General features: G+C 41.2%; 47 protein-coding genes, 4 pseudogenes and 1 other annotated feature (1 of these 52 running past the window's edge). Of the genes and pseudogenes, 5 read left to right on the top strand and 46 right to left on the bottom strand.

Annotation, left to right across the window (positions count from 1 at the left end):
• Window positions 1–400: 400 nt before the first annotated feature.
• A complete protein-coding gene (locus M313_RS0113725; RefSeq protein ID WP_010196308.1) occupies window positions 401–1,300 on the bottom strand; it encodes a deoxyribonuclease IV in 900 nt (299 codons plus the stop codon).
• A gap of 72 nt (window positions 1,301–1,372) precedes the next feature.
• The gene (locus M313_RS0113720; protein WP_010196307.1) at window positions 1,373–2,680 is read right to left on the bottom strand and encodes a DEAD/DEAH box helicase; all 1,308 of its coding nucleotides are present in this window, start codon (window positions 2,678–2,680) and stop codon (window positions 1,373–1,375) included.
• 730 nt (window positions 2,681–3,410) lie between these two features.
• Between M313_RS0113720 and vrrA the strand changes: the two genes are divergently transcribed.
• Both vrrA and M313_RS0113700 read left to right on the top strand, forming a co-directional pair.
• Window positions 3,411–3,512: a VrrA/YqfQ family protein gene (vrrA, locus tag M313_RS27010; protein WP_083800936.1), complete on the top strand. Its 102-nt coding sequence runs from the start codon at window positions 3,411–3,413 to the stop codon at window positions 3,510–3,512.
• A 298-nt stretch (window positions 3,513–3,810) separates the two neighbouring features.
• On the top strand, window positions 3,811–4,761 hold the full coding sequence (locus M313_RS0113700) for a 4-hydroxy-3-methylbut-2-enyl diphosphate reductase (RefSeq protein WP_010196302.1): 951 nt from the start codon (window positions 3,811–3,813) through the stop codon (window positions 4,759–4,761).
• 669 nt (window positions 4,762–5,430) lie between these two features.
• On the opposite strand, the gene M313_RS0113690 is transcribed toward M313_RS0113700, so the two are convergent.
• The 29 genes and pseudogenes from M313_RS0113690 to M313_RS0113550 form a co-directional block, all read right to left on the bottom strand.
• Window positions 5,431–6,549: a Nif3-like dinuclear metal center hexameric protein gene (locus M313_RS0113690; RefSeq protein ID WP_010196298.1), complete on the bottom strand. Its 1,119-nt coding sequence runs from the start codon at window positions 6,547–6,549 to the stop codon at window positions 5,431–5,433.
• A pseudogene (locus M313_RS23625) lies at window positions 6,536–7,256 on the bottom strand (tRNA (adenine(22)-N(1))-methyltransferase). The gene M313_RS0113690 and the pseudogene M313_RS23625 overlap by 14 nt, the downstream one beginning before the upstream one ends.
• Before the next feature lie 115 nt (window positions 7,257–7,371).
• Window positions 7,372–7,743 (bottom strand): cytochrome c550, encoded by a 372-nt coding sequence (cccA, locus tag M313_RS0113680; RefSeq protein ID WP_010196297.1) that lies wholly within the window; start codon window positions 7,741–7,743, stop codon window positions 7,372–7,374.
• A gap of 384 nt (window positions 7,744–8,127) precedes the next feature.
• On the bottom strand, window positions 8,128–9,267 hold the full coding sequence (locus M313_RS0113670) for an acyl-CoA dehydrogenase family protein (protein ID WP_010196292.1): 1,140 nt from the start codon (window positions 9,265–9,267) through the stop codon (window positions 8,128–8,130).
• A 148-nt stretch (window positions 9,268–9,415) separates the two neighbouring features.
• Window positions 9,416–9,940: a hypothetical protein gene (locus M313_RS0113665; protein ID WP_010196289.1), complete on the bottom strand. Its 525-nt coding sequence runs from the start codon at window positions 9,938–9,940 to the stop codon at window positions 9,416–9,418.
• Between the two features lie 126 nt (window positions 9,941–10,066).
• Window positions 10,067–11,191: an RNA polymerase sigma factor RpoD gene (rpoD, locus tag M313_RS0113660; RefSeq protein WP_010196287.1), complete on the bottom strand. Its 1,125-nt coding sequence runs from the start codon at window positions 11,189–11,191 to the stop codon at window positions 10,067–10,069.
• Between the two features lie 45 nt (window positions 11,192–11,236).
• Window positions 11,237–13,051: a DNA primase gene (gene dnaG / locus M313_RS0113655; RefSeq protein ID WP_010196283.1), complete on the bottom strand. Its 1,815-nt coding sequence runs from the start codon at window positions 13,049–13,051 to the stop codon at window positions 11,237–11,239.
• A 31-nt stretch (window positions 13,052–13,082) separates the two neighbouring features.
• Window positions 13,083–13,553 carry a YaiI/YqxD family protein gene (locus M313_RS0113650; RefSeq protein WP_010196275.1) on the bottom strand — a complete coding sequence of 157 codons (471 nt, stop codon included), beginning with the start codon at window positions 13,551–13,553 and terminating at the stop codon, window positions 13,083–13,085.
• Window positions 13,554–14,232: 679 nt separating this feature from the next.
• Complete coding sequence (locus M313_RS0113645; RefSeq protein ID WP_010196257.1) at window positions 14,233–15,042, bottom strand: pyruvate, water dikinase regulatory protein; 810 nt, start codon at window positions 15,040–15,042, stop codon at window positions 14,233–14,235.
• Between the two features lie 14 nt (window positions 15,043–15,056).
• Window positions 15,057–15,686 (bottom strand): transcriptional regulator CcpN, encoded by a 630-nt coding sequence (gene ccpN, locus M313_RS0113640; RefSeq protein WP_029326506.1) that lies wholly within the window; start codon window positions 15,684–15,686, stop codon window positions 15,057–15,059.
• Between the two features lie 220 nt (window positions 15,687–15,906).
• Window positions 15,907–17,988, bottom strand: coding sequence for a glycine--tRNA ligase subunit beta (gene glyS / locus M313_RS0113635; RefSeq protein WP_010196254.1), 2,082 nt, complete (start codon window positions 17,986–17,988; stop codon window positions 15,907–15,909).
• Window positions 17,981–18,868, bottom strand: a complete 888-nt coding sequence (glyQ, locus tag M313_RS0113630; RefSeq protein WP_010196253.1) for a glycine--tRNA ligase subunit alpha — start codon at window positions 18,866–18,868, stop codon at window positions 17,981–17,983. The genes glyS and glyQ overlap by 8 nt, the downstream gene beginning before the upstream one ends.
• Before the next feature lie 282 nt (window positions 18,869–19,150).
• Window positions 19,151–19,328: a binding site (T-box leader), on the bottom strand.
• 40 nt (window positions 19,329–19,368) lie between these two features.
• A complete protein-coding gene (recO, locus tag M313_RS0113625) occupies window positions 19,369–20,145 on the bottom strand; it encodes a DNA repair protein RecO (RefSeq protein ID WP_010196252.1) in 777 nt (258 codons plus the stop codon).
• Window positions 20,146–20,257: 112 nt separating this feature from the next.
• Window positions 20,258–20,398: a YqzL family protein gene (locus M313_RS25305; protein ID WP_010196251.1), complete on the bottom strand. Its 141-nt coding sequence runs from the start codon at window positions 20,396–20,398 to the stop codon at window positions 20,258–20,260.
• A 145-nt stretch (window positions 20,399–20,543) separates the two neighbouring features.
• A complete protein-coding gene (era, locus tag M313_RS0113615) occupies window positions 20,544–21,461 on the bottom strand; it encodes a GTPase Era (RefSeq protein ID WP_010196249.1) in 918 nt (305 codons plus the stop codon).
• Window positions 21,454–21,853: pseudogene (locus tag M313_RS23620) on the bottom strand (cytidine deaminase). Before M313_RS23620 ends, era begins: the two are co-directional and overlap by 8 nt.
• Before the next feature lie 303 nt (window positions 21,854–22,156).
• Complete coding sequence (locus tag M313_RS0113605; protein ID WP_010196246.1) at window positions 22,157–22,555, bottom strand: diacylglycerol kinase family protein; 399 nt, start codon at window positions 22,553–22,555, stop codon at window positions 22,157–22,159.
• Entirely contained in the window at window positions 22,530–23,003 is a 474-nt protein-coding gene (gene ybeY, locus M313_RS0113600) for an rRNA maturation RNase YbeY (protein ID WP_010196245.1), read from the bottom strand. The genes M313_RS0113605 and ybeY overlap by 26 nt, the downstream gene beginning before the upstream one ends.
• Window positions 23,000–25,210 carry an HD family phosphohydrolase gene (locus tag M313_RS0113595; RefSeq protein WP_010196244.1) on the bottom strand — a complete coding sequence of 737 codons (2,211 nt, stop codon included), beginning with the start codon at window positions 25,208–25,210 and terminating at the stop codon, window positions 23,000–23,002. Before M313_RS0113595 ends, ybeY begins: the two co-directional genes overlap by 4 nt.
• Window positions 25,211–25,288: 78 nt before the next feature.
• Entirely contained in the window at window positions 25,289–26,254 is a 966-nt protein-coding gene (locus M313_RS0113590; RefSeq protein WP_010196242.1) for a PhoH family protein, read from the bottom strand.
• Window positions 26,255–26,257: 3 nt separating this feature from the next.
• Entirely contained in the window at window positions 26,258–27,049 is a 792-nt protein-coding gene (locus tag M313_RS23615; protein WP_326929607.1) for a sporulation protein YqfD, read from the bottom strand.
• Window positions 26,970–27,446, bottom strand: a complete 477-nt coding sequence (locus M313_RS26795) for a sporulation protein YqfD (RefSeq protein ID WP_010196239.1) — start codon at window positions 27,444–27,446, stop codon at window positions 26,970–26,972. Before M313_RS26795 ends, M313_RS23615 begins: the two co-directional genes overlap by 80 nt.
• 15 nt (window positions 27,447–27,461) lie before the next feature.
• Complete coding sequence (gene yqfC, locus M313_RS0113580) at window positions 27,462–27,746, bottom strand: sporulation protein YqfC (protein WP_010196237.1); 285 nt, start codon at window positions 27,744–27,746, stop codon at window positions 27,462–27,464.
• A 566-nt stretch (window positions 27,747–28,312) separates the two neighbouring features.
• On the bottom strand, window positions 28,313–28,915 hold the full coding sequence (locus M313_RS0113575; RefSeq protein WP_010196235.1) for a YqfB family membrane protein: 603 nt from the start codon (window positions 28,913–28,915) through the stop codon (window positions 28,313–28,315).
• A gap of 76 nt (window positions 28,916–28,991) precedes the next feature.
• Window positions 28,992–29,981 (bottom strand): flotillin-like protein FloA, encoded by a 990-nt coding sequence (gene floA / locus M313_RS0113570; RefSeq protein WP_010196232.1) that lies wholly within the window; start codon window positions 29,979–29,981, stop codon window positions 28,992–28,994.
• Between the two features lie 20 nt (window positions 29,982–30,001).
• On the bottom strand, window positions 30,002–31,339 hold the full coding sequence (locus M313_RS0113565) for an NfeD family protein (RefSeq protein ID WP_029326503.1): 1,338 nt from the start codon (window positions 31,337–31,339) through the stop codon (window positions 30,002–30,004).
• A gap of 222 nt (window positions 31,340–31,561) precedes the next feature.
• Entirely contained in the window at window positions 31,562–32,005 is a 444-nt protein-coding gene (locus tag M313_RS0113560; protein ID WP_010196220.1) for a GatB/YqeY domain-containing protein, read from the bottom strand.
• Window positions 32,006–32,020: 15 nt separating this feature from the next.
• Window positions 32,021–32,194, bottom strand: a complete 174-nt coding sequence (gene rpsU / locus M313_RS0113555; RefSeq protein WP_010196218.1) for a 30S ribosomal protein S21 — start codon at window positions 32,192–32,194, stop codon at window positions 32,021–32,023.
• 156 nt (window positions 32,195–32,350) lie between these two features.
• Window positions 32,351–32,914, bottom strand: coding sequence for a flavin reductase family protein (locus M313_RS0113550; protein ID WP_010196217.1), 564 nt, complete (start codon window positions 32,912–32,914; stop codon window positions 32,351–32,353).
• 75 nt (window positions 32,915–32,989) lie between these two features.
• Here M313_RS0113550 and M313_RS0113545 point away from each other — a divergent pair, with 75 nt between their 5' ends.
• Complete coding sequence (locus tag M313_RS0113545; protein ID WP_010196215.1) at window positions 32,990–33,916, top strand: Na/Pi symporter; 927 nt, start codon at window positions 32,990–32,992, stop codon at window positions 33,914–33,916.
• 685 nt (window positions 33,917–34,601) lie between these two features.
• On the opposite strand, the gene deoC is transcribed toward M313_RS0113545, so the two are convergent.
• From deoC to gpr, 13 genes and pseudogenes are all read right to left on the bottom strand, one after another.
• Window positions 34,602–35,273, bottom strand: coding sequence for a deoxyribose-phosphate aldolase (gene deoC, locus M313_RS0113540; protein WP_010196211.1), 672 nt, complete (start codon window positions 35,271–35,273; stop codon window positions 34,602–34,604).
• A 150-nt stretch (window positions 35,274–35,423) separates the two neighbouring features.
• Window positions 35,424–36,788, bottom strand: coding sequence for a tRNA (N(6)-L-threonylcarbamoyladenosine(37)-C(2))-methylthiotransferase MtaB (gene mtaB / locus M313_RS0113535; RefSeq protein ID WP_010196209.1), 1,365 nt, complete (start codon window positions 36,786–36,788; stop codon window positions 35,424–35,426).
• Window positions 36,789–36,798: 10 nt separating this feature from the next.
• Window positions 36,799–37,551 carry a 16S rRNA (uracil(1498)-N(3))-methyltransferase gene (locus M313_RS0113530; RefSeq protein WP_029326502.1) on the bottom strand — a complete coding sequence of 251 codons (753 nt, stop codon included), beginning with the start codon at window positions 37,549–37,551 and terminating at the stop codon, window positions 36,799–36,801.
• A gap of 15 nt (window positions 37,552–37,566) precedes the next feature.
• A complete protein-coding gene (gene prmA / locus M313_RS0113525) occupies window positions 37,567–38,508 on the bottom strand; it encodes a 50S ribosomal protein L11 methyltransferase (protein WP_010196205.1) in 942 nt (313 codons plus the stop codon).
• 45 nt (window positions 38,509–38,553) lie between these two features.
• A pseudogene (dnaJ, locus tag M313_RS23610) lies at window positions 38,554–39,690 on the bottom strand (molecular chaperone DnaJ).
• A gap of 330 nt (window positions 39,691–40,020) precedes the next feature.
• Window positions 40,021–41,855: pseudogene (gene dnaK, locus M313_RS23605) on the bottom strand (molecular chaperone DnaK).
• Between the two features lie 192 nt (window positions 41,856–42,047).
• The gene (gene grpE / locus M313_RS0113510; RefSeq protein WP_148979872.1) at window positions 42,048–42,614 is read right to left on the bottom strand and encodes a nucleotide exchange factor GrpE; all 567 of its coding nucleotides are present in this window, start codon (window positions 42,612–42,614) and stop codon (window positions 42,048–42,050) included.
• Between the two features lie 85 nt (window positions 42,615–42,699).
• Entirely contained in the window at window positions 42,700–43,731 is a 1,032-nt protein-coding gene (gene hrcA / locus M313_RS0113505; protein ID WP_010196195.1) for a heat-inducible transcriptional repressor HrcA, read from the bottom strand.
• A gap of 81 nt (window positions 43,732–43,812) precedes the next feature.
• A complete protein-coding gene (gene hemW, locus M313_RS0113500) occupies window positions 43,813–44,952 on the bottom strand; it encodes a radical SAM family heme chaperone HemW (protein ID WP_010196191.1) in 1,140 nt (379 codons plus the stop codon).
• A 108-nt stretch (window positions 44,953–45,060) separates the two neighbouring features.
• The gene (gene lepA / locus M313_RS0113495) at window positions 45,061–46,896 is read right to left on the bottom strand and encodes a translation elongation factor 4 (protein WP_010196188.1); all 1,836 of its coding nucleotides are present in this window, start codon (window positions 46,894–46,896) and stop codon (window positions 45,061–45,063) included.
• 166 nt (window positions 46,897–47,062) lie between these two features.
• A complete protein-coding gene (locus tag M313_RS0113490) occupies window positions 47,063–47,413 on the bottom strand; it encodes a DUF3679 domain-containing protein (RefSeq protein ID WP_010196186.1) in 351 nt (116 codons plus the stop codon).
• A gap of 25 nt (window positions 47,414–47,438) precedes the next feature.
• Window positions 47,439–48,629, bottom strand: coding sequence for a stage II sporulation protein P (gene spoIIP, locus M313_RS0113485; RefSeq protein ID WP_010196185.1), 1,191 nt, complete (start codon window positions 48,627–48,629; stop codon window positions 47,439–47,441).
• 69 nt (window positions 48,630–48,698) lie between these two features.
• Window positions 48,699–49,934, bottom strand: coding sequence for a GPR endopeptidase (gene gpr, locus M313_RS0113480; protein WP_010196183.1), 1,236 nt, complete (start codon window positions 49,932–49,934; stop codon window positions 48,699–48,701).
• A 219-nt stretch (window positions 49,935–50,153) separates the two neighbouring features.
• On the opposite strand from gpr, the gene rpsT reads away from it, so the two are divergent.
• Complete coding sequence (gene rpsT / locus M313_RS0113475; RefSeq protein WP_010196181.1) at window positions 50,154–50,420, top strand: 30S ribosomal protein S20; 267 nt, start codon at window positions 50,154–50,156, stop codon at window positions 50,418–50,420.
• 492 nt (window positions 50,421–50,912) lie between these two features.
• Here rpsT and holA read toward each other — a convergent pair whose 3' ends face one another.
• Window positions 50,913–51,914: a DNA polymerase III subunit delta gene (gene holA, locus M313_RS0113470; RefSeq protein WP_029326501.1), complete on the bottom strand. Its 1,002-nt coding sequence runs from the start codon at window positions 51,912–51,914 to the stop codon at window positions 50,913–50,915.
• 347 nt (window positions 51,915–52,261) lie between these two features.
• Here holA and M313_RS25295 point away from each other — a divergent pair, with 347 nt between their 5' ends.
• A complete protein-coding gene (locus M313_RS25295; protein ID WP_010196171.1) occupies window positions 52,262–52,396 on the top strand; it encodes a YqzM family protein in 135 nt (44 codons plus the stop codon).
• 139 nt (window positions 52,397–52,535) lie between these two features.
• On the opposite strand, the gene M313_RS0113460 is transcribed toward M313_RS25295, so the two are convergent.
• A protein-coding gene (locus M313_RS0113460; RefSeq protein ID WP_029326500.1) for a DNA internalization-related competence protein ComEC/Rec2 crosses the window boundary here: on the bottom strand, window positions 52,536–53,545 show its final stretch. Its footprint extends 1,291 nt past the window's final position; 1,010 of the gene's 2,301 nt are visible here — the last part of the coding sequence; the start codon falls outside the window, past its right edge; the stop codon is at window positions 52,536–52,538.

Raw genomic sequence — 53,545 nt, 5'->3', positions numbered from 1 at the left:
TTTTTCATTCAAAAATAATTATAGTTTTTCAGTGGCCTCGCTTTGCCTGCGGGGTCTCAACCTACCGTTACTCTCCCGCTGGAGTCTAAGCCATTTGCTCCAATTCACAGCTGAAAATTACGTAAAAGGTACGTTCATGCATATTCAGTTAACACGGGTAAGTACTTTTCATATACCCTTCGTTGAATGAAGTCATCTTGTTGATTGCAGTGGAAGGCGCGCAGACGCCCGCGGGAGGAAGGGACAGGTGAGACCCCGGAGGCGCACGCCGAGGAGGCTCACGGACCGCCCGCAGGCAAGCGAAGCGCCTGGAACGGAAATCAACTGTAATTTGCACTTTCATTTTTTTAAAAAAGAAGCAAGGGCACTTTTTTTATGTCCCTTGCTTCTTTCTTATTAATCAATCATTCACAATTTTTGTTAAAAGCTCTTCATCAAACTGCTTGTTTTTTAACATGGCAATTTCATGTTTATATGGCGGCTTACGGTCTTTCTTATCTTCGCCGACATATGGTGTCTCCAAAATTTTAGGAATATGTTTCAATTGATCATGATGAACAATATAATTGATTGCATCAAACCCAATGTGTCCAAACCCGATGTTTTCATGGCGGTCTTTACTAGCACCACATGTATTTTTACTGTCATTTATATGAAGGACTTTCAGACGGTCTAAACCAATGATATCGTCAAACTGCTTCAATACTCCATCAAAGTCATTTACAATATCGTATCCTGCATCATGTACGTGACAAGTATCCAGGCAAATAGAAAGCTTTTCATTCAAATGGACTCCATCAATGATGGCAGCAAGTTCTTCAAAAGTTCGCCCACACTCAGAGCCCTTCCCTGCCATGGTCTCCAATGCAATTTGAACATTTTGCTCTTTTGTCAGCGCCTCATTCAACCCTTTAATAATCTGGCTGATACCCACTTCCCTCCCTGCACCAACATGCGCACCTGGGTGGAGGACAATCTGTTTTGCCCCGATTGCATCCGTTCTTCTTACTTCTTCAGCGAGAAAATTCACTCCGAGTTCGTAAGTTTCCGGCTTCTGGGAGTTACCAATATTGATGATATAAGGAGCATGTACAATGATTTCCTTTAATCCATGCTCTTTCATATGTGCAAGACCCGCTTCTATGTTAAGGTCTTCTATTTTTTTTCTTCGCGTATTTTGAGGAGCACCTGTATAGATCATAAATACGTTCGATCCGTAGGATGCAGCCTCTTCACTTGCTGCCAATAGCATCTTTTTCCCACTCATGGATACATGAGAGCCAATTAGTAAGTTTTCCACAACATCACCTCTTTTAAAATCAGTCTTTATTTTAACATAAGGATGCCGTGAAAGGTTATCCAGTTGCTCTTATTATCTCTTTTTCAAGCGACGTTGTCTTTTCTTGAATTGCTCTACTTCATATTTGTGTTTCTTTTTATAGCCTGGTTTAACTTTCGTTGATTTCTTTACGGATGTTTTTGCCGCTACATCGATTTCATTAATTTGTTTTTTACGGTTTTGTCGTTTGTTACGGGGGCCGATTTCTACCAATTCACCATTTTTGAAATCAATTTGGGTAAACTCTATCCCCATCTTTTCAATCTGAGCAAGCGCATTCTCATCTGTTGGTTCGTAAAGTGTAATGGCATTACCGGAATAGTCTGCACGTGCAGTACGTCCAACACGGTGAACATAGAAGTCAAGATCTGACGGAAGCTCATAGTTGATGACATGACTGACACCTGCAATATCAATTCCTCTTGCCGCAAGGTCTGTTGCCACCACATATTGATATTCCAATTCATTGATTTGCTTCATCATTTTTTTGCGTTCACGAGGGTTGAGATCACCATGGATTCTACCAACTTTTAACCCTTGTTCTAGCAATGCATCTGCCACTTCATCTGCTTTTTTCTTCGTGTTGGTAAAAACAATTGCCAAATATGGGTTATATTCCACAAGTAAATCATGCAATAATTTCGTTTTACTTTTCGATTTCACCGGCATAAGCAGATGCTTGATTTTAGCTGCCGTTACTTGTTTTGGAGCAACATGTGTATACTTTGGATTTTCCATGTATTTACGTAAGAAAGGTTTTAGCTTTTCAGGGATTGTAGCTGAGAATACCATGATTTGAAGGTTTTTTGGCATTGCTGCAGCAACCTTATCGATATCTTCAATGAATCCCATATCAAGCATAAGGTCGGCTTCATCTACCACAATTGTTCTCGCCGTATGGACTAACAGCGCATTTTCCACCATTAAGTCTTTAATACGTCCAGGTGTTCCAACTACTATATGCGGTTGCTGTTTAAGACGGTCAATTGTACGTTGTTTATCCGTACCGCCGATATAACAACGTGCAGTTATCATATCTTCTCCAGAACAAAACTTCGTGATTTTTAATACTTCTTGGTAAATTTGGTTAGCTAGCTCTCTTGTTGGAGCTGTGATAACTGCTTGTACTTCTTGTAAGGATGGATCAATTTTACTCAAGATCGGAATCAGGTAAGCATGTGTCTTTCCTGTTCCAGTTTGAGATTGTCCAATGGCACTTTCTCCATTTAATAAGGAAGGAATCATTCTTTCTTGGACTTCTGTCGGTTTTTGAAATCTAAGTTCTTTTACCGCTTCTAAAATGAACGGCTTTACATTAAACTTTTCAAACGTTGTATTCATTTATTTACCTCCACTTTTAAAATCATGCATGGAATATGTATCTATGTCATTATTTTAAAGTTTCTATTTTCATTCATGAGTTATTCGCGTTCCGTTACGTTCTGTTTAACCCCAAACAACTATTATAAAGCAGTTTTGTTTTTTTTGGCTACACTACGGTTGTGCCCAATCTTTCCAGACTATAAACATGCCAAGCACCATCCGCATAAATTATAGGAGACCAGAAAAGCTTGTTAAATTCCGGCAATTGAATAAAATGATTACTTTTCAAGAAAGAAAGGAGGATTACCATGTTTTTTGGACCAAATCGATCGATGCCACCTATGCAGCAACCAATGAGGCCTTCCCAGTTCCGCATGGGTCCAGGTCCCTCTCCATTTATGCAACAACCACAGAATAACATGTTTAATATGTTTAATATGCCCAATTCACCAATGTCCAATATGCCTAATCAGATGTTAAGAAACCCTTCCCCTTTTATGGGTGGAGCTGGGCGAGGAATGGGCTTAGGCGGAAATAGCGGTGGTGGTGGAGGTGGCGGACTGCTTGCCAAACTCTTCGGAAGAACAGGAGCCAGAAGCATCGGGAACATGGGCGGACTCGGTCAACTGGCCAATACAGGGCGCAGGTGGAGGGCTCGGTCAACTCGCGAACGCTGGAACTCTTCAACAACTCATCAATCCGAACAACCTGACAGGCATGCTTGGAAATGTTCAAAAAGCGTTAAAAAATGGCAGAGGGTGTCATGCCGATGGTTCAGCAATATGGACCTCTTGTAAGAAATGTGCCAGCTATGCTCAAGCTTTACAATGAACTGAAAAAATGTGGATGATGACGATGATACTGATACAGAGTCAACGGAGGAAGCAAAAACAAGAAGAGGTTGAAAGTGATAGTGCAGCGGAAAACAAACACCAAGAAAAAAGTAAAAAAAGCAAAACCAAAAGCCTACAGCCACTGACACTGAGCCAGAGGAAAAAACCTGCAGGCGGTTCCGCTCCTAAGCTTTATATCTGAAGTTCCTAATATCTTCTTTTGTACTAAACCTTCTTATTTATACTATAATAGACTGTAAGTAGTGAGAGAGTGTTTATCACTCTCTTATTTGATGTAAGGAGGGTTATCCCTATATGGAACTAATTAAAATCGCCCCTCGTGGCTTCTGCTATGGTGTAGTGGATGCTATGGTGATTGCAAGAAATGCAGCATTAGATAAAACATTACCACGACCAATCTACATCTTAGGTATGATTGTTCATAATAAACATGTTACAGACGCATTTGAAGAAGAAGGGATCATCACATTGGACGGTGCGAACCGCCTGGAGATCCTTGATCAGATTAACGAAGGTACCGTTATTTTCACTGCCCACGGTGTCTCACCGGAAGTGAAAGTCCGCGCAAAGGAAAAAGGTTTAACCACCATTGACGCAACATGCCCGGATGTTACACGAACTCATGACCTGATCCGCATGAAAGAGGCACAAGGGTACGAAGTTATTTACATCGGGAAAAAAGGACATCCAGAGCCAGAAGGTGCAGTAGGAGTTGCTCCTTCCATCGTGCATTTAGTGGAGACGCTTGATGACGTGGAAGCATTGGCGATTGATAGTGAGAAAATTATCGTAACTAACCAAACTACCATGAGTCAGTGGGATGTAGCCGACATCATGGTTAAGGTCCAAGAAAAATATCCACATGTCGAGCAGCACAAAGAAATTTGCCTTGCTACTCAAGTTAGACAAGAAGCCGTGGCAGAACAAGCGGGACAAGCCGATGTAACGATCGTTGTTGGGGATCCAAAAAGTAATAACTCTAACAGATTGGCTCAAGTTTCCCAAGAAATCGCGGGCACTCCTGCTTATCGTATTTCCGATATCAGCGAGTTGAATGTAGAGTGGTTAATGAATGCTGGCACAGTTGCCGTTACAGCAGGTGCTTCGACACCAACTCCAATTACAAAGGAAGTCATTCAATTTGTGGAACAGTTCGACCCGTTCAATAAAGATACATGGAACACAACGAAAAATGTACCTTTGCAAAAGATTTTGCCTAAAGTGAAAAAGGCGAAAACTTCGTAAGGTTAATTGATTGCACCCTCTTTTTGGAGGGTGTTTTTTGTTATGCTTAGAGGCTTAAGATTCCACAATGCAAATTGGAACTATACTGCTTCTATGTTACCTTTGATGCTTTTGTGGACGAGCTTCGGGCGTATAGAACCGGTCTATATTACCTTCCCTGCTATTGCAGACGAGCTTCGGGCATATAGAACCGGTCTATATTACCTTCCCTGCTATTGCAGACGAGCTTCGGGCATATAGAACCGGTCTATATTACCTTTCCTGCTATTGCAGACGAGCTTCGGGCGTATAGAGCCGGTCTATATTACCTTTGACGCCTTTGCCGAAGGGTTTCGAGCTTTAATTTAAGGCATTTCTCTCTGACCTTTTCCCCTTTCCTTGAAGTCTTTCGGGCACAGAGACGCCTTCTCTCTTACCGTTTTCCTTTTTCCCGAAGCCTTTCGGGCACAGAGACGCCTTCTCTCTTACCGTTTTCCTTTTTCCCGAAGTCTTTCGGGCACAGAGACGCCTTCTCTCTTACCGTTTTCCCTTTCCCCATAGTTTTCCGGGCACAGAGACGCCTTCTCTCTTACCGTTTTCCTTTTTCCCGAAGCTTATCGGGCACAGAGACACCCCCTCTTCCTAATAAAAAAGAAACGACCCAAAATGGATCGCCTCTCCAAACAAACATCACATAAATCTAAACGGATCTGTATTCGTCTCAGAAACTAAAACTTCAAGCTCCCAACTCTTCTCCTCCACGACCTTTTCCAATCGCTGAGCCACGCCTTTTTTCATAATCTTTTCAGCGTAATGCCCAGGATCGACCACGTTCAAACCAATTGCCATGGCATCATGTGCGGTATGGAAATAAAGATCCCCTGTCACATACACGTCTGCTCCGGAGAACTTTGCAGCATGGATATATTTATTTCCGTCTCCGCCTAAAACCGCTACTTTCTTAATCTCACTGTTCAAATCTCCGACCACACGGACATTTTCCACTTCAAGTCCTTTTTTTACATGAGAGGCAAAATCAGCGAGCGACATTCCTGACTTTAATTTTCCAACGCGCCCTAAGCCAAGTGCGTTCATATCGTTTTCAAGCTTGAAGACATCATAAGCAACTTCTTCATATGGATGTGCTTTGAACAGAGCCTTCATGACACGTTTCTCTATAGAAAGGGGATATACCGTTTCCACCTTCATCTCTTCCACTTTTTCAAGCTGACCTTTTTTCCCAATAAAAGGGTCTGTCCCATCTAAAGGAAGGAATCGTCCCTCCCCTTCCGTCGTGAAAGAACAGTGACTATAGTTTCCAATATGCCCTGCCCCTGCTTCTCCTAAAGCATTTAAAAGAGCTTCTGCATGAGACACCGGAACAAATACGCTCAGTTTCCGAAGTTCCTCTTGAAAAGTCGGCACTAACACTTTTACATCCTCTAACTCGAGAGCATCAGCAAGCAGGTCATTGACGCCCCCCTGTGCCACATCAAGATTCGTATGCGCCACATATACGCTGATATCATGCTTGATGCATTTAGTGACGATTTTGCCTGCAGCTGAATTATCCGTAACAGTTGGAAGCGCTCGGAAGATTGGCGGATGATGGGCTATAATCAAATCAACATTCTGATCTATTGCCTCGTCTACCACCTTTTCAAGCACATCAAGCGTTACCATTACCTTATGAATCGGCTTATTCAAAGTACCTATCTGAAGTCCAATTTTATCTCCTTCGACTGCATACTTTTTAGGGGAAAACTGTTCGAACCACTCAATAACCTGCAAGCCGTTAACTGTTTTCAATACCCAGTTCCTCCTCTACCAGTCTGATTTTTTCTGTAAGTTCTTTTCTTTTTTGTTCATTCGCTTCTGTGTGTCCCGCAGCATCGAGCTGCGCCACTATTTTTTTCCAATGTGCCAGCTCATGTGTCCACTTTTGGACAAAAACATCATTTCGCTCCTCCGCAAGAAACGGCCCCACAAGCAGATACGCATCTTTTTTTACAGCGTAAGGTTTTTCGCTTTCGCCACGTTCCGCTACCAGAATCTCATAGATCCTGCCATCATCCAGCAAAATTTGTTCAGCAACAAGTTCCCATCCATTTTCAAGCAGCCAGTCCCTGATTTTTTTTGTCACCAATATTCGGTTGAAGAATAAGCGTCTGAACTCCTGCCAGTTTATCCTTCCCCTTTTCAAGAATGGATTGTATCAGGGTTCCACCCATACCGGCAATGGTGATACAAGTAACTTCATTAGGAGAAATTACTTCCAATCCATCCCCTTTTCTGACTTCAATAACATTTTCTAATTCCGTTTTTCGAACCTGCTGAATAGCAGATTGAAAGGGGCCTTCTACTACTTCTCCGGCAATTCCTCTTTCAATCATTCCCTGCAAATAGGCATAACAAGGCAGATAAGCATGGTCTGAGCCGATGTCTGCCAATACACTGCCTTTTGGAATAAAAGAAGCGACTGCTTCTAAACGTTTTGAGAGTTTTAATTCATTCATGTCTGTTTCCTCTTTACTTATGTATTTGAATTCCTATGTAACAAGTATAAAAAAAAACCCTTTACAAATGCAAAGGATCTTTTATATGTGTAACATTTTGCTAAAAAAACAAATCTTACTCTTCGCCCTCTTCACTTTGAGCGCCATTTGCAAGCCACTCAGCAAGAACTTCAGCTTCTTTAGGTGTAGCCAGGTTAGCAGGCATAGAGCCTTGTCCATTAACAATAACGTTTTGGATCTCTTCTTGGGATAGACGGTCACCAACATCTGTCAATGCAGGTGCAGCACCTGCGCCTTCCAAGTTACCGCCGTGACAGCCGATACAAGAGTTTTGTTGGTAAAGTTCTTCTGCAGACAGTTCTACAGTTTCATCCTCACCGGATGCAATTTTTTCAGCCTGATCAAGTCCAACGAAAGATAATAGGAACATTAGTCCAAGACCTAAAACCGCGATAAATGCAAAAGGAATAAGCGGATTACGATTCATGCTATTCAAACCTCCTTATGTACATGTACGTGTGTCTTATCTTATACAAGCACTCTCTATTTTACTTTATATTTTACTATAGGAAAAGACTTAATTGCCAACTTCTCTCGTAAATTCACAGTTTAGACAAAAACCTTCATCACATAGATGAAGGTTTTTATATTTGTTGATTATATTGTACCTCAAAATAGGAAAAGTGATGTGTTTGTGGGAAAATAATTTTGATTGCATAGACACCGTTGTTGATTTCCGCAAAAGGCTTCGCTTTCCGCGGGGCGACCTTGAGCCTCCTCACTTCGTTGCGGGTCTCAACATTGTCGCTACTTCCCCCGCAGGAGTCTTCGCCTTTTGCTCCAATCAACAACTAGAATGTCTCAGCTTCAATTAAACTCCCAAAGATCTCGCAATTACCATTCTTTGTACTTCGGAGGTTCCTTCGCCGATTTCTAGGAGTTTTCCGTCGCGCATGAAGCGTTCTACGTGGTATTCTTTCATGTACCCGTAGCCGCCATGGAGTTGAACAGCTTGGTCTGCTATTTCCATGCACACTTCAGAAGCATATAGTTTACACATGGATGCTTCTTTGGAGAATGGTCGTCCTTGATCTTTTAGCCAGGCAGCTTTGTAAACCATGGTTCTTGCAAGTTCAAGTTTCATGGCCATGTCTGCCAGTTTGAATTGGTTAATCTGAAAACTCGATAAGGATCTTCCAAATTGTTTTCTTTCTTGAGAGTAAGCGAGCGCTCGCTCAAAAGCTGCCTGTGCAATTCCTACCGCCATGGCACCAATTCCTATTCGTCCTCCATCAAGAGTGATTAAGAACTGCCTGAAGCCCTCTCCACGTTTACCTAAAAGGTTTTCCTGTGGCACACGTACATCTTCAAGCACTAGCTCTGTTGTATTAGAAGCGTTAAGTCCCATTTTTTCATAGTTATCAATCACTTGAAACCCTTTGGCATCTGTTGGAACGATGACAGCAGAGATTTCTTTTTCATTCCCCTTTTTATCTGTGATAGCCGTTAACGCCAAATGCTTGGCATAGGATGCATTCGTAATGAAACATTTGTTACCGTTAATGATGTAATCTTCCCCATCTTCTACGGCAGTTGTTTGAGTACCACCTGCATCTGAACCGGCATTTGGTTCGGTCAATCCGAATGCACCGAGTGATTCGCCTGTACAAATAGGGACGAGGTAATTGCGCTTTTGTTCTTCTGTACCGAATAGGTTAAGCGGTGCCCCACCTAACGAAACGTGAGCGGAATAAGTAATACCTGTCGAGCCACAAGCTCTGCTCAATTCTTCTACGACAATCGCAAAGCTGACTGTATCAGCGCCCGCTCCTTCATATTCTTCAGGAAAAGGTAGTCCCATCATGCCTAATTGTGATAACTGTTGAAACACTTCAACAGGGAATTTTTTGTCCCGATCTCGTTGGAGAGCTCCTGGTGCAACTACTTCATCTGAAAACTCTCTAATTGTTTTCTTAATCATCGCTTGTTCTGACGTTAAATCAAAGTTCACAATCTTTCCCCCCTTGTTGTTTGGAAAACATTAGCAAGAGCTAGTATTTTTCTTCCATCCTACAATCTATTGAATACGCTTTCATTTGTATTATAATAGATAAAAGGGAATTTTCACAACTTTTAAAAATACCTAAATTATCAATTAGTTACATCAGTATAATGTTTGCAACAAGTAGGATCATTGTTATAATGGCTGAAATGTTTAAATAGTACCATTTCTTTATGTAGCCGATAAAAAACCACACCAGCGTCTGAAAGGTAATGATAATAAAGGTTAACGGTAGTTGGAAAGACAGAAGCTCCAGTAACTTTATGGAAAAAATCAGTGTGAGCAAGGCAATGACAAAGACTGGTATATGTATGTATAATTGTTCTTTTCGAAAAACAAAGTATCCGAATATAGAAAGTAAAACAAAAAAAGTTACCAGGAGCATTTGCAAATGAACTGGCATTTCAGTAAAATAAATGACAAGAAATGTTATTGGAACGAAGAGAGAAATTAGACATGCAAAAAAGGTGGAGTAAAGTTTCCCTCTTCCAATCGCTGGTTCCACTCCTTCACCTCCTGTATATAAAGCCAGTAAATAATCGCAATATTGGTCTGGTAGGAGACGATTTCTTTTCCAATACTTTATTTCTTGAATGATGGTTTCTTTTCGCTGTTTATTCACTTTGTTGACACTCCAATTACAAGTTTAAAAATTAATAACTGAATATTATAAAAGTATTGAATTGCAAAAAAAGAGAAATAGCTTACTCTTTTCAAGAAAAAGCAAACTATTTCCATAAGCCTGATTCTATTCAAGAAAATCTTTCAGACGTTTGCTGCGGCTAGGATGTCTTAGCTTACGAAGTGCTTTAGCTTCGATTTGTCGGATACGCTCTCTTGTTACTCCAAAGACTTTTCCTACTTCTTCTAGAGTACGAGTACGTCCGTCATCTAAGCCAAATCGTAGTCTTAATACATTTTCTTCACGGTCTGTGAGTGTATCCAGTACATCTTCAAGTTGTTCTTTCAACAATTCATATGCCGCATGATCGGAAGGCGAAGTTGCGTCTTGGTCTTCAATAAAGTCTCCAAGATGAGAATCATCCTCTTCACCGATTGGGGTTTCAAGTGAAACAGGCTCTTGGGCTATCTTGAGGATTTCACGCACTTTATCCGGTGTAAGATCCATGTCTTCTGCGATTTCTTCCGGAGATGGTTCACGCCCAAGGTCTTGTAACAATTGACGTTGAACACGGATAAGTTTGTTGATGGTTTCTACCATATGCACAGGGATACGAATCGTTCTTGCCTGGTCAGCAATTGCACGTGTTATGGCTTGGCGAATCCACCAAGTTGCATATGTAGAAAACTTGAACCCTTTACGATAATCAAATTTTTCTACCGCTTTTATCAGACCCATATTACCTTCTTGAATTAAATCAAGGAACAACATTCCGCGGCCTACATAACGCTTGGCTATACTTACAACTAGACGAAGGTTGGCTTCTGCAAGTCGACGTTTCGCCTCTTCGTCACCTTCTTCGATTCGGTTTGCAAGACTGATTTCTTCCTCAGCGGATAAAAGGTCCACACGTCCGATTTCCTTTAGATACATTCTAACCGGGTCATTGATCTTTACACCAGGTGGTACAGTTAAATCATTCAGGTCAAACTCTTCTTCCTTAGCTAGTTGCTGTGTGTTCGGATCATCATCAGATCCTGCTTCTCCGATGATTTCCACACCCTGTTCACCAAGGTATTCGTAGTATTCATCCATCTGATCGGACTCTATTTCAAAGCCAGCCATCTTCTCGGCTATCTCCTCATAGGTTAGGACACCACGCTTTTTACCTACTTCGGTTAGTTGTTCTTTTACTTGTTCGATGGTCAATTCTGTTTCCATCTCTTTTGATTGTGCTGATTTTTCAGCCATCAACTGTCCCCTCCTTCCAACATTGAACGCGATAAAGAGGTATATTTATTGTTTTAACTCTTTTTTCATTTGGATTATTTCCATCGCGATTTGTGCAGCACCAAGATAATCATTTTGTGCTTCTGCTTGTTTCTTATCTTGCTCTTTTTCTTTTATTGTTAACAATTTTGGATAATTAAACACCTGTTTCATATAATCATGTAGCACTGCATCACTTAATTCTTCCTCAAGTGTAAGCATCCCCAGTTCAGAAATGATTTTCTTGAGCGATTGCTCAGGGATACGCTCCATGAATATACTGATATTCGGCTCATAGCCTTCTTCGTAGAAAGCATACAGATAGGTTGCAATTGCACGATGCTCTTCGATGATAAAGGAGCCTTCAATCGAAGCTTGCACCTTCTCGGATACTGTCCTATCTTTGAGCATATGTGCTAGCAAATAGCGTTCTGCATTCAAATAAGCCGGTTTTAACGCTTGCGTGAAGATTTTAGGCTTGTTAGGTATATTTATTCTATTCTGCTCGTTATAATCCTTTTTTTGCATTAAAGATTTATACACTTGAAACTGCTGCTGCTTTAAAGCGTCCAACGAGATGGAAAATTCATCAGCTAATTGACGAAGGTAATGATCCCGTTCAACCGCTTTGGTCAGCATGCTAATCTCTTTCAGGACATCCTCCACATACCGCATCCGTTCGCCTTCATCTTTCATGTTCCTACCTTTACGTAAGTACCTGAGCTTAAATGCCATGAACGTTAAACTTGCCCCTATTACATCCTGCTTAAACGAGTCTGATCCTTTACTACGGATATAGTCATCAGGGTCCATTTTATCTGGCATCATGGCAATTCTTACGTAACATCCTTGTTGAATAAGGATGTTCGCTGCCCTGTAAGCCGCTTCTATTCCCGCATTATCTCCGTCATAACAGATAGTGACATTTTCAACATGCCTCCTAATAATGCGGGCTTGATCTTCTGTTAAAGAAGTTCCCATCGTTGCAATTCCATTAGGTAACCCCGCTCCATCCGCAGCGATGACATCGGCAAATCCTTCAAAGAGGATAACCTGTTCCTGCTTTCTTATATGAGGACGGGCCTGATGGAAATTGTAAAGAATTTTACTTTTATTAAAAAGTGGGGTCTCTGGTGAATTCAAGTACTTTGGTTCGCCTTCTCCAAGCACTCTGCCAGAAAAGGCAATAACATTTCCTTTATGGTCATGAATAGGAAACATGATTCGATTTCTGAAACGGTCAAAATATTCAGCTGTATGCTCCTTCTCAATTAGAAGGCCGGCCTTCTCCAGCAACTGCTGGTTGTAGCCCCTTTTCGTAAGGAATTTCAAAGCGAAGTCCCAACTGTTCAGTGCATAACCAACACCGAATTTCTTTAACGTTTCGTCAGTGAAGCCTCTACCAGTCACATAATCATATGCTTCCTGGCCTTCTTTTGTATTTAATAGTAAATGATGGTAAAATTTATGCAAAAGTAAATGTGCATCCATCATCCATTTCGTTTCTTTCGACTGGCCTGTTTGTTCTGTTGCGGTATACTCCGGTACTTCCACTTCTACATTGGAGGACTTGGCAAGTTTTTGAGCTGCTTCCACAAAACTGACGCCCTCGATCTCCATGATGAAATTGAAAGCACTTCCCCCGGCACCACAACCGAAACAGTGATAGATTTGTTTTTCTTGGGAAACAGAGAAAGAAGGAGTACTTTCACCATGGAAAGGGCAAAGTCCGAAATAATTCCTGCCTTGCTTCTTCAATTGCACATATTCACTTATTACATCAACAATGTCGGTAGACTGTCTGATTTGATCAATTGTTTGTTCAGGAATTCGATAATTCATAACAACACTCCGTGACTTACTATTTCTATCTCTATTCTGGAATTCCTGCAATTTTCGACAAAGTTTTTTTAAGTGATTGAACAAATCTTTCTCTGTCTTTCATCGAGAAAGCTTTCGGGCCCTTAGAATAGTTCCCTTTTCTCCGTTCTTTCGCAGATAGAAATCTCATATGCAAGCTCAGTTCCATTTCGCTCTCTTCATACTGTTTTCCACGAGGAGTGAGAACATAAACGTTTTTGGACACCAGCATGCTTGCTAGACCAATATCTTGAGTGACTACTACATCATCTTTCTTTGCATGATTCAAAATATAAAGATCTGCAGATTCTTTTTCATCATCCACATAGACCCAATTTCCTTCAGTTTTATTGGTCATGACATGGGAGTAGGAAGCTACGTAGCACACATCAACTTTGTATGTATGACTTATTCTACTTATTTCTTCTTTAACGGGACACGCATCTGCATCCACCAAAATAATAGGTTTGCGATTATTTTGCATGTTAAATGGTTTCTACATCCCTTCCCAAAAACCTTCTTTTTTCGATATGTTTTTTTGTAGTTGTCGAACGAAACTGTTATATTGCCCTTGACTTATAGCTATTTTTAGTTTATTCGATAATCCATCACTCTAAACCCTATCGAGGAATTTTTTTATCACAATTTTTTATTATAATATAAACTTTTCAAATTGACTACTGTTTCACATCGAATAATGGGTAATCTAAAGTCATAAAAAAAACTGGGCAAAAACTGCCCGGTCCTATAGTCGATTGTTTAATCGTCACTGTTGATTTCCGCAAACGGCTTCGCTTTCCTAGGGGCGACCTTGAGCCTCCTCGGGCTACGCCCTGCGGGGTCTCAACATTGTCGCTACTCCCCCGTAGGAGTCTCCGCCTATTGCTCCAATCAACAGCTATAAATTACAAGAACATAAAATTAATGCTTTCTCAGTTACCTGGTTAAATGCCTTTCATAAACCCCAGGTGAATGAAATAACTTTGTTGATTGAAGTGGAAGGCGCGTAGACGCCCGCGGGAGGAAGGGACAGGTGAGACCCCACAGGCTGAAAGCCGAGGAGGCTCACGGACCGCCCGCAGGCAAGCGAAGCGCCTGGAACGGAAATCAACGGGATTTATGCTTTCTTCCCTTTAAAAAAAGAGCACTCCTAAAAGCGCTCTTTACTTCAAACGGTTATTATAAATGTTAGAGATAAGGTTAGCTGTTTCTTCTACCGCCTTATTCGTAACATCTATCACGTCACAACCTATTTTATTTACGACTGTTTCAAAAAATGCCAACTCTTCTTTTATTCTTTCAAGATTTGCATATGCAGCTTTATCATTGAGCCCCAACGCTTTCAATCTTTCTTTTCGAATATCGTTCAGCTTTTCTGGCGAAATCTTTAGACCGAAGCATTTTTCAGGATTCACTTTAAAAAGTTCCTCTGGTGGATCTACCTCAGGAACAATCGGTACATTTGCTACCTTCAGGCGTTTATGTGCCAAATATTGGGATAAAGGCGTTTTGGACGTTCTAGAAACCCCCACCAACACGATATCCGCTTTTATGATTCCCCTTGGATCTCTGCCATCATCATACTTCACTGCAAATTCCACTGCTTCGATTTTTTTGAAATAATCATCATCCAATTGTCTTACCAAGCCAGGCTGATACTTTGGTTTAACACCATATTCCTGCTCCATTAAGTCCACAAGCGGGCCAATGATGTCATAGACCTGGACGCCTTCTTTCATAGCCAATTCTAAAAGATGCTTCCTCATTTCAGGAACAACTAGGGTAAAAGCGATGAGACCCTGATTAAGTTTTGCAATCGAGACTACTTCTGAAAGTGTTGCGATGTCTTCTACGTAAGGTATTCTTTTAAGATGGAAGTTCGCGCCATTGAATTGGCTGATTGCCGCTTTTACTGCCAGCTCTGCAGTTTCTCCGACTGAATCAGATACGATATATACGGTACGTTTCTCCATGATTCTCCTCCAATCTAGATAATTTCATCGAGTGCCAGGGCAACCAGCACTTTTGTAATATTCGTTTTTGTTATTCTACCGACTACTTCATAGCCTTTATCCGTTTGCTTAACGACTGGAAGAGCATCTATTTGTTTTTCAATCAGTTTTTTTGCTACATCAATAATCAAGTCTTCTTTAAAGCAGTACGTTACATTAGGCATTCGAGTCATAATTATATTTACTGGTATGGAAGTCAGTTCCTGTTTTCCGATACTGGCCCTTAATAGGTCCTTTCTCGAGAGCACTCCCACAATAATAGAGAAGTTGTCCACTACGAAAAGGGTTCCCACGTCTTCTAGGAACATGGTGCAAATTGCATCATAAACAGAAACACTCTCATGAACAACAACCGGTATGGACTGGTGATCATTCACCTGAATCTTATTTATCTTATCTGATAACAATTGCGATCCTGTTTTTCCAGTATAGAAATAGCCAACACGCGGGCGGGCATCTAAATAGCCTGCCATGGTCAAAATAGCTAAATCGGGACGAAGGGTTGCCCGAGTCAAGTTTAGTTGGTCGGCTATCGCTTCTCCGGTAATCGGTCCTTGTTCTTTGACTATTTGCAGTATAGTTTCTTGCCGCTTATTCAGTTCGATTTTCGTTCACCACCTATTGGGTTATAAGGTGCACTTCGCTGAACGGGTGCCCTACGATCTCTAATTGTGACATACTGTATATGTAAATAATATATACTAATTATACTGATAAACAGAAGAATTGGAAAGAGGCTGACTAAATATTGTGAGGATTGCATTAGTCAGCCTCTTTCGTATGTTTAACTATTCTATCATAGGGTTATAGGTTTGTCTTTTTTAATCACTTAACGATGATTCCATTGACGTTTCCGAAAATGGCTATAACTTTAGCCATATCATCCATAAGGGCGAGGCGATTTGCTTTTATTGCTTCATCTTCCGTCATGACCATGATGTTGTCAAAGAATGCATCAATGGCAGGTTTCAAGGAAGCAAGTTCTTCATATGCTAAGGAGAAATCCTGATCTTCTGCCGCACGGAGCACAAGATCTTTTTTGCTGTTAAATTGTTTATACAGCTCTTGTTCTTGCTCTTGGTTTAGCAAGTTCTCTTGAACTTCGGTAGAGAGAGTTGCCTTCTTGGCAATGTTGCATACACGACTTAATGATTCCATCGTTTCTTTAAAGTCTGCTTCATTTTTCTTTGTTTCAAGCGTTTCTGCTTTCTTCACAGTGGAGCAAACATTCTCGAGTGGCAGCTCTAAAAGTGCCTCCACAATGTCATATCGAACTCCACGCTCGGAAAGATTGTTTTTAAGTCGTAATTTAAAGAACACTAAGATATCTTCCATGATTTCATTTGTATCTTTCTTAGCGATTCCTTTTTCTACATAACGCTCCACTAATGAGTGCATAAACGTTTCCAATGAGAAGGTCCAATCTTTGTTCAAGATCGTCTGAATGATTCCAGATGCCTGACGTCTTAAGGCATAAGGGTCCTGTGAACCAGTAGGGATAACTCCAATAGCAAAGAACCCAACAATGGTATCCATCTTTTCTGAGATACTTAGGATGGCACCTACATCAGAGGAAGCGGTTTGGTCTTCTGCAGAACGAGGCATATAATGCTCATTGATTGCTTTTGCAACGACAGGGCTCTCACCCTTTGCCACCGCATATTTTTCGCCCATGATTCCTTGTAGTTCCGGAAATTCATAAACCATATGAGATACTAAGTCAAATTTGTAAATGGAAGCTGCACGCTCTACATGCTTTTGCGTTTCATTGTCCACATTTACAACTTTAGCAAGGTCTGTTGCTATGGTTTGTACACGTCTCACTTTATCGCCGGTTGTACCGATTTCTTCATGGAATACGATCTTATCCAGCTTTTTAATTGCTTCATCAATTACAAGCTTCTCGTCTTCCTTGGAGAAAAATGCCGCATCAGAAAGCCTAGCACGCAATACTTTTTCATTTCCTCTTGCAACATTATCTAAATTCTCATGGTTCCCGTTTCGTACAGTCACAAAATAAGGCAAAAGAGTTCCCTCATCACTTTTAACAGGGAAATAACGCTGATGCTCTTTCATGGATGTAATCAGTACTTCTTCAGGCAAGGTTAGATATTCAGATTCGAACGTTCCGAACAATGCTGTTGGATATTCCACCAGGTTGTTTACTTCTTCTAGCAGGGCTTCATCCACAGGAATGTTCCAACCATTTTCTTCCCCAATAATCGACAGTTGTTTTCTGATTGCTTCTTTTCGTTCCGTTGCATTAACAATGACATAGTTAGATAGAAGTTCTTCCACATAGCTGCCAGCGTCTTTAAGTTCCACTTGACCTCCAAGGAAACGATGGCCAGTAGATACTCGGTCTGATTTTACCTTTGCTATCTCAACTGGTATAACCTCTTCACCGAATAGAGCAATCAACCATTTGATTGGTCGAACATATCTTAAGTCTTCATCAGCCCAGCGCATGTTTTTTGGAAAATGCAGGCTTGTAGCAACAGAAGCAATGCCACTAAGAATTTCTTTCGTTTCTTTTCCTTCTACATGCTTCTTTACATGCACATATTCCACACCGTTGATCTCTTTAAAATAAATATCTTCAACAGTCAGCCCTTGACCTCTTGTAAAGCCTTGGGCAGCCTTTGACCAGTCACCGTCCGCTGTCAGGGCAACTTTTTTTGCAGGTCCTTTTGCTTCTAAAGTAACATCTTCTTGGCGTTCTACAAGGCCTTCAATTAATATTGCAAGCCTTCTTGGAGTAGAGTAAGCGTGAATATCTTCATAGGCCAACTGGTTTGTTTCAAGCCAAGCTTTCACTTTTTCCTGAAGCTGATTCATGGAATCCGTTACAAAGCGGGCCGGCATCTCTTCTAGACCGATTTCAAATAAAAAGTCTCTCTTACTCATTGTTGCTCTCCTCCTTTTTCAAAATTGGGAAACCTAGCTTTTCTCTTTCCTCATAGAAGGTTCTTGCCACTTTACGGGCTAGATTTCTGACACGGCCGATATAACCTGTTCGTTCGGTAACACTTATAGCGCCACGTGCGTCCAATTGGTTGAATGTATGAGAGCATTTCAATACATAGTCGTAGGCAGGATGCACAAGACCATGGTCCATCTGGCGGTGTGCTTCTTTTTCATAGATATCAAATAGTGAGAACAGCATATCCGGATCGGATGTTTCAAATGTATATTTAGAGTGTTCATATTCCGGTTGAAGGAAAATATCACGAACGGTGAATCCTTCTGTCCATTCTAGATCAAAAACATTTTCTTTATCTTGGATGTAGGAGGCAAGTCGCTCAATACCATAGGTGATTTCTACAGAAACCGGTTTGCATTCAATTCCCCCGACCTGTTGGAAGTAGGTGAATTGGGTGATTTCCATTCCGTCCAGCCAAACTTCCCAGCCAAGTCCTGCTGCCCCAAGTGTTGGTGCTTCCCAGTTGTCTTCTACAAAGCGGATATCATGTTTTAGTGGGTCGATTCCAAGTTTCTTGAGTGACTCCAGGTATAGTTCTTGAATGTTGTCTGGGGATGGTTTCATGATTACTTGGAATTGGTGATGTTGGTACAGGCGGTTTGGGTTTTCGCCGTAGCGCCCGTCTACCGGTCTTCTGGATGGTTCGACGTATGCTACGTTCCATGGCTCTGGCCCGATGCTTCTTAGGAATGTATAGGGGCTCATTGTTCCGGCACCTTTTTCTACGTCGTAGGCTTGCATGAGGATACAGCCTTGTTCTGACCAGTGGTTTTGCAGGGTCAGGATCATGTTTTGGATGTTCATTTTGACACCTTCCTTTATTTTATTTGGGTACTATTGAACGCCGCTGTTGATTTGCGCGCCAGGCTTCGCTTTCCGTCGGGACGGTGTTTGAGCCTCCTCACTTCGTTGCGGGGTCTCAATCTACCGTTACTTCCCCGCTGGAGTCTTCGCCTTTCGCTCCAATCAACAGCTTAGAGACTACACTGAATTATGGTAGTCATTCTACTAAGGTCTTGACTCAATTTGTTGGCTGTAGGACAAAAAGGGAGAACCTCTTGTCTCTATGCCAACTGTTGTTGTCAGCATAGGGACGAGAGGTTCTCCCGCGGTTCCACCCTATTTGTAAAAAGGGATAGCCTTTTTACCACTTTATCCGTATTGCTCCAGAACGCCTTCCTTATCTCTTAATTCCCTAGCTCACACCGTCCTAGGTTCGCTTTAATCATATCTGATAAGTACTACTTTCTTTCAACGCAATCTTTATAGATGTACTTGGATAATAAATGATTTTTTTTGCAAAGTCAATCAGGTTTGTCTTTTTTTTCAGGAAGATTCGCTTTCAGAGAGCCTATTTGCTTTAAGAAGCGTTTGGATTTTAACATTATCCCAGAATAGGCTTCATAATATTCGTCGATAATGAATCGCAGCTCTTTTCTTGTTTCTTCTTTTAACGAAAGGTTGCCTATTCTATTCAAATCGTAGTAGTAAAAGGTCCGTAAGAGCCTAAGCGTAGCAGGGGAGACTTTAATTAAATAGGGGTCTTTATGAAAACATCTGTTACAAAGGAAGCCGCCCTCCTTTATAGAAAAGGCAAAACTCCCCTCTGTTGCACCACATGAAGCACAGCGATTTAGTTCCGGTGTAATGCCGATAACATCGCACATTTTCATTTCAAAAATGAATGTTAATATTTCTGCATCAAAACCATCGTTGATATAATGCAACACTTGATAAAGTAGGTCGTATAGTGCCGGATTACGTTTTCCTTCATCTGTAGTCCTGTCCATTAACTCCACAATGAAAGAAGCATAGGCTGTTAGGAAGATATCCTCTCTGATGGATCTCATGGAGTCCATGATTTCACCTTGTTGGAGGCTTCCTAGTCCTGTACTCCTTTGGAAAACAAAGGTAGCGTGGGAAAACAGCTGGGAGACAGCAGTAAACCGGCTACTGGGCTTATTGGCACCTCTCGCCATCACCCCTACTTTCCCCAGCTCCTTCGAGTAGATGGTAACAATCTTATTATTTTCACCATAGGCATTTGTTCGAATGACAATGCCTTCACATTTATGTAGCAAATCGTACACCGTCCATTTTTCTGGCTTTTATTAATTGTACGGTTTACAAAATAAAAAGGCAATCTACAACACTTGCGTGTGTATACTGCCTTAATTATTGATCATCTATCATTTATGAAATTGGTAAGTCACTATTCGCTAGTTCTTCTGTCTGTTCGGGTAAATCGCCATTTTCTTTTTCAAGCTCTTTAAAGAGAAGATAGGTATCAATATTACCTGTTTCTTTAAAGACCTTCCAGGTAAAATCCAACATTGTAAACTCCACCCTTTCTGTAGTAAAGACCAGCATGCCTATTCCAATTCCTATATGACTATGATGACCGTAGAAGGGTCAAAACATGTTAGATAAATTTTGTAAATTAAATGCTACGAATTGACTATTTCGCTCGTCTTCCCGATTAGTATTCGTTTTCATTAAAACCAAAATCTCTAAGTTGTGACTGCTTGTTACGCCAATCCTTTTGTACTTTTACCCACAATTCCAAAAACACTTTGGATCCCAGTAATGCTTCAATGTCCACTCTGGCTTTTTGCCCCACTTCTTTTAAGACTTTTCCTTGTTTCCCGATGACTATCCCTTTTTGAGAATCACGTTCCACTACGACGGTGGCCTGAATATCGACCATATCTTTGTTTTCACGTTTCTTCATGGAATCAATTGCTACAGCAATGGAGTGTGGAACTTCCTCTCGCGTTAAGTGAAGGACTTTCTCCCTGATCAGCTCTGCCACAATAAAACGTTCCGGATGGTCGGTCACTTGGTCTGCCGGATAATACTGGGGACCTTCTGGAAGGAATTTCTTAATTTGATCCAATAAAACTTCTACATTGTTACCTTGTAAAGCAGATATCGGAACTATTTCTTTGAATGGATACAACGCTTTGTATGTTTCCATCAAGGGTAGCAGGTCATCTGGATGTACTTCGTCGATTTTATTTATTACCAAATATACTGGAGTTGACGTTTCCTTCAGCTTTTCGATAATGAATTCATCGCCTTTTCCTAAACCTTCTTTTGCATTAATCATAAATAGAACCAGGTCAACTTCTTTTAACGTATTTTGCGCCACCTTCATCATAAAATCTCCAAGCTTATGCTTTGGTTTATGGATGCCCGGTGTGTCGATGAAAACAATTTGTGCGTCGTCTTGCGTAAATACACCTTGAATTTTATTTCGAGTTGTTTGTGGTTTGTCACTCATTATCGCAATTTTTTGGCCGATTACTCTGTTCAAAAATGTTGACTTTCCAACGTTCGGCCTGCCAATGATGGAGACAAACCCTGATTTATAGTTTGTATTGGTTTGGTTATGCATCTAAATCCTCCGGTGAAAAGGCTCCAGGTAGCAATTCTGCTACTGTAAGTTCCTGAATATCACCGTGAAGGTTTGTCAGGATCACTTTCGTTTCAGGTGCACACAGCTCCGATATTACTTGACGGCAAGCTCCACAAGGTGGAACAGGTCGTTTCGTATCGGCTACAACCGCAATTGCATCAAATTGAGTGTTGCCTTCTGAATACGCTTTAAAAAGTGCTGTTCTTTCTGCACAGTTAGTCATACTGTATGCAGCATTTTCAATGTTGCATCCGCGATAGACCTTACCGTCTTTACCTAATAATGCCGCGCCTTACTTTAAACTTGGAGTAGGGTACATAAGCCATTTCTCTTGCTGCTTTAGCTTCTTGGATTAAAGCTTCGATGTTCAAAGTTTCTCTTCCTTTCTTCTATGAGCTTCGGGTGCGCGTACTTATATTTTACCTTAATTCGCTTCTTAAATCACCCTTAAAATTTTAAAAAATTTTAAAATTTTCAATTTATTTATAGATACTTATGTGGAGAGATATTATTATTCAAACTTGACCACCTGTTGACTGGAGTGCAAGGTGAGAGACTCCAGCGGGGGAGTAACGGTAGACTTGAGACCCCGCAGGCAATGCCGATGAGGCTCAAGCACCGGAAAGCGATCACCTGGAACGAAAGGAAACAGGAGTCTGAATAAATAACCATTATCACTTCAAATAAGCCACAATATAAGGGCCAAATAAGATTACACCAATTATAACAGAGATACAAGCAAAAACTAAGGCCGCAGAAGCAGCCACATCTTTTGCCGTTTTCGCAAGAGGGTGGAACTCCTCTGTCACAAGATCCACCACATTTTCAATCGCAGTATTAATAATTTCAATGACAAACATTCCGCCTATAACAAGGAATAGTATGAGCCACTCCACTTTTGTAATCTGAAAAAATAAGGACATGCTTATCATCACAACTGCTATAAAAACGTGAAACTTAATGTTTCTCTCTGTACGAAGGACAAACCTTAATCCCTCAAAAGCATATGAGAAACTAGAAGTAAATGAACCTCGATATCCTTTACGGTTACGATCGCGTGAGTCCATAGGCATCTAAGATTTCTTTCTGTTTATCAAACATTATTTTTTCATCGGTTTCATTTTCATGGTCATAACCTAGAAGGTGCAAAAGTCCGTGCAGCGCAAGAAATCCGAGCTCACGCTTAACAGAATGACCATATTCTTCTGCTTGTTCTTCCGCTTTTGGAATAGAGATGATGATATCTCCGAGCATACGAGGTGCTTCTTCGTCATAATGGATTTCAATTTCTCCCTCACCCAGCTCCTCCATGGCGAAAGAAATGACATCTGTAGGACGGTCCTTTTCACGATACTCACGGTTGATTTCCTGAATTCTATCATTATCCACAAAGGTAACGGAGAGTTCAGCACCAGGTTGGATAGATTCTTTTTCAGCAGCAAATATCAATAAATTTCTAATATCATCCCACTGCTCATCTGTCAGTTTTGTTGTTTCATCTAACATATCGATTTCAATCATGCTTCTTCTTCCTCTCCTTTCGGGTACTCGATTCTTGAATGGAAAATACCTTGTAACGTCTCACAGAAGGACTTGCCTATTTCTTCAAGTTCTTTAAAAGTTAAATCACAGTCACTGTACTGTCCATCCTGAAGGCGGTCTTTAATGATAGCCTTTACAATTGTTTCGATTTTATCGGGAGTCGGGTTGTTCAATGACCTTACTGCCGCTTCAATGCTGTCAGCAGTCCCGACTATTGCTGCTTCTTTAGAAGTAGCTTTCGGTCCAGGGTAGCGATATTCTTCTTCTTTACTATTTTCATTTTGTTCTTTCGCTTTATGATAGAAAAATTTCAATAGGGTTGTCCCGTGATGCTGTGCTGCAATGTCAACGATCTCTTTTGGCATATTATGATCGCGGAGGATTTGAGCTCCGTCCGTGGCATGGGCAATAATAATATTTTTACTCGTCTGAGGTGGAAGTTTATCATGAGGATTCGCTCGACCCATTTGATTTTCAATAAAATAATGCGGCCTTTTTGTTTTGCCTATATCATGATAATAAGATGCAACCCTCGCAAGCAATCCATTCGCACCGACTGCCTCACAAGCAGATTCTGATAAATTCGCCACCATCACACTATGGTGATACGTTCCTGGTGTCTCCATTAAGATCTTTCTCAACAGTGGATGGTTCGGATTGGACAGCTCAAGCAACTTCATTGTTGACAGCATCCCAAAGCCCACCTCAAAGAAAGGAAGGATCCCAATAGTAAGCACGGCCGAGACAATACCTGATCCAACCGCCATCGTCCCATTGATACCAAGATCCAATAATTCATTCATCCCTGTCAGGTCTCTGTTGGTCAACAGAACCAACGCAATGACCGTCACCACGTTAATAAATGACACAAATAATCCGGTTTGAAGGATCGTAAGTCGTCTGTTATGCTGATTCAAAAATAAGACCGATGCTACTGCTGAAATAATTAAGTATGAACCAACTGTATAGTTCATCGTTCCTGGAACCATATTAAAAATAAAACTTCCACAAATCCCAAAAATAATACTGGAAAAGATAGCTATACGATCGTTAATCAGCATTTTTATTAACATGGCACCCATGGCAACCGGGGCAATATAGCCGATTTCCGTCGTATTCAAGGTTTGAAAGAAGCTAAAGATTTTCATTAAGATTAATGTAATAGAAAAGATTAATAAATACATGGTCAAATACGTATTTTTACTGTGTATCGTTGTATCGATGTTTTTAAATAAGTAAACCAAAGCAAAAATCATTAATCCAATGATGATTAATAAACCCACATATGGTGCGAGATTGTCAGACTGATTGACAAAGCCCGCAACAGTAAGAAGTCTAAAGATTTCACGGTCAATAAATTGGCCGGTTTTTACAAGGGTATCTCCCTGGGATATCCGTACAGGTTCAACAGCATCAATTGCCTGCTGCCTCTTTTCCTGCGTTTGCGCGGAATCATAAATAACATTTGGTATAACAGAAATACTCGAAATATTAATGATCACACTTGGGACATTTCCTGATTGTGAAAGCTCTGTTCTGGCAAGGTTCTTTGCTTCACTCGCATCTTCCACTGTATGTATATCCCGAGACATCGCGTTATTAATTGCCGTTACTGATGAATTTTTATACCTAGTAAGGTCTGCTTCTTTTGAGCTAAGTAAGAATAGCAGATTTTCATCTTTCAATTCATTTTCCCAACGGTCGGGAACTTGGCCTTCAAGGGCTTCTTCTAGGAGTTTTAACTTCTCTGCATCTGTCAGCATAATAGGCTCTGGCTCTTCTTGAGGTTGCTCTGTATCCCCTTCCTCAGCAGGAGGCGAGGTTTCCGGAACTTTTTCGAGTTCCGCTATTTTATTTTTAGTTTCAATCAGCACTTCAAAGAAGTTTTCCACCCTTGCAATTTGCTGATATGCTTTATCCTTGTCCCTGATAAATTGGTCAGGCACTTTATCTGCCGCTTCTTTTCTTAGCAATTCTGTGGCTTCTCTATCTTCAAAACTATGAGGCGCCACAATTGTTTTTTCCGCAGTGCTGAATAGTTGGACATTTACCTTCTCCGGCTTTACGTTACTGAACATAATGCCAAACATGATAAGCCCCAACAGCACATAGATGATGACATGGTAAAACTTAAAGGCCTTCAAATGTTGAAAAGAAATTTTCCAGGACTTCGATTTCTTTTTCACTGTTAATTGGCTCCCTCCTTAAACGACATCCCCAAAAATATAATCCTCTACAAGTGAAAGAGCCCCATTAAAGGGGCTTTATTTTGATTCAAGCTTTTCGTAAGCATTAATAATTCTCGCAACTAACGGATGACGGACGACATCTGATTGTTCGAGTTCAATAAACTGAATGCCTGATGTATCTTTCAAAATATCCCGAACTACCGCCAGACCTGATTTCATTCCTTTTGGCAAATCAACTTGAGAAATGTCACCCGTAATAACCATTTTTGAGCCAAACCCAAGCCTTGTCAGGAACATCTTCATCTGGGCCGCCGTTGTATTCTGCGCTTCATCCAAGATGACAAATGCATCGTCTAATGTACGTCCCCTCATATAGGCTAAGGGAGCAATCTCAATTGTCCCTCTTTCAATCAACCTTTGGGTATGTTCAGAACCAAATACATCGTGTAGCGCGTCATATAACGGACGTAAATACGGGTCGACTTTCTCTTTCAAGTCTCCTGGTAGAAAACCTAAGCTCTCTCCAGCTTCTACGGCCGGGCGAGTAAGGATAATCCGTTTCACCTGCCCATTTTTCAACGCAGTAACGGCCATCACAACGGCCAAATATGTTTTGCCGGTTCCTGCAGGACCAATCCCGAAAACAAGATCTTTTTTCCTTATTGCAGAAACATACTGCCTTTGTCCTAATGTCTTAACTCGAATAGATTTACCTTTAACATTCTTTGTTAACTCTTCATCGTATAACTCTTGGAAAGAGTGCATCTTGTCTTCTTTAGCAAGTTGTATTGCATAGATGACATCTCTTTCACTGATTGTGATGCCTCTTCGTATAACTTCTAGTAAATTCTGAATGACGCTATCCACCATTTCCACCTGTTTGACATCACCGGAAACATTGACTGTTTCTCCGCGTGTCACAATGGATACGTTCAATTCATCTTCAATTCTCTTCAGGTTAACATCTTGGTTCCCAAAAAGAGCAATTGCTTCATTTGGATTATTTAGTTGTTGATTCATCATCACTAGTTCTTCTGACATTCATTAGTCTCCTTGAATAATTGGTTCGATTTTGACAATATTTTCAATGACTTGGTAATGTATATCTACACTTACTTTACCATTCTCCTTAGAGGTGCGCAAAACTTTTTCACCTTTTATCTCTGCATCTTCACCCAGATTCGAAAGTACCTGATCTCTTCCTATCTCTAAAGCCTGCTCAATGACTTCCTCATCATCGTAAATCCGCTCCACTATTTCTTGTTCATGTACGGTCTTTCCGACATAGGATACAGGAAGTTTCCATTTCCAGAAATAAAATGGTCGCTCTGCTTCATATTCCTCTTGTCGTTCAAAATCCTCTTGGAAGAAACCCCATACCGGTATTTTCACACTGCCAACTTTCAAATAATGCTTATTGTTAGCTTCTCCGGTCAATACTGGAAGAGTGGTCTTTATTGGTACATCCACACTGGTAAGGTACCACGTCTCACCGAGTACCTCCCCTATAGCGGCTATCGATCTTTTATTATCTTCCCTTCCAATCAATCCCGAAACCAAGACTTGTCCTTTATCTACATAGTCATTTACCTGAACGAGTGGTTGTCCCTTTTCCACATATATTTTTGCCACCATCGCTTTTTTCTTTGCAACTAAGCTTCTTGGGGATAATGATTGCAACTTTTCCGGTTCATTTTTCTCTACCACTTCGAAATGGTAGGATGTCCCATTTAAAACAACACCAATCCAAGTAATTTCACTTATTGTGTCCGTTAAATAGCGTTGAATACTTTCCACATCTTGAATGAAAAATTGAAATTTCCCTTTTTTTGACACCAAGCTTGTCTAATTCTTGCATAATCTTATGCTCAGTAGCAGGCTCAGCCCCTTTAATATCAATACTCCAGACCATATTAGATAATAGAAAAACGGTAAGGAAAGCCGCGATAATCCCAATGATCAATCCACTGTTTTTCAGTGAATATTGGGTTAGAAAAGGTAATCCTTTTCTCGTAAGAAAACGAAATTTGCAATCCTGCTTTTTAATTAATTGCCTTAGTCTACGGACATCCTTTAGAAGCACATGGCAAGTATATGCCTCTTCTCCCATCTTTTTCACTTGCCATACCTGTATGCCGTTTCTAGTGCAGTCATTGAGAAATCTCTCTACACCATTACCATGAATAATAATTTTTACGGTACCAGAAAAAAAATTCATCCATTGATTTTTCATGCGTATCCTCCTAATTTATTCTTCCAGGTACATCACTTGACTTATTTTTCCTTCAAGTAAAATTTCTTCTGGCAAGATGGTTCTGATCACAAAGGAATCTCCTTTAACAAGCAACTGCCCCTGCTTTAAAAGCAATCGAATTTCCTTATCGCTAAACGTTAATAAACCTCGGTGATTTTCAATATATATATGTATTTGTCCAATCATTGTAATTCTCGGCAGATCCATCATGACATCTGCGGGTAATTCCATATTGTTGGTGATCCAATTATTCATGCGGGAACGAAACTTCTTGAGCATGGAAAAACCCCCTTTCCTTTCATATGTATGAAAGAATTTGAGGGTTTAATACAGAATTTTTCAGGGGAGAAGTGGTGAGGAGGGGAATAAGAAAATCGGGTGAAACCGTCCGGTCCTTTTGAATAAAAACATTTGTTATTGGATAATAGCCGCTGTTCCTTTCCGCAATTGGCTTCGCTTTCCGCGGGACGGTGCTTGAGCCTCCTCGCAACGCTTCAGGGGTCTCAAGCTACCGTTACTCCCCCGCTGGAGTCTCCGCCATTTGCTCCAATCCACAGCTAGAGATTTAGTGAAAGTATTGTTTTTGGTTTATCAGTAACTCGCTATGTATCCCTTTTTTTTAGCCATAAGTTAAATGAAGTCACCTAGTTGATTGGAGTGGAAGGTGCGCAGACGCCCGCGGGAGGAAGGGACAGGTGAGACCCCGGAGGCACAAGCAGAGGAGGCTCACGGACCGCCCGCAGGCAAGCGAAGCGCCTGGAACGGAAATCAACAGGGTTCCCTACTTTCTGATCCACTAAAAAAATCCCTGCACAGCTTCCTTTGTGCAGGGATTAGATAATCGGTTATTTTCTTTTTGAAAAATGTTCGGTATATACAGGACGATGTGGATTCCTTGAGCGAGGTTGCCCAAGGATCTCAGACCACATAACCCCTTCCACCACTCTGTTTGGCTTGATGCGGTGACGGGAAGAAACCACTTTCCCTTCTGAAAGTTGAAGTTCTTGTTTTAGGATCGGACTGTCCTTGGAAATTTCTTGTCCTTTAATGGACAGCTCCTTTACTTCATCCTTCATTTGTTGCTGAATAGTGGTAACCTGCTCTTTCTTTCTCTCAACTTTTTCCAGATATGGGTTCACTTTTTCCCGGACTTTTTGCTCCAGTTCTTCAAGCTTCCCTTCTCCAAAGATGTCAATATCCCAATCGAAACGAGGCTTATCTTCCCGCTTAGGGGCTGGAGAGCTCTCCCGACGATAATCCTCATAATCTTCTTGCCTTTGGGATGCCTGTGTCGCAGTTTGCTGGCGTTGGCGCTGCTGTTGTCTTTGCTGTTGCTGCTTTTTCTGTTGTTCTTCTTGTTTGCCCCCTTTGAAAAGGGTTGAGAAGATACCTAGCAACACAAAAATTAACCAAGGCGCCTGTTGAAGAATATCAAAAATCCATTCCATTTGCACATCATCCTCCCTTCCTTAAAAGGAGTGGCAAGAGAAGCGTTCATTCTTCTCCTGCTTCAGTTATTCTTGCTTATTTTTCACCGTCTTCTGGTTGATCTGTCAGTTTGCCGATAGAATCTCTCATATCCGTATCAGCTGTAATGTTCTTGATATTCATATAGTCCATTACTCCGATGTTTCCGGAACGTAATGCTTCTGCCATCGCAAGTGGTACTTCTGCTTCTGCTTCCACAACTTTTGCACGCATTTCTTCTACGCGAGCACGCATTTCTTGTTCTTGTGCCACGGCCATTGCACGACGTTCTTCAGCTTTTGCTTGTGCAATCTTTTTATCTGCTTCTGCTTGGTCAGTTTGTAATTCTGCCCCAATGTTTTTCCCGATATCAATGTCGGCAATATCAATAGATAAGATTTCAAACGCAGTACCTGCATCCAACCCTTTAGATAAAACGGTTTGTGAAATCATGTCTGGGTTTTCAAGCACTTTCTTGTGATCTGTTGCAGAACCGATTGTACTTACAATACCTTCACCTACACGTGCGATGACTGTTTCTTCACCAGCACCACCGACAAGGCGTTCGATGTTTGCACGAACTGTAATACGAGCTTTTGCTTTTACTTCAATACCGTCCATCGCAACACCGGCGATGAATGGTGTTTCGATAACTTTTGGATTAACGGACATCTGTACTGCTTCCAGTACGTCACGACCTGCTAAATCAATCGCTGCCGCACGCTCAAATGTCAATTCAATATTTGCACGTTGAGCCGCGATAAGTGCGTTAACTACGCGGTCCACATTACCACCAGCTAGGTAGTGACTCTCTAATTGATTAGTTGAAACATCTAAACCCGCCTTATGAGCTTTGATTAAAGGATTGATTACACGACTTGGAATAACACGACGTAATCTCATCCCTACAAGTGTAAAGATACTTACTCTGACACCAGCTGCAAGTGCGGAAATCCATAGCATTACCGGTACAAATGTCAATAGTACTGATAAAAAGATAATTCCTAGAACAACGGCTAACAATATTACTAAAGTAGTTGGATCCATAATAAAATTCCTCCTAAATATTATTCAACAGAATGGATTTCCCGTACGACAATACGAGAACCTTCCGCTTTTACAATTCTCACTTTTTTGTTTGCCCCAATAAAGTTCCCCTCTGTGACAACGTCAATACGCTCTTCGTTGATAACAGCGGTTCCCGCAGGACGCAGTGGTGTCATGGTGACTCCTTCCTGGCCTACCAATTCAATACGAGATATATTTGATACATATCCTTGCTCTGTATTGGTGGAATCACGGAGTACAATCCGGTCAAACAATCGAATCTTCTTACCAAATACCGTAAACAACAATACCATCGCAATAATCGTTACAAGCATAGCAATCAATAAGGATAACCCCATTCCTGCAATATCATCTGTTGCCAAAAAGAAACTTGTCACCACAGCCCCTAGGCCAAGTATACCAAGTATCCCTCCCGGCACAAAGAGCTCTAAGACAATGAGCACGACTCCTACTACAAATAGAATAATTGTTTCCATTCCAGCGAGACCTGCCACCATATGTCCGTAAAAGAATAACAATAAGGCACTGATTCCCATCGCACCAGGAATGCCAAATCCCGGGGAGTATAGTTCAAGTACCAATCCAAGCGATCCTATTGATAAAAGAATAGGAACAACAACAGGATTGGTTAAAAATCTTGCTACATTTTCGGCAAATGTAACTTCCGAGGTAACAACCTCGGCATCCTCATAGCCTAATTCACTTAACAAGGCTTCCAGATTGGCTACAGTTCCTTCTGAATACCCAACTTCAAGCGCAGAAGCCGCTCCAAGCGTAACAAGGTCACCTTTAGGTGCCCCAACGTCAGGAAGATCGACGTCTTTATCCGCCATCCCAATCGCATATTTAGGATCACGACCATTAGATTCTGCTGCATTTTGCATTTCTCTTAACCAAAAGGATTGAGCTTTATCTTCTGCTGCACTTCCATCTCCAGTAATAACAGCCGCTGCTCCCATGGAAGCGTTCGGTGTCATGTAGATTTGGTCAGCATACAAAGCCAAATATGCTCCTGCAGACAATGCTTGACTGTTGACAAATGCAACGGTCGGGATGGATGCCCCTTCGAATTTATTCGCAATTTCAGTGGCTGCATCCACCAATCCACCTGGTGTGTGGATATCAAAGACTATCAAGTCCGCTCCATCGTCCTCAGCAGTTTGTATGGACCTGTTAATAAAAGACAAAAGTCCCTTTTCAACTGTTCCATTTACCGGTATAACATGAACAAGTTTCTCGGCACTGCTCGTGTGCGTTGGCAAAAGCGGTAATGCCGATAAAATAAGTGCAAGAACAAACGCGCTAACATAACTAATTCGAAGAACTTTTTTCATCATGTCCTCCTCTCTAAAACCTTTTCATTTTTTATAATCACCCTATCCATTATGTAATACGCACGAAAAACCTCAAAGTTTCACTAAGGTGAATTTTTTTGAATGTAAAATTAAAAGTGTGGCGGATATGTGAACAAAAATGAATGTGAAGGGGATGAAAGGGATTTTCTAGTCAACTTACTTAAAAAATAGCACCTTACATAGGTAAGGTGCTATTTTGGGTTTTTATGAAAGATGTTGTTGTACAAGTTTGTTAACAAGGCTACCGTCCGCTTTGCCTTTAACTTTAGGCATAAGTGCTCCCATTACCTTACCCATGTCAGCTTTTGAAGTAGCGTTCACATCAGCAATCGTCTGTTGGACAATTGCTGATAGTTCGTCTTCTGAGAGCTGCTCAGGCATATAATGTTCAACTATTGCAATTTCACCCTGTAATTTATGAACCAAGTCTTCACGACCGGCTTTATCAAATTCTTGGAGGGAGTCTTTACGTTGCTTTAATTCACGAGACAATACGGTAAGTTCTTCCTCCTCGGATAAGTCTCTGCCGTGCTTGATCGATTCGTTTTGAATCGAAGACTTAACCATTCGGAGTACGGAAAGCTTCTCTTTGTCCTTATCCTTCATAGCTTGCTTAATATCGGTATTTAAACGCTCGAGAAGACTCATTCTTACACCCTCTTGTTAAAATTTACGCTTTCTAGCAGCTTCAGACTTCTTCTTGCGTCTTACGCTTGGTTTTTCATAGAATTCACGCTTTCTTGCTTCTTGCAACGTTCCAGTCTTTGAAACTGAACGTTTGAAACGGCGAAGAGCATCTTCAAGCGATTCGTTTTTACGAACAACTGTTTTTGACATTCTAATTCCCTCCCTCCAGAACAACCACTAACATTTTCAGAAAAAACATGATTCCATAAATGCAAAAAAGCATGTATAGAACATGTACTTACCAATTATAATATATTCACTATAGCTGGTCAACAATTATAAGGAAATGCTTTAAAACAATCTTGTTTAACTATTATTTCGATATAGGTTTATTACCTTAGAATCCTTATTTGCCAGCATGTATTGAGATCTGCCGAGATACAGGGGAATCGAAAGTTTCTCCCAGTCCGGCAGTCCATTTTCCGCAAATAACTCTTTATCCTTATAAAATCCGCTCATCTCCCCCACAAACCAATCATGATCTCCATATGTTTGCTGGTCCATCAATTTGCATTCATAGGCAATATACGCTTCTTTTAAGATAGGCGCGGAAACTGTTTTTCCTTGTTCGTATTCTATATTCAGTTCTTCGAATTTATTATGCTCTTTTCCTGTAAGCATGCCACACTGTTGTATGTAATGTGCGAACTTTTCCGGCACAAAGTTTATCGCGAACTCTTTGGAGTTTTGGATTAAGTGATGGGTATATCTTTCTTTTGCAATTGCCACCCCATAGATAGGCGGTTCATATGAAATGTAACTATGCCACCCTGCGGCCATTATGTTCTGTTCTCCGTTCCATTTAGCCGTTACCAGGGCAACCATCCCTGGGTAGCTGTGCATAACAGTATTGGTCGTCCACTCCCTCATTGTGTGTGATCTCCCCTTTTCTTTGCATGACTTGTCATTCTTGTCCACCGCCTGCCATATATTGAGATAGAGGTGATGGGCTTGTTTTCTATTATAACGTTATTAGCTGTATATTTAGCGATTTTTTTAATTGGGATGACTGTCATGAGGTCCGGCTTGCTTCAATTGTCCGAAGAAAGGACAAAAGGGTACCTCACCAAATTTACAGATATGCCTTGGAAAGGATTGTTGATTGGAATTTTGATTACCGGACTATTGCAGAGTAGTTCTGCAGTTATGGTCATCACTGTCGGTTTGGTGGCAACAGGCTATCTAACCTTCTATCAATCCATTGGCATCATGCTCGGCAGCAACATCGGGTCTACTTTTATTACAGAGCTTATTACTATAGATATTTCACAGCTGATTTTCCCAATGTTGATTATTGGATTTTTATTTTTATTTTCTAAAAAGAAATTACCCTTTAGTTTCGGATCTACGTTGTTTGGTCTTGGTTGCTTATTCGTTGCGATGAATGGCTTCGAATCATTAGCGATTCCTCTGGCAGGTTTTCCATCTGTGCAGGATATGCTTGCGATGACCAATGATCACCATCTATTCGGTGTAGGGATTGGGACGCTTCTCACAGCGATCATCCAGTCAAGCTCGGCTACAACTGGTATCAGCATGAGCTTTTTAAATAATGACCTGTTATCTCTTCCTGCAGGGATTGCGATTATGCTTGGGGCTAATATCGGAACGTGTGTGACTGCCTATTTGGCCAGTATAGGTTCCATCCGGGAAGCCAAGTTAACTGCTTATGCGCATATATGGTTGAATGTAATTGGGGTGGCATTGTTTTTCCCTTTGATTCCTTTGTTGGGTGGACTTGTGTCTATGCTTGCTTCTAGTGCAGATGTTCAGTTGGCTCACTCGAGTTTGATTTTTAATGTGATAAGTTCTGCTTTGGCGTTGCCGTTTGTGCGGCCTTTTGCGCGGTTTGTGGAGAGATTGCATGGATGACACGGTTTGTGGAGGAGACTGGTTGGTCTTGGTCCGGTAGTTGCCGTGGCAGTTGAGGAGGAGCATATCCCTTCTGTCTTCTGTGACCGTTTGGTGAGGTTTGTGGTCTGTTCGGGTGTTGAGAGGCGCTCTCTGTGACCGTTTGATGTAGTTGACTTGCTGTTCGGGCTTTGAGAGGCGCTCTCTGTGACCGTTTGATGAAGTTGACTTGCTGTTCGGGCTTTGAGGGGCGCTCTCTGTGACCGTTTGATGAAGTTGACTTGCTGTTCGGGCTTTGAGATTCCTATTATTTCCTTCTATACGACCGTTTACCGGGGATGGGAACCTATTCGGGCTTATAGAAGCGTTCTATATGACCAATTGTAAGGTTTCGATTCCTGTTCGGTCGTATAGAGCCGTCCTATACGACCAATTGTAAGTTTGCTCTCCCCGTTCGGGCGTATAGACCCGTCCTATACGACCGTTTCCCAGAATTTGCTCCGCGTTCGGTCGTATAGAGCCATTCTATACGACTCTTAAGACAAAACGGTCCCGTGTTCGGTCGAATAGAATCTTTTTATTCCCTTTTTGACACCCTTCCCCAATGTGAAATTCAACCATCACCATCAGGTCCTCATAAACCAACCTAAAAAAAGCACTCCCTAAAGCAAAAATTGCTCAAGAGAGTGCTTTGATACTTTACATCTTAGTAATCCGTATCAGCTGTTAAGCCTTTAACGATAGCGATACCAGAACTTGCTCCGATACGTGTTGCTCCAGCTGCGATCATTTCTTCTGCACCTTTTGCATCACGAACTCCACCGGAAGCTTTTACTCCGATTTCAGGTCCTACTGTTTGTCTCATTAGAGCGATGTCTGCAACAGTTGCTCCTCCTGTAGAGAAACCAGTAGAAGTTTTAACATAGTCTGCTCCAGCTTTTACAGCCAACTGGCATGCTCTTACCTTTTCTTCGTTTGTTAGCAGGCAAGTTTCGATGATGACTTTCGTCAATGCGCGACCTTTTGCTGCTTCTACCACTGCACGGATGTCACGTTCCACAAGTTCATCGTCACCGTCTTTAAGTGCGCTGATGTTGATAACCATGTCCACTTCAGTGGCACCGTTTTCAATCGCATTCGTCGTTTCGAATGCTTTTACTTCTGGAGTGTTTGCTCCTAGAGGGAAACCAATTACTGTACAAACTTTTACATTGCTACCTTCTAAAAGTTCTGCAGATGTTTTTACCCAAGTCGGGTTAACGCAGACAGATGCAAAGTTATATTCTCTCGCTTCTTGGCAAAGTACTTCTACTTGTTCTTTTTTTGTATCGGCTTTCAATAATGTATGATCAATCATTTCTCCAATGTTTGTATGCATGTTCATACTCCTTTCAAGTTAAGAGGTCTGACCTCTAACATCATAACATGATTCCATTATTTTGGCGAGTACAATGTTAGTATTACCTGCAACTTTTTCTTCACGACAAAAAAGTGACTCCATAATAATGGAATCACTCTCTTTATTTTCTTATGAACTTAAACGAATATTCTCTTCTTCAAGTCGTGGCGCATCTTCAAGTACACGAACGAATTGCCCTTCGTTGTAAGGATATCCAGCTTTAGCAATTTTTACTTTGACAAGCTTTCCAACCATTTCTTCTGTTGCAGGGAAAACGACCTTTAGATAGTTGTCTGTGTAGCCTACATATAAGCCTTGGTCTGGTGCTTCTTTGTAGATTTCTTCCGGAATGACTTCTAATACTTCTTCTTCAAAAGTGGAAGCATATTCTTTTGCCAGTTGATCAGATAGTGCAATCAGGCGATGAACGCGCTCATTTTTCATTTCTTCATCTACTTGGTCCGTCATTCTTGCTGCCGGAGTTCCGGTACGTTTGGAGTAAGGGAATACATGCAGCTCGGAGAATTTATGTTCTTTGATGAAATTGTATGTTTCCATGAACTCTTCTTCTGTTTCACCAGGGAAGCCGACGATAACATCAGATGTGATGGCAAGTCCAGGTAACGCTTCTTTCAATCGGTCCAAACGCTCTGCGAAGAATTCCATCGTATATTTACGACGCATTCTTTTCAAAACAGTGTTGGAAGCGGATTGGATTGGAATATGCAAATGGCGAACAATTTTATCGGAGTTGTTCAACACTTCAATTACTTCATCTGTAATTTGGCTTGCCTCAATGGATGAGATACGGATACGCTTTAAGCCTTCCACTTTTTCATCCAATTCACGCAGAAGCATGGCAAAGTTGTAATCCTTCATGTCCTCACCATAACCGCCTGTGTGAATTCCAGTTAAGACAATTTCTTTATATCCTGCATCTACCAATTGTTGTGCTTGTGTCACAACTTCTTGCGGGTCACGGGAACGCATAAGTCCTCGGGCCCATGGGATGATACAGAATGTGCAGAAATTATTACAGCCTTCTTGGATCTTTAAAGAAGCACGTGTGCGGTCAGTAAATGCCGGCACGTCCAACTCTTCATAGACACGAGCCTTCATAATATTGCCGACGCCGTTGATTGGTTGTCGTTCCTGCTTGAACTGCTCGATATAATCCAGCATTTTTACACGATCCTGTGTTCCAACTACGACATCCACTCCAGGAATCGCCATAATTTCTGCAGGAGAAGTTTGTGCGTAACATCCGGTTACACAAATAACAGCGTCAGGATTTTTACGGATCGCTCGACGAATCACCTGACGACTCTTTTTATCTCCGGTATTTGTAACGGTACAGGTATTGATGACATACACATCTGCCGTACCCTCAAATTCTGTACGTTCATAATTATTTGCTTTGAAAAGCTGCCAGATCGCTTCTGTTTCATAATGGTTCACTTTACACCCTAGTGTGTGAAAGGCAACAGTTGGCATGTTTTCCACCTCACATTAATTCAAAATGATACGAAATTGCGGCAAGCACATATAGCGGTGCCGTTTCCGTTCTTAATATTCTTGGCCCAAGCGCGCAAGGAACAAAACCATGTTCCACCAGTTTGTCGATTTCTTTTTGGGCGAGGCCCCCTTCAGGACCGAACACACAAAGAATCGATTCGCCAGGCTTCATGTTTTTTAAGGTGTTCGCAAATGCGGAACTTTCCCCTTCTTTAGCGCTCTCTTCATAGGCCACAATTTTATAAGTATAGTCTCTGCTTTTTTCTAATAGTTGTGCTAATGTAGCAGGTTCTTCTACTACAGGCACCATCGAACGATGAGATTGCTCCGCTGCTTCCTTGGCAATCTTATTCCATCGTTCTACTTTCTTTTTGCCCTTCTTTTCGTCCCACTTCACAATCGAACGAGCAGCATTAAAAGGGATAAACGACTCTGCTCCGAGTTCTGTTCCCTTTTGTATCACTAACTCCAATTTATCCCCTTTAGGCAACCCGTTCGCTATAGAAACACGAACCGGAATTTCCGTTTCAGCCTTTATCCATTCTACAATATCTGTTACTACCATATCATTGGTAATTTCAGCAATTTTGCAAAGGGCCGTTTGCCTCGTTTCCGAACAGCTGCAAAGAAGTTGATCGTCCTCGTTCATCCTCATAACCCGTGTGATATGATGAACATCTTCCCCTGTTATGGAGATGGATGATTCATCTATTTGATTGGAGTTAACAAAATAACGTTGCACGATCTTCACCCTCGCTTATTCTTCTTTTTTTGCGATAAATGCCACCCAGTCTTCCATCATCATCGTTTCTTCAATCTTGAAGCCAGATTTGATGAGGGCGTCTTTTACTTCTTGCTTTTTCATGCTGATGATTCCAGAAGAAATGAATGTCCCGCCGTTTTCCAACACGCGATACACATCATCGGTAAAACGGACGATAACTTCTGCCAAAATATTAGCCACAACCACGTCCACTGGACCTTCTACATTTTTAAGCAAGTTGTTCTGTTTCACCGTCACGGTTGGATGTACTTTGTTGAGCTTGATATTTAGTTTTGCAGATTCCACTGCCACATCATCTAAATCAAGTGCCAATACTTCCTTTGCATCAAGCATGGCTGCTGCGATACTTAACACTCCAGAACCAGTACCTACATCAATCACTTTATCTTGAGGTTTGACTGTTCTTTCAATTGCTTGAATACAGAGTACCGTTGTTGGATGGGTACCTGTTCCAAACGCCATACCAGGGTCAAGTTCAATGATTTTCTCATCAGAACTCACTGGTTCATACGTTTCCCAAGTTGGAACGATTGTGAACTTTTCGGAGATTTTTACGGGATTGTAGTACTTTTTCCATGCCGTTGCCCATTCTTCCTCATTCACTTCACTGATGGAAATATTGTTCAAACCAAGATCGATATCATAGACCAAAAGGTTGTTGATTGCATCTTTTATACCTTCCACCGTTTCACCTAAAAAGCTGTTAACAGGGAGGTAGGCTTTCATGACAACGCCTTCTTCCGGGTAATCATCTGGATTGAGTTGGTATATCTCTCCGAATTGATCTTCTCGTTCTTTAGTTAGTTCAAATGGATCCTCAATTACCACACCGCTTGCACCTGCTTCGTGAAGTATATGGGATATCGGTTCCACCGCCTCATTTGTTGTATGGATACTAATTTCTGACCATTTCATACATACCAACTCCAATCCTAGCTTACTGAAAGCTATTGATACTTTTTATTCACCTTTTAGGACACGTTTCACTTTTGAGAAAAAGCTATCTTCTTGTTCGTCCGGAGCTTGCCCGCTTGTTTCAGCAAATTCACGGATTAATTGTCTTTGTTTCTCTGACAGTTTTGTAGGGGTGATCACTCTGATCTTGATATGTTGATCTCCTTGACCATAACCACGAACATTGGCAATTCCCTTGCCTTTTAGGCGGAAGTTCGTGCCAGTTTGTGTTCCAGCTGGTACTTTCAGCTTCACTTTACCATGCAACGTTGGAACTTCTACTTCATCTCCAAGTGCTGCTTGTGCAAAAGTAATCGGCATTTCGCAATATACATCATCGCCGTCACGCTCAAAGAATTCGTGTCTGCGAACATGGAAAACTACATACAAGTCTCCAGCAGGACCGCCGTTCACGCCTGCTTCCCCTTTACCTGGTACGCGCAATTGTTGTCCTTCATCCACACCTGCAGGAATGTTGACTTTGATCTTATTGTCGTTTTTTCACACGGCCTGCGCCATGACATGTTGTACATTTGTTTGGGGTAGATTTTCCAGAACCGTTACATTTAGAACAAGTTCTTCTATTAACGATTCGTCCAAATGGCGTGTTTTGTTTCGACACTTTCCTGACCTGTTCCACGGCATTGAGAACATGTTTCCACTTTTGTACCAGGTTTTGCACCTGTTCCTGAACAAGTATCACATGTTTCTTCCACAGGGATTTCAATGGTTGTTTTCTTTTCCAAAGGCTGCTTCTTCAAAAGAAAAGGGTCATTGTATATTGAAGATCTGCCCCCTTGTCTTGGAGCGTTTGGATCACGACGTCTACGTCCGCCGCCTTGACCGCCGAAAAAATGTTTCAAAAATATCTTCAAAGCCAAAGCCGCCGTCAAATCCACCGCCGCCTCCAAATCCTTGGTTAGGATCGGTATGTCCAAATTGGTCATAGTGCGCTTTCTTTTGGTCGTCGCTTAGTACTTCGTTAAGCTTCTTTGATTTCTTTAAAATTTGTCCGCTGCATCGTCTGCTTTATTGATGTCCGGATGGTATTGTTTGGATAGCTTTCTGTAAGCTTTCTTTATTTTCATCTTTCGACGCGCTTTTACTGACGCCAAGCACTTCATAGTAATCGCGTTTACTCATTAAATACCCCACTCCCGTTTCATTCACATAAAGGTTATTGTATCACCTGAAAGAGGGAAAAAGCAATAAAAGTTATATGCTTTAACACCTCTAACTGGTTGACCTCCTTGTTGCCTTTCGTTTCCAGATGTTCGCTTTCCTAGGGGCGGTGCTTGAGCCTCCTCACTTCGTTGCGGGGTCTCAAGCTACCGCTATCTCCCTCAGGAGTCTCACATCTTGCACTACAGGCAACAAGGGGTTATCCCATTACATAAAAAGAAAGCCAAAAGCCATGGCTTCGACTTTCTTTTTATTCTTTATCAGAAAAGCCCTAGGACTTTATCTTACTTTTTATTCGTCGTTTACTTCTTCGTATTCTGCGTCGACTACGTTGTCGTCGTTGTTTGCTGCGCCGTCTGTTCCTTCTGCTCCTTGAGCGGCTTGTTGTGCTTGTGCAACCTGCTCGTAAAGCTTCATGGAAAGCTGTTGTACGATTTCTTGAAGTGCATCCTTTTTCGTACGGATTTCTTCAAGGTCGCCTTTTTTCGATTGCAGCTTTCAATTCTTCTTTAGCATCTTCCGCTTTCTTCACTTCTGCTTCTTCCACTTTGCCTTCTACTTCTTTAAGTTGTTTTTTCAGTTGTGAATACAAGCTGATCTGCTTCGTTGCGTAATTCTACTTCCTCTTTACGCTTTTTGTCCGCATCTGCGTTCAATTCTGCTTCTTGAACCATTCGATTGATTTCGTCCTCGGATAGACCAGAAGAAGATTTGATCGTGATTGTTTGTTCTTTGTTTGTTCCAAGGTCTTTTGCACGAACGTTTACGATACCGTTTTTGTCGATGTCAAAAGAAACCTCGATTTGCGGTACACCACGTGGTGCTGGTGGAATATCAGTCAATTGGAAACGACCTAAAGTTTTGTTGTCGCTTGCCATTGGACGCTCCCCTTGAAGTACATGAATGTCTACCGCTGTTTGGTTGTCAGCAGCTGTAGAGAATACTTGGGACTTACTTGTAGGAATCGTCGTATTTCTTTCAATAAGCTTTGTAAACACGCTGCCCATTGTTTCAATTCCTAAAGAAAGTGGTGTTACGTCAAGAAGTACTACATCTTTAACATCACCTGTTAAAACTCCACCTTGAATTGCTGCACCTAGAGCAACTACTTCATCAGGATTAACCCCTTTGTGTGGGTCTTTACCAGTTTCTTTTTTGATTGCATCTTGAACTGCAGGGATACGAGTTGATCCACCTACAAGGATAACTTTGTCAAGTTCAGAAGCAGAGATTCCTGCATCTTGCAATGCTTGACGCACAGGGCCCATTGTACGTTCAACAAGTCCTGCAGTAAGATCATCAAATTTCGCACGGGACATGTTTACTTCTAAGTGAAGTGGTCCAGCTTCTCCAGCTGTGATGAATGGTAGAGAAATTTGTGTGCTTGTTACACCAGAAAGGTCTTTTTTCGCTTTTTCTGCTGCATCTTTCAAGCGTTGTAATGCCATTTTATCTTTAGAAAGGTCAATGCCGTTCTCTTTTTTGAATTCTGCTACAAGGTAGTCAATGATCACTTGGTCAAAGTCATCTCCACCAAGACGGTTGTCACCAGCTGTAGAACGTACTTCGAATACGCCATCTCCAAGCTCTAGTACAGAAACGTCAAACGTTCCGCCACCAAGGTCATAAACAAGGATTGTTTGATCTTCGTCCATTTTGTCAAGACCGTATGCTAATGCTGCAGCAGTTGGCTCGTTGATGATACGTTCTACTTCAAGACCAGCGATTTTACCAGCATCTTTTGTCGCTTGACGCTCTGCATCATTGAAGTATGCAGGAACTGTGATAACAGCTTTTGTAACTGTTTCTCCAAGATATTCTTCTGCATAACCTTTTAAGTGTTGAAGGATGATAGCAGATACTTCTTGTGGAGAGTACTCTTTACCTTCTACTTCCACTTTGTAGTCTGTACCCATGTGACGTTTAACAGACATGATCGTGTTAGGGTTTGTGATGGATTGACGTTTTGCCACTTCCCCTACTTGGCGTTCGCCGTTTTTGAAAGCAACAACAGATGGAGTTGTTCTGTTACCTTCTGGGTTAGGGATTACTTTTGGTTCGCCGCCTTCAAGCACAGCTACACATGAGTTTGTTGTACCTAAGTCAATACCGATGATTTTACTCATTTTGTTTTTCCTCCTATTGCAACTTACATTAATATGTAGTTTTTTGTTTTTGCTTTAACTGTTGATTTCCGTTGCAGGCACTCGCTTTCCGCGGGGCGACCTTGAGCCTCCTCACAACGCTTGCGGGTCTCACATTGTCGCTACTCCCCCGAAGGAGTCTCGTGCCTTCCACTACAATCAACGAGGTTATTTTTATTGTTTTACTTTTACCATAGATGGGCGGATGACGCGGTCTTTGAGCTTATACCCTTTTTGGAACTCTTCTAACACTGTGTTAGATTCCGCTTCGCCCTCTTCTACCTGCATGACTGCCTGGTGTAGGTGTGGGTCGAATGACTGTCCAACTGCTTCGATGGATTCTAGACCTTCAGATTTTAGTGCTTCCACTAACTGACGGTGCACCATTTCCATGCCTTGTAAAAATGTTTTGGTTTTCTCATCCTCTGATTCTACTTTAAGCGCACGCTCAAAGTTATCAAGAGCAGGAAGTATATCTGTAACAAGATTTTGTGCACGGTATTTTTGTGCAGCCTCTTGGTCAAGTCTCACACGACGACGGTAGTTATCAAAATCGGCTTGTAAGCGAAGCAGGCGGTTTTCCGACTCCTCAAGCTTAGCTTCTAATTCAGAAATTTTTTGCTGTTCTGCAGAAACTTCCACTTCTTCGACTTTTTCCGTCGTTTCTTCTGTTTCTTCTGTTGATACTTCTTCATTTTCAACTGTTGCTTGTTCGTTGTTCTCGTTTACCAATGGTTTCACCTCCCTCAAAGTGTCAAAATCATGATGTTTTTCCCATGGTGATAGGACGGAGCAGGAACTCCATCCTCTAACAATATTTCCATGCTCAGTCCTTTTGATACAGTTTATTGACCGCCTGTGAAAGGTCGGAACTGATAAGTTGCAAGAGACTGACGACACGGGAATATTCCATTCTGGTCGGACCAAGCAATGCGATGGTTCCAAGCTGTTCTGGACCGATGGAATAACTGGCTGAAATAATGCTGCAGCCTTCCATACCAGGTATATTATTTTCGCTGCCTATCTTTATATGGATGCCAGCTTCTTTTGCACGAATATGCTGAGACAGATCCTTGCCTTGGTCTATCAATAACATTAATGAACGGATTTTATTGATATCATTAAATTCGGGTTGGGCAAGCATGTTCGTCTTGCCGCCAAAAAACACCTTATCCTTTTCTTCCATGTAAAGAGTGGAACTCAAGGATTGCAGTATATTTTCGTAGTTTCCGATATGAGATCTTAAAAGGGTTGCCACTTCTTTATAAAGCTTGTTTATAAGCTCTGAGAGAGGCACTCCGACTAAACGTTCATTTAAAATATTGACCATTTTTTGTATATCGGATGTGTCCATGGTGGCAGGAAACGAAAACATTCGATTTTCCACATGTCCTGTATCCGTTACAATGATGGCAACTGCCTGTTCTGCATTAATCGGGATGATTTGCAGGTTTTTGAGCCTGTGATCCCTTACACCCGGTCCAAGGACGATGGATGTGTATTTGGTCAGATCAGAAAGAATCTGCGCTGATTTTTGAACTGTTTTTTCAAGTTCATATATTTGCTCGCGAAAGATGGATTTAATTTCAAATACATCCCTCTTGGTCAGCCTTTCAGGTGAAAGCAGGTGATCGACATAATAGCGATACCCTTTTTCTGAAGGGACTCTTCCTGAGGACGTATGTGTTTTTTCAATAAATCCCAATTCCTCCAGATCTGCCATCTCGTTTCGGATGGTGGCTGAACTGAACGAAATTTCATCTTTCTTTGAGAGCGTTCTGGAGCCAACAGGTTGTGCAGATCGGATAAAGTCGTCAATTATGACTTGCAAGACTAACAACTGTCGTTCTGTAAGCACTCAGCATCACCTCTGTTAGCACTCCTATTCATCGAGTGCTAATTCTATAAATAAATTACCAAATACCTATTCACATGTCAATCAGATCGCACCAATAAAAGCTTGAAAAACTTCATTACCGAGAAATTTCCCTTTTTTTGTTAAACGGATAAAGTCTCCTTGCTGTTCCAAAAGCCCTTTTTGAATATTTTCTTCAATCGGCCCTTTAAGAATATTTAGCATCTCTGCGTCGAATTTTCGTTCAAATCTAGTGATAGAAACCCCTTGTGTCTTGCGTAAGCCTAAGAACATCTCTTCTTCGATTCTTTCTTCTCTTGTCACCACATGTTCCTCTTTATAAGGAAATCCAGTCTCACTGATGGAATCCATATATTTCTTCAGTGGTCCATGGTTTGCACGGCGAACACCTTCTGTATAACTGTGAGCACCAGCTCCGATTCCGTAATAGGACTCATTATCCCAGTATGTGAGATTGTGCTTGCTCTCATAACCTTCCTTGGCAAAATTTGATATTTCATACTGGTGGTACCCATGCTTTTCCATTTCATTCAAAAGAACATCATACATGCTGGTTTCTTCCTCTTGAGTCGGAAGCGGGAGTTTCCCCTTACTCATCAGATTATAGAACACCGTTTTCGGTTCAATAATCAATGAGTAGGCAGAGTAGTGTTCCAATCCAAGGGAAAATGCCGTATGAAGGGTATCCTGAAAATCCTCCACCGTTTGATCGGGAAGGCTGTATATCAGATCCACACTAATATTATCAAAGCCAGCCTCTCTGGCATGCTCGATCGATTTAAAAACATCCGTTTTACGATGAGATCTTCCTATTCTTTTCAAGAGGTCATCATTAAAGCTTTGAACGCCAAAACTTAGGCGATTTACCCCGCCCTCTTTTAATAACCGCAGCTTCTCAAGAGATAAATCTCCAGGATTTGCTTCAAAGGTATATTCAATGTCAGGTACCACATCAAAGTTTCGTTGAATGGATTCCAATAGGTAGGATAACTGCTTTTGGTTTAAAGCCGTCGGAGTTCCACCTCCAACAAAGATGGTTTCCAAATGTTGAGTCGGAAAACGATCTATTGTATTTTTCATTTCCACATCCATAAACTCCAAATAGGCATCCACTGGCTGATTTTTTAGAAAAACTTTATTAAAATCGCAATAATGACAAATATGCTCACAAAATGGAATATGGATATAGGCTGATTTAATCACAACAATCACACTTTCATTAAATAGTATCTAAACTATAGCACAGGCATTTCCATTATGAAAAAATACCGCATCTCTGCGGTATTTTTCGACTATAGCTTAATTAATCTATCACTTTTTCTTCGCTGCATCGTCCATTTTCAGGACCGCCATGAACGCTTCTTGTGGCACTTCAACAGAACCAACCTGTTTCATACGTTTTTTACCTTCTTTTTGCTTATCTAAAAGCTTACGTTTACGTGAAATATCTCCACCGTAACATTTGGCAAGAACGTTCTTCCCCATCGATTTAATCGTTGACCTAGCAATAATTTTTTGACCTACTGCAGCTTGGATTGGAACCTCAAACTGTTGTCTTGGAATAAGTTCCTTTAATTTCTCCACGATTATTTTTCCGCGGTCGTATGCAGAATCGTTATGAACAATAAAGGATAGTGCATCCACTTTTTCAGCATTTAGAAGAATATCCATCTTCACAAGTTTGGAAGGCTTGTACCCAATCAACTCATAATCAAAGGAGGCATACCCTTTTGTATTCGATTTTAATTGGTCAAAAAAGTCATATACGATTTCAGCTAATGGAATTTCATAAACGATACTCACTCGAATGTCATCGAGATATTGCATATCAATAAAGTTTCCACGCTTATCCTGGCAAAGCTCCATAACTGCTCCAACATATTCGTTTGGAACCATCACTGTTGCTTTCACATAAGGCTCTTCCACACGATCAATCGTTTGTGGATCAGGCATATTTGATGGATTATCTACACTCAGCTCTGTTCCATCCGTTAAATGTACCTGGTAAATAACAGACGGGGCTGTCGTAATTAAATCAATATTAAATTCTCGCTCGATACGTTCCTGAATGATTTCCATATGAAGCAATCCCAAGAAGCCACAACGGAAACCAAAGCCTAACGCTTGTGATGTTTCAGGTTCGTATTGTAGTGCAGAATCATTAAGTTCCAGTTTTTCCAATGCATCACGAAGATCATTGAATTTAGCTGAATCAATTGGGTAAAGTCCGCAGTATACCATTGGATTTAATTTTCGGTAACCTGGAAGCGGTGTAACAGCACCATTCTTCGCACTCGTGATTGTATCACCAACACGAGTATCGCCAACGTTTTTGATAGCAGCAGTTAAGAAGCCTACATCACCGACTGTCAGTTCATCCAGCATCACCGCTTTCGGTGTGAATACACCTACTTCGTTAACCTCGAACTCTTTTCCCGTTGCCATCATTTTGATTTTATCGCCAACCTTAACTGTACCATGCATTACCCTAATGTAAGCGACAACGCCACGGTATGGGTCAAATAAACTATCAAAAATAAGTGCTTGCAAAGGTTCATCAGGATCACCTTGTGGCGCAGGAATCCTCTCGACAGCCTGCTCTAAAATATCTTCAATACCAATGCCTGCCTTCGCACTAGCTAAAACTGCATCAGATGCATCCAAGCCAATAACATCCTCTATTTCTTGGCGAACACGCTCTGGCTCTGCACTAGGCAAGTCTATCTTATTAATAACTGGCATAATTTCCAGATTGTTGTCTAATGCCAAATAAACGTTTGCAAGCGTTTGGGCTTCAATACCTTGCGCTGCATCTACCACTAGAATGGCACCTTCACATGCAGCCAAACTTCTGGAAACCTCATATGTAAAATCGACGTGTCCAGGCGTATCAATAAGGTGGAAAATATATTCTTCGCCATCATTTGCTTTATATCGTAATTGAACGGCATTCAATTTAATGGTAATCCCGCGTTCACGTTCAAGGTCCATGGAATCAAGCAATTGATTCTTCATTTCCCTCTGTGTCAATGCAGACGTTTTTTCTAAAATACGGTCTGCTAATGTTGATTTCCCATGGTCAATATGGGCGATGATGGAAAAGTTTCTTATCTTTGATTGTCGTTTTAACCGTTCTTCTCTGTTCATTATCTGTTTCACTCCTACACTTTCGGCAACGTACACTATTTCTGATTATATCAATACGGACAAGAAGATTCAATGATATTTAAAGGGTTTGGGTTTTGACTGCAAAAAAGAAGCTTCCACCCAGGAGGTTTGAGGACTCCTGAAGTTGGAAGCTTTATATTTTATCTTATCCCGTTTTCTCTTCTACGGTGTCTTGGACTTTGTTGAAGAGTCCGCCCATCAGCCCAGAGACACCATCTGCCAACTTTTTGCCGGCAGATGAGAAAACATTGTAGGCTTTGATGCCTTCGAGTTTTTCTTGTTTCTCTTTCATGTCCTGTGAATCTAGTTGTTGACCTAAGATTGTTCCATTGTATCCTTCTGTCGTTTCCGCTACATGAAATGCTTCTCCTTGAAAGGCAGGATCATCATATCCCTTCATTTTCCGCATTCCATCATTGGCCTGTTGCATTCCTAAAAGCACTCCAAGAAATAACACCAGGGAAATGAATAAACATTTTACCATAAACCTTTTCATCGTACTTTCAGCTCCTAACTATTTATCATTGTGCGTCCCCTTCAGGCTCTCCATCCACCTTTTCTGCCTGCCAGTAGATTTCACCAAAAACTTCCGCAAAGATCTCAAGGGTACGATTCATTTCTTCAAACGTATTATCGACTCCCCCTACTTCAATCAGCATCGAGTTAGGAGAAAGGTCTTGATTGTATATGCCATTACGAGTTTCGACAGCAGGAGGAACAAATATACCTTTACTTAAACCAGGATGTAGCTTCTCTAACTTATTGTGAATCTGCTCAGCTAAATATTGGTTCTTTTCATAGTTTTGATTTTTCTTTCCGATAACAAAATAAAGACGAGCATGCGGGACACCGTTAATATCCATTGTAGTACTTTTTCTTCTACCAGAATCTCGGTGAATATCGATCAAATAATTCAGGTCTTGGTTGCCTGCCATGGCCTCTTCCACAATCGGACGGGTAACATCATAGGATTGTCCATACACCCAACCTCTATTTTTCAATGCCAAAGCTGTATCAGTAGTATCAATATCTGTGCCGATTCCGCGCTGAATCAATTCTTCCTGAAGCTTTTTACCGAGACGTGTGACATTGACTTCAGGGTGACTTGCCGCATTAGGACTTGTCACGCCTTCCAAATATGGCAAAAAGGATTCCCTCGAGTGTGAATGATAGATAAAAACGGTCCGCTTATCTCCAGTTGTCTGCGCTGGCGGAGGGGCATTGTCCCCTTCCTCTTCCTCCTCTAATTCAATAATGGAAGCTTGTCTCTCTTCAAGCAATACTTCCATTGGAGGGGAAGATTCCACTGGCATATCTGTATAATTGACACCAGATCCTGCTACGAGAATTTCTCCATCGTAATGTGCAAAACCTGGAATTTCATTACGAATAAGACTTCGCGGATCATCTAGGTTGAGGCTTGTCGTCAATTCAAACAAAGCAGAAGCATAGTTCGGCGCCTTAGCCTCACTTGAAAGTCCTTGGGTAAAATAGGCATTAGTATAACCGAATATATGTAACAGCGACTCCCCTGAGAAACGTTTGGAGAACTCATGGATGGAGCTTGAGCTGACTCGATATTCTGGTTTTAGAGAGGTCATGACACCGGATACCGCAAAGACGAGAATAAATCCTAAGATCACTGCTACGACTGATTTTTTTAAGCTTGTCCCATTTAATATTACGATGCGTGAGGAGCGGTAGCCCTTCATTTTCTCACCCTTTCACATACTTGTTGCTACTATATGTATGCGAAAGGGTGAAAAGTAGAACTATGACTCTTAGTGTGTATATGCGTCTACATTATCCTGGTTTACATGATAATGGAGCGCTGCATTCAAACCTTCTGCCACGACATTTGCCATATCTTCTATAAAATCATCTACTTCTTTTGGTGTTACCATCAGGTTATGACCTAGCGGAGAGAGAACTTCATGAATTAATTTCCGCTTCTCCTCTTCTTCAAGCGTCCCCACGATTCCTAGGAAATTTTTGCGATGCTCTTCCCCTGGCAGATCCTCTTCCGTAAGCGTCCTTTTTTCCCCGAACGTCATCCCTGCAGGCGCAAGGGACCTTGAAGGACTGTCTCCTTCTCTCATCTCTTTACCAAAATGCTTCAAGATGAAATCAATCGTATCACTGGCCATCGAAACCGCATCCACCACAGTCGGAATCCCAATGGCAATGACCGGAATGCCGAGCGTTTCCATACTAAGCTCTTTACGTTTGTTGCCCACACCGGATCCAGGATGAATGCCAGAATCCGAAATCTGGATGGTTGCATTTACCCTTTCGATCGACCTTGCAGCCAATGCATCAATCGCAATGACAAAATCAGGTTTTGTTTTTTCCACCACTCCGACAATGATGTCACTTGTTTCAATCCCTGTTATCCCCATTACACCAGGAATAATCGCACTAACAGGCCTAAATCCATCTTGTACCGACTCCGGCTGAAGCTTGAACAGATGTCTGGTTATCAATAAATTTTCACAAACTAAAGGACCAAGTGCATCTGGCGTTACATTGGTATTTCCAAGTCCCACTACTAAACAGCTTGCATCTTTTGAAATATTAAGCGAGTTCAAAAACGCACTAAATTCTTTAGCGAAAACTTCTTCCACTTTCTTTTGGAGATCGCTGTCCTTCTGGCGGATCCCTACTGTTTCAAGTGTGAGGTAGTTTCCCGGCTTCTTACCAGTCATCTCTGCTCCTTTTTCAGAGATAGTGACAGTGGTAATATTAACTCCGTCTGTTTGTCGTTCCTTTACCACTACGCCTTCGATAGATGAAACTGGTTGTGCTGATGGTTGGTTTGCGTTTGGTTGAGTGTTTGCGTTTGTTTGGTTGTTTGCTTTTGGTTGAGTGTTTTCGTTTGTTTGATTTTGTGCATTCTGATTCGTTCCATTTTGACGATTTTGTTTTTCAACCGCCATTTGATGGGCTTCTACTGCCAAATCGGTCCTTACTTCATATTTACTTAAATCCAACGGTTGTTGCCACTTTGGTTGGGTCATCTATAAACGCCTCCAGCATTGCCAAATTTTAGTTTTATTTTGACCTACCAATCTTTTTTCATGCATAGGAAAACCTCTAGAATTAACATTCAAGAAAATTCCCTTGACTCCCTATTGCATAATCATGACGGATTTGATAAAATATCACTTGTTCTCATAAGTAAAGAAATGTCGAGTTTTATATATTCTCGATCGTTGAATTGTATGGAGGTGAAAGATATGCCAAACATTAAATCTGCTATCAAACGTGTAAAAACTAACGATGTACGTCGTGCTCATAACGCTACTATCAAGTCTTCTATGCGTACTGCTGTGAAGAAAGTAGAAGCTTTTGTTGCTAACAACGATGTTGAAGGTGCAAAAACTGCTTACCTAGAAGCTGCTAAACGTTTAGACAAAGCTGCGCAAAACGGTATCATCCACAAAAATGCAGCAAACCGTCAAAAATCTCGCCTAGCGAAAAAAGTAAACGGAGCTACTGCATAATAAAAGGGCGATCCGGACGGGTCGTTTTTTTATTTTTTGTCCTTTGGGGGTCAGACCCCCAAAGGATTTTTTTGATTAATGTCGAATACTTTATAATACTGCGCTTTTCTAGTCTTTCAAGTGGTGGGAAGTTCAAATGTCCGAAGTTTTTTGGTTTTTGACCGAAGTTTTCGCGAAGTTGACCGAAGATTTTGCAAAGTTGACCGAAGTTTGAAGGTATTTGACCGAACCAATATTATTCTTGACCGAACAAGGTGGTGTAAATGTCCGAACCCCCTTGCAAATCGCTAAATAGTTGACCGAACCATCGAAATATTTGTCCGAATGCCTTTTTAGAAGCTCAAAAGACCCAAAAAAACCACTATTTTTTTTCAAACAACGTGTTTCAGCACCCAAATTCAGTATTATACCAATCTAAATCCCACAAAACATAAAAAAACCACCGAACACTTAATATGTTCGGCGGTTAGAAAGTCTTCTTATTTTATCCATTCATTTCACGGGCGCAAGTTTAATAAGTAGCATCTCCATCGCCAGCTGTTTATCTATTTTTCCGCTCTTCATTAAATAATCAGCCTCTGCAAGGTCGTCCACCATTTTCATTAGTTCCGCTCGCTCAAAATATCCGCCCTGCTGTGACGCTAATTTCACTCGGTAAGGATGCACCCTCAAAATACCTGCCATCTTTTGCTGACTATATCCTTGCTCACTTAAATCTTTCACCTGATACAATAAGCGGAACTGATTGGCAATTAACGCGTGTAATTTGATTGGTTCTTCATTGTTGCGCACCAAATCATAAAACAACCCCAAAGCTTCGTCCACTTTCCTATGTACCATTTTTTCGATCAATTCAAATACAGAATGTTCAATTGATTTTGCTGCTAATTTTTTTACAACATCAACGGTAATCTCCGGTTCCGAAACGCCGATATACATCGCCATTTTATTGATTTCCTGTGAAAGGACGGACAGGTTTACACCTGCTATTTTCAGCAGCTCTTCCGAAGCCGCATCACTTAGGTCGGCTCCATTTTGCAATGCTTTTTCCTTCATCCATATCTTAAGATCCCGCTCACCCAAAGGCTGAACTTCAATGACCTCTGCCTGTTTTTTTAACTGTTTCACTACCTTTTTCCGCTCGTCCAGCTTTTCATATGAGGCCTGTATGACAAATATGGTATATGGTGCGGCTTCTTGTATGTATGCAAGAAATCGGTCTGTATTGTGTTCGACTTTACTTTTACTTTTTTCTGCAGTCAGAAAGAATGGATTGGATAAAACCACCACTCTTCTCTCCCCCATAAAGGGCAAAGTTTCTGCGTCTTCAATAGCAACATCGACTGGTTGTTCTTCCATATCATAAAAGGAAAGATTGAAATCATGTTCCTCTTCATCGAGTGCATGCTCTATGATGGAATTTCTAATTTCTTTCATTAGAAATGCTTCCGTCCCCAATAGTAAGTATATTGGCGCAAAGTGTTTGGCCTTTATTTTTTTCTAATGCTTCGATTCCCATTTTTTTGCTCCCGTCATCTGTTTCTGTACTCCCTTATCGTACATGAGAAATATGTAGATTGACAAGCATCAAAACAGCAGTAAAATGCAAAGGAGACTAGTTCTCACCTACAAAGAACTAATCTCCATTTTATATAAACGTTAACGATGCAAGCCCCAGGTAACTCGCCCGTTAACGATTGCCCCGTTTGGGTGTAATACTATGTTCTCCTCGAATTTCCGAACTATTTGTGACAACTCTTGTCAATGGAGGAAAAGCAAAAATGACTGGTGGATTTTTTTTGCTGTATAGCTTATACTAATGTGTGATAGGAGGGATACTTATGAACGAATTTGAGAAAAGCGTCCAAAGTAAACGTAACGATGCAGTAGATTCTGGTGTCGGTTTTATCGTATCCTTCGGTTTTTTCGCAACAATCTTTGCAATGGCAACATTGATTCAGTACCTAGGATCTTAATGACGGCATAATGATACATACCGTCGTGATTCTTTTCCAAAGCCAGTTGTGAAAAGAATGAGGATAACTCAAAAAGCTTCGCTATAAAAGAGACTGCGTCTTCATGGTGCAGTCTCTTTTTCATTTTTGATACTGTATCCTATGGGATTATGGTGGAAAACGTTCCTCCCCGATGTGTAAATCTAAAGATTATTGCTCCTTGTATGTCTGTTCTGAAAACTTCTGCTTCAACTTGAGACAATCGTTCCAATACTTCTTGATGCGGGTGTCCAAAGCGATTGTTCCTTCCTGCTGAGATAATGGCAACATCGGGCCTTATCTCCCTAAGAAAACTGTCAGTAGACGACGTCTTACTCCCATGATGACCGACTTTCAACACATCCACATTCAGGTTTGGATAGTGGTGCAATAAATCACGTTCCCCTTCCTCTTCCATGTCTCCTGTGAACAGCCATTTCTTATTACTCAATACGGCCAAAAGCACAATGGAGCCCTCATTTTTATTCTCATAAAATTTAGTTGGATGCAGATATAAAAAGCTTGCTTTCCCTGCATTCCAACCGGCGCTAGAAACTGCAACGTTGATACTTGTCCCCCTCTGTTTTGCTACCTTCAATATCTCTTTCTCATATTCACTCACACCAAACCCTTTCGGCACAATGACTTCTCCTATATCCACTTCCCCCCAAAGACTTTCCACATTTCCAATATGATCAAAATCTCCATGTGTAAGAAGCAACTTATCAAGCCTCCTGACTCCTTCTGCTTTTAAAAACGGCACCAATACATCTGAACCGCTATGAAATTCCTTCTTCCTCTCCTTCCACTCTTCTTGTGGAAATGTAAATGCGCCGCCAGTATCAATTAAATAATCCCCTTTGTAAAATGGCAGGCTTATATAAATCGCATCACCTTGACCAATATCCAACACCACAACTTTTCCATAAGGATTTACGTAATCAATATTCCATTGAAAAACCAAGCCCGTAAGTAGAACTATTGTTCCTAACCATCGTTTATTTATTTCCCACATGTAAAAAAAGAAGACTACAGCTAAACAATAGGCTGCCATTAAAATGGGATTAGGTTTTCCGAACACTAATGTCCCTAGTGGAATTTCAGCAATTCTAAGGGCTAAGAAGTTCATAT

The sequence above is a fragment of the Bacillus sp. m3-13 genome, assembly GCF_000175075.1.
GTDB lineage: Bacteria > Bacillota > Bacilli > Bacillales > Bacillaceae_I > Sutcliffiella_A > Sutcliffiella_A horikoshii_C.
This window is presented reverse-complemented; position numbering and strand designations above follow the sequence as displayed.

Coding starts and splice junctions, on each gene's coding strand:
- spoIIP (WP_010196185.1), bottom strand. CDS start 48,629: ATGAAGGGCTACCGCTCCTCACGCATCGTAATATTAAATGGGACAAGC.
- yqfC (WP_010196237.1), bottom strand. CDS start 27,746: ATGCTCAAGAAGTTTCGTTCCCGCATGAATAATTGGATCACCAACAAT.
- floA (WP_010196232.1), bottom strand. CDS start 29,981: ATGGATCCAACTACTTTAGTAATATTGTTAGCCGTTGTTCTAGGAATT.
- M313_RS0113650 (WP_010196275.1), bottom strand. CDS start 13,553: ATGCAAAATAATCGCAAACCTATTATTTTGGTGGATGCAGATGCGTGT.
- M313_RS0113575 (WP_010196235.1), bottom strand. CDS start 28,915: ATGGAATGGATTTTTGATATTCTTCAACAGGCGCCTTGGTTAATTTTT.
- cccA (WP_010196297.1), bottom strand. CDS start 7,743: ATGAATCGTAATCCGCTTATTCCTTTTGCATTTATCGCGGTTTTAGGT.
- deoC (WP_010196211.1), bottom strand. CDS start 35,273: ATGCATACAAACATTGGAGAAATGATTGATCATACATTATTGAAAGCC.
- M313_RS0113565 (WP_029326503.1), bottom strand. CDS start 31,339: ATGATGAAAAAAGTTCTTCGAATTAGTTATGTTAGCGCGTTTGTTCTT.
- M313_RS0113605 (WP_010196246.1), bottom strand. CDS start 22,555: ATGCCTATGGACTCACGCGATCGTAACCGTAAAGGATATCGAGGTTCA.
- lepA (WP_010196188.1), bottom strand. CDS start 46,896: ATGAACAGAGAAGAACGGTTAAAACGACAATCAAAGATAAGAAACTTT.
- rpsU (WP_010196218.1), bottom strand. CDS start 32,194: ATGTCAAAAACAGTTGTTCGTAAAAACGAATCGCTTGAAGATGCTCTT.
- gpr (WP_010196183.1), bottom strand. CDS start 49,934: ATGACCCAACCAAAGTGGCAACAACCGTTGGATTTAAGTAAATATGAA.
- prmA (WP_010196205.1), bottom strand. CDS start 38,508: ATGAAATGGTCAGAAATTAGTATCCATACAACAAATGAGGCGGTGGAA.
- era (WP_010196249.1), bottom strand. CDS start 21,461: ATGCATAACCAAACCAATACAAACTATAAATCAGGGTTTGTCTCCATC.
- M313_RS25305 (WP_010196251.1), bottom strand. CDS start 20,398: ATGTTGGATTTTACCTGGAAGGTCTTTAAAGAAACAGGTAATATTGAT.
- M313_RS0113560 (WP_010196220.1), bottom strand. CDS start 32,005: ATGAGTCTTCTCGAGCGTTTAAATACCGATATTAAGCAAGCTATGAAG.
- M313_RS0113700 (WP_010196302.1), top strand. CDS start 3,811: ATGGAACTAATTAAAATCGCCCCTCGTGGCTTCTGCTATGGTGTAGTG.
- M313_RS0113545 (WP_010196215.1), top strand. CDS start 32,990: ATGGGCTTGTTTTCTATTATAACGTTATTAGCTGTATATTTAGCGATT.
- rpsT (WP_010196181.1), top strand. CDS start 50,154: ATGCCAAACATTAAATCTGCTATCAAACGTGTAAAAACTAACGATGTA.
- rpoD (WP_010196287.1), bottom strand. CDS start 11,191: ATGGCTGAAAAATCAGCACAATCAAAAGAGATGGAAACAGAATTGACC.
- dnaG (WP_010196283.1), bottom strand. CDS start 13,051: ATGAATTATCGAATTCCTGAACAAACAATTGATCAAATCAGACAGTCT.
- mtaB (WP_010196209.1), bottom strand. CDS start 36,788: ATGCCAACTGTTGCCTTTCACACACTAGGGTGTAAAGTGAACCATTAT.
- M313_RS0113490 (WP_010196186.1), bottom strand. CDS start 47,413: ATGAAAAGGTTTATGGTAAAATGTTTATTCATTTCCCTGGTGTTATTT.
- glyS (WP_010196254.1), bottom strand. CDS start 17,988: ATGAGTAAGAGAGACTTTTTATTTGAAATCGGTCTAGAAGAGATGCCG.
- M313_RS26795 (WP_010196239.1), bottom strand. CDS start 27,446: ATGAAAAATCAATGGATGAATTTTTTTTCTGGTACCGTAAAAATTATT.
- M313_RS0113550 (WP_010196217.1), bottom strand. CDS start 32,914: ATGAGGGAGTGGACGACCAATACTGTTATGCACAGCTACCCAGGGATG.
- ybeY (WP_010196245.1), bottom strand. CDS start 23,003: ATGATTGAAATCGATATGTTAGATGAAACAACAAAACTGACAGATGAG.
- M313_RS25295 (WP_010196171.1), top strand. CDS start 52,262: ATGAACGAATTTGAGAAAAGCGTCCAAAGTAAACGTAACGATGCAGTA.
- M313_RS0113720 (WP_010196307.1), bottom strand. CDS start 2,680: ATGAATACAACGTTTGAAAAGTTTAATGTAAAGCCGTTCATTTTAGAA.
- vrrA (WP_083800936.1), top strand. CDS start 3,411: ATGGCAGAGGGTGTCATGCCGATGGTTCAGCAATATGGACCTCTTGTA.
- M313_RS0113590 (WP_010196242.1), bottom strand. CDS start 26,254: ATGTCAGAAGAACTAGTGATGATGAATCAACAACTAAATAATCCAAAT.
- M313_RS0113645 (WP_010196257.1), bottom strand. CDS start 15,042: ATGGAGAAACGTACCGTATATATCGTATCTGATTCAGTCGGAGAAACT.
- glyQ (WP_010196253.1), bottom strand. CDS start 18,868: ATGAACATCCAAAACATGATCCTGACCCTGCAAAACCACTGGTCAGAA.